This window comes from Pantoea sp. JZ29, assembly GCF_035190385.1.
GTDB lineage: Bacteria > Pseudomonadota > Gammaproteobacteria > Enterobacterales > Enterobacteriaceae > Pantoea > Pantoea stewartii.
This window is the reverse complement of record NZ_CP045243.1, coordinates 57,672-115,342: the sequence shown is the minus strand read 5'-3', so window position 1 is coordinate 115,342 and position 57,671 is coordinate 57,672. Positions and strand designations below refer to the sequence as shown.

Here is a 57,671-nt window from a genome sequence, read left to right as displayed (position 1 = left end):
CTTAAATCACTTCTTAACCAGCGAAAAAGCCGCAAGGACTCTGGTTTCCTCGTCAGTCATACCAGGCCGTAAATATTGGCCGTCAGTGAAACGGCATTATAGGCCGCCAGACCGTACTCGGGTCTGAATCCCATAAAACTGGCTATTTCGGTTGAGGCATCAGCAATGATGCCTTCGGAAGGGCCGTAGAACGTGTGGTTAATAATCTCTTTAGATATGCTGTTAAACCCGTCTATCATGATGATCGCGCCAGCCACAACAGCAACAGGTGTCATCGTGGCCAGCAGAACAAAGCCGCCGTAAACCGTCAGGCCGTTTAGTACCAGATTGACGGCAGACACGGCATAGCCCACGATCCTGTTATTCTCTCTGATAAACTCCACTTTTGCATAAAGCTTCGCGGCCTGAGTGCGCAGCATTCTGGCCTGATACTGAAGGCTGTCGTTCTCTGCCCGAAGATTTTTGACACAGGCCATGCATTCTTCATCGGCTTTTGCCTGAATGGCCAGGGCGAACTGAGCTTCGATAACGTCTCTGATTTCCTGAACGAACTGAATGCGGGAGAGCCCGTGTTTCAGATGGCTGGCAGCGACAATATTAGCCGTGTCGGCAAGCCTCCTAGCTTCGAGGTTAACCATCGTCTCTGCCCGGCAGCTTCAGCGAAAGATGACAGTAATACGCCAGTCGTTCCCTGAAGAAGTCTCTCAGTTCTTTAGGCTGCAGATACTCAACCCAGGCAGGAATGCCAGGCAGGTTGAGTCGCTCCCGGTAAGCGACCCCGGACGCTGCCAGGTCCAAATTAACTTTATCCCTTTCGGCCCTTTCTCTGGCGGCCAGATTATGTGACATGGTTACTTCTCCTGAGATCAGTATACCGCACTATCCTTAATCATAACGACGTAGGTCATTATGTGTGGACGGTTTACGCAGTACAGCTGCAGAGACGAGTATTTTGAAACCGCAGGTATCTTACCGGAAGAACTGCCTTTCGATAGTGAACCCCTGGGGCGGTACAACGTTGCACCCGGAAGACGCGTGATGCTGCTAAATCAGCGGGAAGGGCAGCTTCATTTTGATCCGGTGTTCTGGGGCTACAGGCCTGACTGGTGGTACAAGTCCATGCTGATTAACGCCAGAGGTGAAACGGCCTCCTCCGGCAGAATGTTTAAGCCGCTGTTGCTGCACGGCAGGGCAGTCGTGCCGGCGAATGGCTGGTTTGAATGGGCCCTGACGGATGACGGCAAGCAGCCGTATTTTATTTATCACCGCTCACGGCAGCCGCTTTTCTTCGCGGCGATCGGCAAAGCGCCCTTTGGTCAGGATCATGGCTATGAGGGATTTATTATCGTGACGGCCAAAAGTAATCAGGGAATGGCTGAGCGAATACACCAGTGCAGAAAGAGCCAGCGAAATAGCGTACAAGTGTGCTCTGCCAGAAGGCGACTTTAAATGGCACAAAGTGGATAATGTAGTAGGAAACACACATAACCAAGGAAAGGTGCTGACAGAGTCGGTATGAATGAATGTGTCTACATACCGGCAGTAACTTTGATCAATTTACTGGGTAAAAATGAATAAAACTGACTGGCTCATGAGATTTCGCCGCTGCCGTTCAGCGGAGACGCTTGAAACCGTATATGAACATTTGATGTATTCAGACCACACTGAAGAACAATATGAAATCACCCGTGCCTATGATCACCGTAAGGCTGAACTGGCAACCGGGAAGCTCTATGATCGTGTTCCCGCCCATGTCTGGAAATTCGTTGAGTGATCCCGCCATAGATGCTTTTCAACAGAAACTGGCTTAACGAATACAAATTTTTTGTGTTCGTTGAGCCAGTTGAACAAGCCGAAGGCGCGTTAGTAGAGAGGATTGTTTATCCACATGTGCACAGGCTCGATCCAATAAATATTCCAGTAAGATCCTTATAGCTCCAAATAGATCCCGCTATCTCTCAGGCCTTGTGGTGACTGACCTCAAGCCAGTTCGAGATGTGTGCTGGTGGGATAAACATGTGTGCTGGCGGGATGAACATGTGTGCTGGTGGGCTGGTAATGTGTGCTGTAGGGATGTAATGTGTGTGCTGTTGGGATAGAGGTGATCTTTACTCACAGAAAGATCCTGTGACTACTAAGTGAGATAATTATATGAAAGATGAGTCATTTATCGGTGATGCACTTTACAGTGACATGGTCAATAAAGACAAACAACTCACAGTTAATTCCAACAACACCGTTCAGCCTGTAGCACTTATGCGCCTCGGTGTTTTTGTACCTAAACCCACGAAGTCTCAGGGCGAAAACAATGTTGTGGATGCATCTGAATTATTCTCTCAGTTAGAAATAGCACGGGCTGAGGGATACGATCACATTAACATTTCTGGGCCACGTCTCAATATGGACAGCGATTTTAAGGTCTGGATTGGGGTTATTTATGCATTCAGTAAATATGGTCTGGCATCAAACAAAATCGAACTGAAGTTTACTGAGTTTGCCAAAGGGTGTGGATTTTCTGCTAAACGAATTGACGCCCGTCTCCGGCTTACCATCCACGAGTCTTTGGGGAAATTACGCAATAAATCAATATCTTTCAAGCGCGGGAGTGATGCGAGGGGAAGTTATCAGACAGGCCTTCTGAAGACTGGTTATTTTGATGCTGAGAGAGATATTGTTCAGCTGGAGGCTGATGAAAAACTGTGGGAGCTGTTCCAGTTAGATTACAGAGTCCTTTTGCAGCATCACGCTATTAAGGCTCTTCCAAAGAAGGAAGCCGCCCAGGCAATCTATACTTTTATTGAAAGTCTTCCTGCCAACCCGATTCCTGTCAGCTTCTCAAGACTGCGAGAACGCCTTTCTCTGAGCAGTTCTGTCAGTGAACAGAACCGTACGATTAAAAAAGCGCTTGAGCAGTTACAGAACATCGGTTATCTAGAGTTTTCGCTTGTTCGTAAAGCCCGTGAAAACTTTGTTATTATTCATAAACGTAACCCCAAGCTGAAGCCTTCCGACATTTAAATGTGTGCTGTTGGGATAAATACGTGGTCGCCAAGGCAGTGTCCGGCTCTGAAGCAACGTCGCAACCGGTGCACCCGCCAGCACACATACTCTGCTTTTTAATCACTACGCACCTTTCATCACACATATTCATTTTAAACGGTAAGCTAGCACCTGCCAGCACACATGTTCGATCATTTAGCTGGGATATTCCCCGCCAGCACACATTTTCGCACCTTGAGCGCAGAATTGTTACCCGCCAGCACACATATCAGTACTTTTTGCTTCATGATTCTCCTTAACCAGAACAACTTGCGGGTATCTGCAGCCCGCCAGCACACATATACTCCTGTTTATAATGCATATGAGGTCCCCGCCAGCACACATAATGGCATCTCAGGACGAAACTTATACCCGCCAGCACACACACTTGTATGTACTCACCCCGCCAGCACACACCGAACTTAAGATTTGTTCTCCTGTTCCCCCGTCAGCACACATACTTTCAGGTTTGTACCCGTTGAATCTACAGCCACGCATTTAGCACAAAGAGCGGAACCGCCCCTCCAGCACACATATTTAGCTGGTTAGTTAAGAAATGGTTAGCCCGGTCATATAGGTATTGTCCTAACCTGGTAATGTCTGGCTGTAACGATGTCCTTAAAAGTAAGGAGCCTGGCCATTCTGCCTACTCATGTGTACGAAAGGGTTTCCCTCCAGGACACACAGTTGTTCATTACTTATACATCACCCTCCGGCACACATGTTTCCATGAGAATGAAATATCCCTTCAGCACACATCTTTATCTGAGAGATTAACGTAAAAAGCCTATAAGTATTAGAGATTAGAGGACACACCGAGTTCTGAAGCGGGTTTAAAACCGTATGGTATCCCATAGACAAATTCATCAGACCTAAGCCGTGTGTTGTCTGACAATTGTGTCAGAGACAGCAATTTGAAGTTTACTGCTCATACTCTAATAAACGTAACCTCAACTCTGTGAACCCAGTACTGATAAGTCAGAGAGCATTTTCTTTCACTGAGCTTTGCAGACAATACATATGGGAATTTCAGTCTGAAATTGAAATAAAAATAATAATAAAATCAATTACATAAATCATATCTGGTTCAGGGTATGTGCTTGCCAGTTTTATTCACCCGATGAAAGTTTTTTTAATTTTTGGCCTTACATGGATGACTTTTGAATGACAGACTACAGAAAACTGTCAGTTGGCATATTATCCGTTTGTACAACATTTTTATGTTTTAACGAAATAAGTTGATCTGACCTTTTTCAGATGTACAATCAGTTTCAAAATTGACAACGGAACGGTTAAATGAAAAGTCATTACGGTGGCGTGGATGAGACGGCCCGCAGAGCGAGCGCGATGCTGCGCAGTATGAGCGACGATATTTCAGTCAGAAGGAATGAGTTTGGCCTTGATCAGTATTATCAGACCTTCACACGTAATTCCGTAGCTAATCTTCCCAAACTCAGCCGCCGTGCCGTTGAGCAGGCCATTGAAGAAATGGAATCACAGGGACACGTTTTTGGCAAAAAAGATGCCGGTAACACCCGGCATTATGCGCTGACCATTCAGGACGTTGTGGATATCTACGCTCACCGCAAAGTGCCCAAATATCGTGATGTGCACGCTGGGGATGGGCCTTTTGTTATTTTTGTTGTGAACCTGAAAGGTGGGGTATCAAAAACCGTCAGTACGGTGACTCTGGCGCATGGCCTGCGGGTACATCAGGATCTTCTTCAGCACGATCTTCGTATTCTGGTTATTGATCTCGATCCTCAGGCCTCGAGTACCATGTTTCTCAGCCAGGAAAACAGCATTGGTTCCATAATGGAAACAGCTGCACAGGCAATGCTTAACGATTTGGATGCCGTTCAGCTCAGAGAGGACATCATTAAACCCACCATTATTCCTGGGGTTGATGTTATTCCTGCTTCTATTGACGATGGTTTTATTGCAAGTCAGTGGAATGATCTCGTGAGAGAGCATTTGCCTGACAGGCTTCCCTCCGAAGTGTTGCGCCGGACGATTATTGATCGTGTGGGAGATGATTACGATTTCATCTTTATTGATACCGGCCCTCACCTCGATGCCTTTATGTTGAATGCACTCGCCGCGAGTGACCTTCTGCTCACGCCCACACCGCCCGCACAGGTCGATTTTCACTCTACCCTTAAGTACCTCACGCGGCTGCCCGAAATGATTGAGCAACTTGAGGAAGAGGGCATCACGCCACGGATAAAGGGAAATATTGGCTTCATGTCGAAAATGACTTCGAAGCGGGATCATGAAATGACACACGGCCTCGCCCGTGATGTTTTTACCTCTTACATTCTTGACGCGACATTGCCCAGGCTTGACGGGTTTGAACGCTGCGGCGAAAGCTTCGACACCATTGTGAGTGCCGATCCCAGTTCCTATCCGGGAAGCACCGAGGCGCTCAAGAAAGCGAAGCGTGAGGCGGAGCGTTTCACTCAGGCCGTATTTAAAAGGATTGAATTCATCAGAGGTGTGAAATGAAAAAGGAAATGGTCAAGCTGGGCCGGCAGCTGGGGAATTCAAGTTTTTCAAAAATGATGAATGAGTCAGACAGCGAGCGGGTGTTTACCCTCAAGTCCGGTGCTCAGGCCCGGTTTGTCCTGACCAAGATATTGCATGACGACATCGAAACGCAGACATTTGTTGATGCCACGGTAAATGGCCGTGATCAGGCATTTCTGACGCGCGACTCGGTCAGTGATATTTCCCGGACCATCCGGCTCCAGCAGTTCTTTCCAGCCATCGGACGTGAGGTTAATGGTCGAACAGAGATACTGGATGGTTCCCGACGCCGTGCTGCCTGCATTTACAACGGAACCGCCTTTGAGGTGTTGGTGACGCGTGATGCCTTGTCTCTCTCAGATGCCAGACAACTGGCCGTGGACATTCAGACAGCTAAAGAGCATACGCTGCGTGAGCTCGGAAAACGCCTAAGGCTCATGTATCCGGAAGACATGAATCAGTCAGAGATAGCCGCTGTAGAAGGGCTGTCTGCTGCCAAGGTGACAAGGGCTTTTCAGGCTGCCGCCGTGCCTGATGAAATCATCGCAGTTTTCCCCTCTGTCAGCGAGCTTTCCATCAGTGACTACCGGGCCCTGCTGGAGGTGACGGATAAAGCACGGGCAAGACAAATCACCACTGACGCCTTAGTCGGTTGCGTTCGCAGCCGGATGGAAGATGATGCATCTCATGACATTGGTGAGCCCGCTTATAAAAACCGGATAATCAGCTATTTTCGTGCTGAAAGCGAAGGACCCCGCAAAGCTGCGGGCAGCAAAAAAATCGTGACAGAGAAGCTGGCGGAGTTTACTGACAAAAAGCAGTTCGCCCGGAAAAAAACCGATGCTGATAAACGTCTTGTCACTTACGAATTCTCCCGTCTTTCTGCGGCCTGTCAGGCTGAGCTTGATGCCGCCGTCCGGAGCGTCATTGAACGCATGATGATTAAGTCTGCAAACGACCCGTGATCAGACCCTGCTGTCGATGCCTCCGTGAAAAAGTAGTAGGAATTCAAAATAGAGTTTTACCCAGAGCGATTACTGTATAAGTTATTGATTTAATTAAATAAGCTATTATTATTTCAGCCTGAAATTCCCACCATTTTTATATAGTAGTGCCGACGTTAAGTCGGCTTTCTTCCTGCGACCATAGAGCCGGGAATATTTTCAGGCATAAGTACTTCAGGATGTGGATACTATTCCAGCTCGCGTGAATTGCTGAAGAAGCGGGTATTATCACTGATTTAAGGTATACAGGCTGGATCCTCCGGTTCTGGACGTCTCTTCATCAGACCCGAATACAAGCTCGCGTCTCATTACTTGATTTCCTTTCGTCCTTTACAGTTAATATCAAATCTGGCTGAGCGTCACATTATTGATATCAGGTGTACAAAAAAAGGCGACATGAATTGAACCCAGTTCTTCCGAATGCACAGTAAAAGCCTCAGCGATGACAGAAAGCAACAGAAGAGAACGGGCCTGATTCACTATCGGCGAAGTTCAGAGGTCTGAGGGGTGCAGATAATAAAGTTGTGGCTGGTTTGCAGGGGAAACTATACTCGTGATCGCTCATCTTATGTAAAGGAACTTCAGGAAATTTCACTCTCTCCAGCTGAATTTCCAGCGTCGCAAAAAAGTGCTGATTGGTGACAATGAGTCGGGTAAAAGCTCGGTTCTGCTTGCGCTGAATCTTGTTCTGAGTGGAAGCCGCCACCGGGTGGAATCACTGATTTCCCGTCAGGCTGTACTGGCGTTTCAGGTCGGTGCGCGTCGCGCCTATTTACTGCCCGAACTCATCGCTGACGTCTCCTCAGCGATACAAGTAATGCTGATCTGAACGAACGGCTGAATCTTATGTAAAGAGATGAAGACGGAATGAGAATACATATTTCGCCAACTATGGTCAGGACAGAATGCACATTCTGGAACAAGACAGGGCAAATTTCCCGTTTGAATATTATGCCGTGAAATTCATAACCTTCTCAGGTCCTCCCTATGCTGGCTTCAGCCGGTATGTACATCATATGCTGCGGGACAGCGCCCGAATTGACAGCGATGATGCCGCACAGGTGTACACCCGCAAGCTCTTCAGATTTAACGTTCCGGTGGCTGAAAGATACAGGCTGGAGAATACCTGGCTTCAACAGAAAAACCTTTTCATGAAGAGCAACTTTTCGCCATTAATGAGGGTCTCGAAACCTGCCAGTTCGGTATCCTATCGGGCCCACCTTAGCGTCTCTATGCCTGTATGGATATTACGGAAGACGGCATTTCTGTTCGCAATCGTGGCAAAGGCAGGCAGTGCTTAATTAAAACTGAGTTTGCCATACGCTGGCGTGAACAACACAGAGCGCTTGATGCCCTTTTGTTAGAGGAGCCGGAGAATCACCTCAGTCACGTGAACATGAAAAAGCTTGTAAACACGCTGGCACATGAACGGCAGTTACAGCTTACTTTGACCACGCACAGTAGCCATATTTCATCGCGCCTAGATCTTCGAAGAGCTATTTTACTGGGAGAGAGCAGGCCAGTGGCTCTGCTGGACCTCTCCGAAGATACGGCACGTTTTCTCATGAAGGCCCCGGATAATAATGTGCTGGAATTCGCGCTGGCGCGGCGGGTCATTCTGGTTGAAGGGGACGCAGAATTCACTCTGACCGACAAGTTTTACAGAAATCTTACGGACAGAATGCCAGAAGACGCTGGGGGGCAAATAATCGCTAACGGCGGTATAAGTTTCCGCCGCTACCTTGAACTGGCGCGTCTTCTGGGCAACCGCGTTGCTGCGCTGAGGAATAATGACGGCGACTATCAACAGAACTGTGTTGAGCGTTTTGCCGACATGACCAGTCCGGAGAGGAGAGTATACGGGGATGAAGATGCTTCGCGATCCACCTTTGAGATCTGTGTATACCGCGATAATACTGATCTGTGGGAACGGCTTTTCGCCGGTACCCGGCTTCAGCTGAGCGTCCAGGAATACATGCTCGCCAATAAAGCCGAGGCCGCTTTTCGGCTGCCGGAGGAGGGAGCACGGATGACCATACCTGCATATATATCAGAGGCGATTACGTGGATAAACGCGTAGTCTTAGCGGTTGGGGTTCGGGTAAAACCCCGCTTCTCACAGAAAGTCTGCGTGAAGACAGTCGGGCTCTTCTCCTGAAACACACGAAATAACGAATTGCAGCTGCGTGCCAGAGTCATTTAACGTTTTGGTTTCATCCAGGACGGGATCGGTGTGATGACGTGGTTCGAGTTTCTTCATGGTTTCTGCTGCCGCCCCCTGCTGCAGCATCAGATGTAGATTCGCGGTCTAAGCTTTGCTGCTCCTTTACTCAGGGTACCGCGTTCGCACCGGCTACATTTTCAGGGTGCTGCCGGACGAGTCTGCCACCGGCGTCTGTCCCTGCTACTGATACACAGGATAATGATGGCAGACATCCGCGCACTGCTGCAACGGTACTTTAACCTGCTGTTTATCGATAAAGTACAGGTCTTTGTTGGTCATGATTTTAATTTTTTACTTGAATTATGCAGCGGCGGTATTGCTGGCCGGAGATTACTGCACATATTTGACACCAGCCGGGACGGGAATATTAACGCCACATTACACGATAACATCACCCGCTACGAAAGCCGTTTCAAAGAGGCGGGTATTTTGCCAGGCAGGGAACCTTCAGCAAAACGTGGCGCTGCTCACTGACGGTATGTGAATTTATCTCATCAGAGCTGCATATACCTGTAGAAGCACTCATATCCCGTCAAAGCCGGATTGATACCGTGAATGATCATGAGCAGGATGCTGCGCTTTTCTCCGATGACGGCATCATCAAACTGTTTTACCGTGAGCATCACCGCTACGGCTGTTTTCAATAAACTTATGGGCCGGTAAAGCCCTCGACAATTTTAATGATGTCTGTATTGTGCTGGGCAGCACGCACTGGCCGTTTCTCACTCGCAACTGTTTGAGTGACCTGCTGCCGTCAACGCGAAACAAACTGTATATCGCCTGCTCGCGCGCCCGTGGCAATATCTGATTTGTACCGTAAAAGCTTTTCCGGTCATTAAGAGAGTAAGATTTGCCCGCCACTGATCATAACCGTATTAACAGCCGACCGGCCTCATCGGCATCCATGGTGAACCGCACGCCGAGCTGCCGCGTCACGTCCAGCGCAAAGACCCGCGTATACCATTCGGTCGACTTTGTATCCTCATGGCCCATCAGGGTCTGAATGACCTTCTGCGGTACCTGGTGCTGAACCAGGTGCATCGCAAACGAATCCCGGAACGTCTTGGGCGTGGCCGGCCGGATCGAGAAAGTGACACCGTCATGCTCTACGGCCTTCACCGCCTGACTTATTCAGCTGCGGGCGGTGTCTTCGCTCCGGATATCCCAGAACCTTGCGCCAGTGGTGGGCAGCACGGTTGCAAACCATTCCCTGAGCCGCTGGACGAAGGCCGGATCGGTGAGCGGCACGGCCTGCGGCGACGGGAGCTTCCTCCAGCCCGCGCTGCTTCAGCGTGCGTAGCACCATAAACGGCGAGACGAGCGGAGCCGCCTCAGCGGATCGTCCAGTACAAAATCCCCCCGGGTCAGCGGCAGTATTTCATTGAGCCGGCCGCCAGTGTTCCACTGCGTATCGATAAACAGGCGTTTGCGGAGATCGGTCATCTTTGACAGCAGCACGGTCACCTCAGGGGCGAGCAGATAACGCGGCATACCGGTGCCGTAGGCGGCCGCAAGGTTTCTCAGTGCGACCGCACTTTCATAGTAAAATAGCGTGCAGCGCCTGAGCTGTTCACATTATGAACACTGGCGTCGCTGTGTGAAATCTGCGTCATTTCTCGGGGCTAAATACCCAAACTTTTAATCTCCGTTGTCTGTGGGTGTGTAACGTATTTTCGCGCATCTGTAAAATAGTTTTCGATGAGGATAAATCGATCCGCGCCGGATCCTTAAAGGATCGGTTTTCCGGCTTTTCTCCTGCATAGGGAGAATAATCTGGTCAGCCGGAAATAAAAAGCAGGCCCCCGGCGCCGTTTCGCGCGCAGTCATAGAAGCTAACCCACTGCCGGTAAAGGAGAATCTGAAAAAGGCGGACAGGGCGGGGGCCTCCAGGCACTCTAGTATGAATGCTTGGACAGGGAGGGAGTTTAAAAGACATGGTGAGGCAGCCCCTTTTTGAAAAGTAGTCGGTCTGACAGAGGAGCAGCGCAAAAAGTTACGTATGTGTCAGGATGCGTTGTGATTGCCGTTGATGGTATTCAGGCTTCAGTCCTTTTCAGGCTGAGCATCGGGCGAGGGATTGCGAGATTCACTGCGTCCTCAGGCATGTGGGGTGTAAGCTCAAATAAATTGTTAAGGAAACAGTTGAACCATATCGCATAAAAAATTCATATTAAATATCTGGTCCTGACCTTTATGTCATTAAATTCTGCCTTTTAATAAAAAGATATTGATTTCCATCCGAGTTTAATTTTGTTTGAAGCATTTAATTCTAGTGAAAGTTTGTAAGAAGCCTGCCACACATGTTTTGTGATGAAAGTACAGGGATCTGCCACACTATCTATAAAAATCTGAATCATCCTGAGTTTCAGCTTTAAGCAGATTTCTCTGCTGTATTCAATTGAATGAGCCAACGTTTAAAAACATCATTTCAGTTTAATAAGGAATAAAAGAGGTATTTATAGAACGATTGTTGCCTAATTATGCATTCTTCAATATGATTCAGGCTTACACTTCCGGCTCGCTTTAATAATTATATTCTAATTTTCAATGGACTACAGGTGCCTGTATGACTGATGCTTCTTTGCTCGACAGTAATAATGTCTCCTCATTTATAACGGACCGTTTAAATGACTGCATGTCCTTCAATTTTCCAGAGTTACAAAAACTGGCTTCGGAGAACCTAATCTTGGGCCCGGCAGGCGAAGTTTTTGATTTCATTCTTACAAGAAAAGAAACGCATAAGAAGTTTCTGGTTGCTTCATTATCAGTTCCACCTAATGTAGGTCCCCCGCCACATATTCACTTCTATCTTGATGAGTGGTTTTATGCACCTGATGGCGGGTTTAGTATCTATGCTGGAGAAAGAATATATAAAGATATAGGTCAGGTCCCTGGCGAAACTGTGAATAAAGAAACATTACACGTGGTTGATATGAAACCAGAGCAGTTATTTTATATCCCAAGGGGAAGAATGCATGGTTTCATGAACACTTCAAATGAAACAAAGACAATTAAGCTCGTATGGACACCTGACGATGAAGAGCATGGCATTTTGGATTATTTTCAGAGTGCAGGCATAACCGTTAATGACACAATGGAAAAAAATACGCCTTCTTTCTTATCTCTTATCCGGTTAGTGACGCATGCTAAAAGGCGTGGCATTAATCAGAGTACCAATTTTTGGCAATATGTATCGGACGTAGTTGAGGAGTTTCCAGAGTTTCTCCGGGATAACCATGCCGAAGAACTGATGGCTCTTCTTTTTCCTTATATAGCTGTGTCTGATGAATACAGGATGGACTAATGCTTTCAGATCACATCGACGTTGCTGTAATTGGTGGTGGTCTGGGAGGGGCGGCCTTAGGGCATTTTGCCACTTACGAAGGGATTGACGCACATGTGTTTGAACGCTCTGATTCATTTCGTCCACTGGGTGCCGGCATACATGTCACACCCAATGTTTGCAGGCTGCTGGCCCGGGGAAATGTCCTCAGTCAACTCACCAAAAAGGCTCTCCATTGCGACAGCTTCGTAAGCCGGGACGCTCTGACTGGCGAAGTGCTTCACATCCATAACCTGAAGGATAATGCGGATAAAAGTAACATGCCTTATCTGACTATTAACAGGGGAGAATTACATCAGGCTTTGACAGACGCCATTCCCACAGAAAATATTCACTATGGATATGAATTAACCAGAATTGAAGAGTCAGAAAACTGGGTGAATTTGTTTTTCAAAAATGGAAAAATTATAAGAGCTAACTCTGTTATAGGTGCTGATGGCATACATTCCCGAGTCAGACATCATCTTAAACCTGATGACAAGAATTTCACTTATTCAGGCCAGGTAGCTTTCAGAGCAATTATTGAAAGTTCACAAATTAAAAATCTTCCTGTTTATGACGTGACGAAATGGTGGGAAAAAGATCGCTTTGTTATGGCGTATTATCTGGATCCCGCACGAACACAGTTTTATTACGTAGCAGGCTATCCACAAGAGTTGTGGCTGTGTGCAGAGTCATCCAAAGCCGCAAGTAAAGATGAATTGCTCTCTGTTTTTGAAGATTTTCATCCTGAAGTATTAGAGATACTCAGAGCTACTCAGGTTACCCGAAAATGGGCGTTATTTGATCGTGAGCCGGATAGTTTCTGGCACAGTGGACGTATTGCATTGATCGGAGACGCCTGTCATCCAATGCGGCCTCATATGGCTCAGGGTGCTGCAATGGCCATTGAGGATGCCGCAATTTTGACCCGTTGCATTCTGGGTAGTTGCAAATCACACATCTCGCTGGCCTATTTGCAATACGCCGCAACTAGGCATTCAAGAACGGAAAAAGTTCAGAATATATCTGCACGAAATACATGGCTGAGAAGTGCTGAAGATACAGGGTGGCTTTATGCATACGATGCATGGAATGTACCGCTCGCCGGCTGAACATTTAATACTGAGGACATATAATGATCGAAACAGATGTGCTGATTGTAGGAAGTGGGCCTGCGGGCGGTTCTGCTTCAGTAATGCTGAGTAATTACGGCATCAAAAATTTATTAATTACAAAGCACCGCTGGCTTGCTGATGGCCCCAGGGCACATTACAAAAATCAGCGTACAATGGAAATATTCGCGGATATGAATGTGATTGATGAAGTCAGGATGCTTGCTTCGTCAAAAGAAATAATGGGTGATATGATTTTTTGTACCTCATTAACAGGAAAAGAGATCGGAAGGCAGCCGTACGGTGCAAATCGTGCCAGCAGAATGAGTGATTATTCTCTCGCAAGCCCCTATGAACAATGCGACCTTCCTCAACACCTGCTTGAACCCGTTCTTATCAATGCTGCCGCTTCAAGAGGAAGCACTGTGCGTTTCCAGACGGAGTATGTGTCACATCAGCAGGATAAGGACGGGGTTACTGTGAGAGTACTTGACCGCCTGACTGGTAATGAATTTGACATACGGGCTAAATATCTGATTGGCGCAGACGGGGGCAACAGTAAAGTCGCACAGGATTTAGAACTGCCGATGGAAGGAAAAATGGGGCTGGCAGGAAGCCTGAGTTTCATATTACGGGCGGACCTTACTAAATACGTTGAACACAGGCCCTGTTACCTTTGGTGGATAATGCAACCTGGCGCAAATGTTGGCGGTATAGGTATGGGCCTTCTGCGAATGATTCGTCCCTGGAACGAATGGCAGGTGATTTGGGGGTATGATATCAATCAGGAAGAGCCTGAAGTCAGTGCGGAAGAGGCTGAAAAGATTGCACGAACTTTAATCGGAGATTGGGATATTCCGGTCACTGTTGAAAAGGTTTCCAAATGGACAGTAAATCAGATGCATGCAAAAACCTATTCCAGAGGCCGTGTTTTTTGCATGGGAGATGCGGTTCATCGGCATCCGCCCTCAAACGGTCTGGGATGTAATACTTCTATTCAGGATGCGTACAACCTTTGCTGGAAAATTGCATACGTACTGCAGGGTAAAGCAAACGTAAGTTTGTTAGAAACTTATGATATTGAGCGAGTTCCGGTGGGACGTCGGATTGTTGAAAGAGCAAACAAGAGCGTTGCTGAATTCACGCCAATATTTGATGCGCTTGGGATAACCGGACACGATGTAGATTCGGAAGTTACAGGTCTTTCACTGTTAGAAAGCTGTTCTGATACAGCAGCTTCGGTACGCGCTTCTCTTGCCGCGGCAATTTCATTTAAAGAGTATGAATTTGCCGGCCATGGTGTTGAATTTAATCAGCGTTATTATTCCAAAGCTGTTATAGATCCTAAAGAAATCATTTACCAGCGTGACCAGGATCTTTATTACCAGGCATCCTCAAGCCCCGGTGGAAGAATCCCTCATATTCCGTTGCTTCGCTCAGGCCAGCGTATTTCGACCCTTAATATTGTGGGTCATGGGCAGTTTACACTCATCACAGGACTGAATGGCAGGTTCTGGGCAGATGCCGCTTTATCGCCTGAATCTATTGTTCCAGTAAAATGCTACATTCTGGGGCCTGGACAGGAGATTGAAGATATATATGGAGAATGGTCACGTGTCACAGGCCTGAAGGAGTCAGGTTGTCTGCTTGTCAGGCCGGATGGCTATATCGCCTGGCGCTGTGAGGAAATTCCTGCAGACCCCTGTTTCGCACTGAACCGGGCTTTAAAACAAATCCTGGGACTGGAAATCCAGTCAGATTCAACTCAGGAAATTCATCTGGCTGAGAACGCTGAAGTGTTGTAATTTATTAGGACATGTCCTCTTCCTAATTGGTTAAAATGGAAAAGAAACGGCGCGGCAGAGTATCAAGTATTGCAGAAAACCGTGGAAGGCCACGGGAGTTTGACCTCTCAAGTGTACTTGACGGTGCGGTGCTCGTATTCAGGGAAAAGGGATATAATTCCGCTTCCCTGAGTGATCTCTGCACGGCTACCTCTCTTTCGACCGGTAGTATTTACAAAGCTTTTAAGGACAAAAAAGGGCTTTTCCTTGCGGCTTTTGCTCACTATCTCTCGCAACGTAATGAAGAGTTAAGCACTCGCCTCGCCGGAATCACTACAGGAAGGGATCAGCTTGAAGCTTTTATAAAAATGTATGTTGATTCGAGTAAGGGCAAGGAAGGTCTCAGGGGGTGTATGGTGATTTCTGCAATGACAGAAATCACGACTCTTGACCCAGAACTGGCATTGAAAGTCAGGGAGGCTTACAAGCGGCTTGAACTAAAACTTCTCCAAATTTTTCAGGCAGGCAAAGTCGACGGTTCACTTTCGGTTCCTGATAATCCGGAATCAATGATTTGCATGCTGCTGTGTACATTACAGGGTATGCGCCTTGCAGGAAAAGTCGGTTATGTTGATACCAGTTCTGAGACGATAGTCGAAGAAATCATGCATTTTTATGTTTAGTTAGTTACAAAAAGACGCTCAGGTAATCTCTGTGCATATTTAGGAAACGATCATTTTATTTTAGGATGTCTTATGTCAGAAAGTACAATAAATCCTGTTTCAGGCGCTCGATCACCTAGCGCTGCAGTATCCTTTCTCTTGGCGTTGTCATGTGGTTTGCTGGCTGCAAATATTTATTATGCACAGCCACTCGTTGCGCTAATATCTTCTTCTTTACATATACCTGATCATTTTGCTGGTCTTGTTGTCACTTTAACTCAGCTGGGTTACGGGCTGGGACTGATTCTTGTTGTCCCGTTAGGAGACATCTTTGAAAACAGACGACTGGTATTGACACTGGTTGCGCTAAGCGTACTGGCTTTGCTATCAATCACCATCGCGCCAACAATTACCCTGTTTTTTATAGCGGCATTCTGTACGGGTCTTGGCGCAGTGGCTGTCCAGGTACTCGTACCCTACGCAGCGCACATGGCTGATGAAGCCAGCCGCGGGAAGGCGGTCGGAAATGTTATGGCCGGTCTTATGACGGGAATCATGCTTGCACGACCCGTTGCCAGCGTCATCGCGAATTATTTTGTCTGGCAGGGTGTATTTATACTGGCTGCGCTGGTCTTGTTGATCCTTGGCGTTATCCTTCGGGCAAAACTTCCGGAACGACATCCTTCAGGTAAAATTACTTATAGCGCGTTGATGCGCTCAATTGTTCATATTGCCACGACAACGCCTCTTTTACGACGTCGTGCCCTTTATCATGCGGCCATGTTCGGCGCTTTCAGCCTGTTCTGGACGGTAACCCCTCTCCTTCTTGCAAGTCCTCATATCGGCATGACGCAGAGAGGCATCGCTCTTTTTGCACTTGTTGGAGCTGCAAGCGTGGTGGCATCACCGATAGCTGGGCGCCTGGCAGATCGTGGCTGGGTTCGCCCTGTCACGGGGCTGGCACTTGCGGGCGGCATATTTACATTTCTGATTTGTTTGTTTATTCCATCAGATTCTAAATTAGCGGTTGCCGCACTCATGGTTGCAGCCTTACTTTTGGACTTTTCAGTTACGACTAACCTTGTGTTGGGACAGCGAGAGATTTTTCTTCTGGATGGCAGTATACGTGCAAGATTGAATGGAATTTACATGGCTACTTTTTTTATGGGAGGGGCTATGGGGTCTGCACTGGGGGTATGGGCTTACGCAAGCGGTGGATGGAATTTCGCATGTGGCATCGGCATAGCTGCTCCAGCGCTGGCTTTTGTTTATTATTTAAGTGAGAAACGAAAAATTTAATGTGCGCATGGGTTAAATATTAAATTTGCCGGAATGCCGAATAAATATCGGCATCTGTCTTATCGAGGCGATTCACACAAAAGAAGAACCGCCCTAAACTCCATGAGAGATGGTTCTGTCTATAAGGCTGGTTCCGCTGATTCAGTATGAAAAAACAGAACCATCCTCCATTTTTCATCTTATATCTGATAAAATTGACCGGGAAAGATTAATAAAAAAACCGTTCATTTTTTCACTAATCTCCACACTGATAACATCTTCAAGTTTGCGAAGCTGCCGTATGACCTGCTCTAGGGATACACTTTGCGTAACCTGAATAAGTATGATGCTCGTTCCGTCCCTTTCACTGGGTATACAGAGAATTCCCTCTACGTTAAATGCTCTTCGGGAAAAAAGTCCGCAGATGTGTGACATTGTGCCCGGATGATTTTCTACCTGGAGTTTCAGCGTACTATAGTGGTTAACGGACATGTTTTATCCTCCAATCATATTTGTATTAGCTGAGCCAGGAGCCACCATCGGATACACTTTCTGGTTAACGTCAATCAGTGTGTGAATAAATACCGGACCTGGAGTATTTATAGCGTCAAAAAGTGCTTTTACGGGGTCGATTTGTTCATTAAGGTTGACCGTGTGAAAGCCAAAGCCTTCAGCAATTTTTAAAAAATTAACCTGATGACTATAATCGGATGCAAAAAGGTTGTTACTGTAGAACAACTCCTGCTGCTGATGAACGAGGCCCAAAGCATTGTTGTTCATCAGGATAATTTTTACATTAACCTTCTCTTCAGCCGCGGTTGCCAGTTCCTGAATATTCATCATAATGCTGCCGTCGCCAGTGAAACACAGAACTGGCACTTCTCCGGAGACAAGTGACGCACCTATTGCAGCAGGCAAACCAAATCCCATGGTTCCCAGCCCACCGGACGTTAAAAACTGCCTTGGGGAGCTGAAGGGATATGACTGGGCGACCCACATCTGATGCTGCCCTACGTCTGTAACCACCAGCACGCTTTCTCCGGCGACCTCCGCTGCAGCGCGAATAAGGCCATAGTGGCTCAGCGGGTTTTCAATATCTGGCGTCTGAAGCGGAAACTCGGTCTTGAGAGCATCTATGCATGCCAGCCAGTCACTCCGTGATACAGTGGACACACGGTCATTAATCTTGACCAGAAATGATCTGACGTCACTTTGTATTTCCAGTTCGGGTTTACGTATTTTACCGAGTTCAGCATTATCAATATCTACGTGTACAACTTTTGCATTTGGACAGAACTGGGATGCTTTTCCGATTGCCCGGTCATCAAAACGGGCGCCAAGAACAAAAAGCAGATCAGCTTTTTCCATAGCGTAATTTGTGGCACGTGTTCCGTGCATACCCAGCATCCCAAGGTATAAAGGGTGATAAACGGGTATGGCCCCAAGCGCCATTAATGTACAAACAACAGGCGCATTGACTTTTTCTGCAAAACGCACTGCAAGCTCGGCGGCATCAGCTGAAATAATGCCGCCGCCAAAATAAATAATGGGGGTCAACGATTCTGATAACATTTTTACAGCATCATTAATCAGAGAGTCTTCGAGTTCAGAAGGTATTGTTGTCTCAGGGAAGAGTAGGGATGAGGTATATTCAATTTCTTGGAGCTGGATATCTTTAGGTACGTCGATCCAGACGGGTCCGGGCCTTCCTTCCGTTGCTATCCGGAATGCCTGAGACATGATGCGGGGCAAATCATTTACGTCCCTGACCAGAAAATTGTGCTTGGTTACCGGGATCGAAATACCGTAGGTATCTACTTCCTGAAACGCATCTGTACCGATCATAAATGACGATACCTGAGCGGTGATGCATATGAGTGGAATCGAATCGAGCTTTGCATCAGCAATTGCGGTGATGAGATTGGTCGCGCCAGGTCCGCTTGACGCAATACACACGCCAGGCTTTCCTGTTGCTCTGGACATACCCTGTGCAATAAATCCAGCACCTTGCTCATGTCGGGCAAGAACATGATGAATGGTCTTGCTTTTAGCCAGTGCATCATATAATGGAAGAGCTGCGCCCCCTGGAATACCGGAAACCAGCTCAATTCCTTGTTCTTCAAGGATGCGGACTATAAGTTCTGCGCCTGTTAATTTCATAAGTGACCTTGTGAGAGGCCAGCGCCGTGCGGAGATCCCGTCCGGCTTACGCCGGCAGGGTTAACAATATCTATCCCTTTGGCGCAGGCGTCATCACCACGACTAGCACGGTGACGTTGACAATCTGCACAGCTACAGGGATAAAGTTCATAGTATGTAGTGGGTAAAATCCTTTGTAAAAGTAACATTAACCTAACATCACTCAACACAAATGCAAAGTATTTAATCAATGGGGAAATGATGAAATTCATGTCACCGTAACCACTTGTGGTTGACGTGAAGGCCGATGCGCCGGTAATCAAATCGGCAGCGCTCAAGAGCCTGTTCTGTAATTCGTAGAGACAGTTGCGCATCAGCTAAGTAACGCTGAGTCTCATGGCGACAGGTGGCTAGGGATAAACCTGGATGCCTGTTGGCATTGCATTACGGCAATTCTGTAGCTCGATAAATGGCCATCACAGGCGTAAATAGTGTTAAAGAATGTCTCAAGCGTAAAAAGCCAGTTAAAGATATTTTAATATTTTCCGATAAGTCACTGTAACTAACTTATTGAGTTTGCCTGCTTTATTATAGCGAAATGGTTAAAAATGACTTTATCTTCTGTTTCTAAAGTATGCTCAGATCGCATCATTAAAATTAAAAATCACTTAAGAGACGAACTGGAGTGGCAACCTTCGGAAGAAGATGTCAGCAAATTAGCTCGTCACAAGACCTTTTTATGGGTTTTTTCTACCATATGCTTTGTATGCTATGGTTGCAGGCCTACCAATACAGCCATTGCTTAAGTTTGTAAACCCAGCATATTTGTCGTTTACTGGCACATGGGTTGCGACAAATGTTGTGTGTGCATATCGTTTATTAGTGGTAAGCGCGGTAAACCGTTATATAAAAAGAAGTCGGCTTTTTTTATCATGTTTTTTATGACGTTAATATCTGTATTATTGGCATTGTATCTTGTTATTTCCGCATACTATACGTCTTTGAATCATGATGAATACTGCTACTGACTGCAGATTTTAGTGGAGCGAGGGACGGATAGTGAAAAAAACAGCAATATTTTCAATAATATACAGTGCAGGATTCAGCCGCTCAGTTAATTAAGTAATTCTTTTATTATGATATCAGGCTTCATCTAAACTATTGTTTAAGCAATAGCGTGGGACCAAAGTCGGCATTCTTATCGTGGATTATACCCATAGCATGTTCAGCAAGGGCCGGCAGAAGCTGATGATTACCACGCAATCCCCGTCGGCGGGTTCGCCAGAGCCAGCAGTCCGGACTCTCGATAACGAGCTAGCAGACGCTGACAGTGCCGATCCGTTATGCCAAGTCGTTGTGATATAAGCGAGGTTGTAAGCCGGCCATCAATGACGTCCTGCAGGATCTTGAGGCGGTTAACTTCATTCATCGTAAAGCACGCCGAACCCTAAGCCGTCATCAGTTGCGTCCTCAGCCGGGAAACCTTGGAAAAAGGGCGATAATGTGGACATCTCAATACATCCAGAGGCGGACATCTGAATTTAGCCACTACAGTAAAGTACGCATAATGCTATTTATGTTAAATATGCTGGATTTGATCTTAAGTCCATGAGTTCCTCTCTTTCAGGATGTTACTGATGAATCAGAAAGTTGCCAAAGTTTAGTTGTGGACTCACGATGATTGAATCGCCACGGATAATCTAGACACTCCTGAGCCGTTGATAATACTGGTTTTCCTATTCTGTCGGTGACATCTGATCGCTCGAACCATGCCGACGCTTACTGTTATAGAACATTTCGATGTAATCAAGCTGCCGGAGTGGCCGTCGAACAAAGTGGCTGAAATCCTGCCATGGTGTGGATCTCACCAATAAATAGCCGTCAATACGGCGCTCACTTAACGCTTACCACCGGCTAGCAGGCGCTGAAAATCTGTGACGCCGTGGTGCTTTCCGGCGCCGTCGGCGTGGTGGTGGTCGATTCTGTCGCCGCCCTAGTGCAGAAAAACGAACTTGAAGGGGAGACCATCATTGGGCGGGATACAAAAGTGAAGGTGGAAAGGACTTCCGCTGCGCCGCAGGCGTGCTACCGTTCTCGCAGAAAATCCTCACCGCCGAGTTGCATCAGGGTATTGCTGAATGTCATGGTGTTGTCAGCCATCGGTTTGTTCCTTTTAAGATAATTGTCTTCACAACCATTAACTTACCGGATAAGCCGATGGCCTTCACCATCCTGCAGAATTTACACCACGCCCTCAGACTCTACCCTCCAGCTCCCTAACTTTTTTCAGTCAGAGGCAGCAACTACCCTGACATGGGGGCTTACTAAAATTACATGATGACTACTCTGCGCATAATACGTGCCTGACCTGCCGGCACAGCCCCATCTCCGGTGTGTAATGTCGAACCATTATCCCATATGACTAAGTCCCCCTGCTTGTACTGATGCGCGTAAATATAATCCGACTTTTCACAATGCGCATAAACGGCATTCAGGCAAGATTGGCTCTCTTCTTCCGTCATGCCTGATACAGTGTCTGTGTGAGTCCAGTTAACATAAATTGATTTACGCCCTGTCTCTGGATGTGGACGCAACACAGGATGCAGAGTATCAGGTCTCTGATCTTCAGGTTCAATAGTTAACATGAAACCACGTTCCTGACAGCGCTGCATCAGTTTGTGAGAAAAACCGAAAACAGCCTGCTTATCCTCCAATTTTTCCTTAAGTGCCAAAGGTAAATCATCACAAGCTGCCAGAGTATTACAGAATAGCGTCTTTCCACCTTGCTCAGGAACTTTCTCAGCATAAAAGGTAGTAAACCGTGGGGGTTCTTTTTCATAACACATATCGGAATGCCAGATAGGAAACCCGGGGCCTGGATACCCTTGCGCCTCACCATTTTTCTGAACGTTAGTCACATAAGTCATTTCCGGCCATGGGCAGGTATTCTTTTTCAGCGGGTGCGGAAAAATGTTTCCTAATTTACGACAAAAGATAATCTGTTCTTCAGGTGTTAATTGCTGCCCTGAAATAACCAGTACCTGATGATTTATCACGAGCCTGATTAAGGACTCGACATCTGACTGATCGATTGACTTTACATCAATTCCGGTTACTTTGAGCCCAAATCCCAGACTCAGTTCTGTATGTTCAAATCCCATATCATACTCCGTATTTAATTTTAACAATTGAAACAGCACTAATAGCCAGAAAAGAAACAATGAGAACCATCACACTCAAATCGTAAATTTCGTGTCTGAAAAAAAACAGCAACAGGCCAGCGATCAGAAAAGTGATGGAAAATTGCTGAAATCCCTGAAAAGCAGCCGCCTGAACCGGTATATCGGGAAATGTTTGTAATGCAGCAGAAATGGCAGGTCCGAAATAAAGGCCACAGTTTACTTGCATCAACATTATCCAGATAACAAATCCATAAAAAGGCAATTCATAAAAAACAGTGAGCGTTGCTAAAAAAGCAGACAATGCTATCTGGGCTATCAGGCAGTACTCCAAAAGCAGCCCTGAAGGCTCTTTCTGCCGTGATACGGCTCCCATGTAGCTGCCAATCATGAAGCAACACGAAGCTATAGAAAATAATAAGGCAAGCGCCCATTTTTCCTGCAGATAGACCGTATGCACAATAAAAGGCGAGGTAGAAAAGAATAAAAAGATCCAACTCATGCCTGCTGATGAAAATATAGCATAGCGCCAGAATTGAGGACTCCGTGCAATCTTCCCGTAATATTGCCGAGGCGCGGGCTGCGTGCGCCAGTAAAATAAAGGGTTAACCCGAAAAAATAAAATCAGAATCAGGCAGCCCGTCAGCGCGAGCATAAAGAATATGCCACGCCAGTTAGCCCCTGTGTTGAGAATTGCCACACCCACCAGAGGTGCAAGCAATGGTCCAAGACTGGTTATGCCTGACAGAATACTGTGACCTTTGGTTACCTGAGAAGCGGAAAAACTTTGTGTGATTAATGACATTGATATAACCAGTGTTGTACAGGACGCCAAAGCCTGCATAAAACGCAACACGAGTATTCCGGTATAAGATGTCATGAAAGCAATAGCTGCTGAACTCAAAATAAACAACACAATTGCCAGCAAAAATAATTGATGATCGCTGAAACGGGTGGCTCCCAACCCGACCAGGAGCTGGCAAAAAGCAAAACCCAGAATAAAAATATTCAGCATCCACTGAATCTGGCCAGCGGTTAGCTGGAGAGACACGGCCATGTCAGGCAGCGCTGGCAAGAGCATATCCATTGCCAGCGCCCCCAGAAGCGATGGCAAAGTCAACATTAGCATGATTAGCCAGAATCTACGCTGATGGTTCATAGCTTATCCCTGCTTATCTCCTGTAAAGCCACTTTGAGTAACTGAAGCATGGCATCATAATCCTGCCGCGCCATAATTCCCCATTGACTGTGAGCATAACGTATCGGTAGAGCCAGATTAATGGCTCGGACACCCTTTCCAGAAAACTGTAGCGAAGAGGCATCCTGACCGTAACTGTGTTCACTTTCCCACTGATTCGGAATATGGTGATCACGGGCTACATCATGAATAAATGTCACTAACCGGGTATCAGGTAACATACTTCCGTCGTAGACGAACAAAGCCGGCCCGGCACCCAGTATGGGGGTAGTTTCCTGGGTAAATTGAGTGGGGTAATCTTTTGCAATGCCCGCTTCCAAATTCAAAATCACATCAGCATCGACCTGCCCAGCCAGCGCGGCAGCGCCTCGCATGCCGACTTCTTCCTGTACGGTTGCAGCAAAGGTGAGATTGAGATGTTTATAAGTTTCAGGATTTTTACTAATGTCAACCAGCAGTTCGGTCATCATGGCAAGAAGAGCGCGATCGTCAAATGCTTTAGCCGCATAGCGTTTACCCGGATCCAGAATCGTGAAATTGGCGGCTGGCGTGATAGCTAAACCAGGCCTGACACCTTTATCCAACAGTTGCTGCCGAGTAAGCCCTGTATCAAAGAATAGTTTTGCCGATGTGACCGCTGGAGGAACGCTGAAATCATTGAGTACATGCGGTGCATCCATTCCTGTGAAAGCAGGCAGCGTTTTATCGCCAATCGAAATATTCCAGCGATGCCCCCATAAAACATGATCTATCCAGCCCCCTAATGGTTTAGCTTTAATATATCCTCGCTCATCAATATCTGTGATGATAAAACCCACTTCATCCATATGAGCCATGATCAACACATGAAGATTGTTTTTTGATTTTTCTGATTCTTTGTTTTTAATCCGCGCAATAACATTGCCTACATTGTCAACAGAAATATCAACATTATTATTTTTCCACAGTTCGGTTATGACATTTCGCACAGGCCCTTCAAAACTACTTGCGCCTGGAAGATTCGTTAGCTTTTCAATTAAATTTTCCGTTTCATCCTGTGCGTTAATCGAAAATGAAAAGAAGTATGACATTAAAGTCAAAAATAAAAATATAGTCGTATTCAGGTGGCGATACATATCATCTCTCAAAGAATAAAAATCACAAACGGTATTTATATGCCCTTGCATTAGGCCGTAGTAGACAGATTCCATACTTCAAATTTACCGGAAATTTTGAAGCCATATTTCTTGTAAATATTTAGTCCGTCAGGAGATGCCTGCAGCACGCAAATTTTTGCTTGTTTTTTCTGTGCTAACTGTAAAGCACTGTGAAACATCTCGCTACCAAAGCCTTTCCTGCGCCACTTTTCCGGAGTCGCAATATCAAAAATCCCTGCAACATTGTCTTTTAAATACAGGGTGGCCGTCGACACAGGTACCCCATCCAGATACCCTACCAACTGAATAAGATGTTCATCCAGACGAGTACAATGTTCACCTGCTGCCTGATAAATTGCACGGATGTTTTCTGCTTCAACAGGATTACCCGGCTCGAATATAGCTGATAAAACCTCTCCAAAATCCCGAAAACGCACCGGACTATCACAATATTCGATGCAAGATAATACTTTTTTCGGACAAGCTGATATCGGTGCAGTCAGAGGAAAATACATTCCTACATCGTTTTCTTCATGACACCAGCCTGCCTGTTCCAATAACTCTGCAATAACCGTCGTGGGTTCAGCAAACCACCACGCTGCTGGCATATTTCTTTGACTATAATATTGGGTAATACGCGTAATATCTTCCTGAAATGTCGGTGTTCCAAAAACGGTATTAAAGGTATCAGAGCGTTTACCACAGTCGATATACTGAAGTCCGTTAAGGTAACGTACCTGCATGTCCGGCAACTGCCGAGCTAGGGAGGAAAATTTTTCAGAAATATTACCCGACATATAAAGACTGACATTCACTTCATTGATGTTAATCATATCTTCCTCTGTATTTTTAATGTCCATATCGTGCATGCGTATTTTACCCATCGTTAAGTTAGGTGAGTTTATTAATTATTTTCAATCGGAGTTAAGATTATCACATATAAGCCTAATTACATTTTCTGATTGCTGGTGATGATAAAAATGATCACCTTTATGAGGATAAAAGGCGATGTTCTTTTCGCTGGAAAATCGCCTCCATCCGTCAATCATCTTTTGTGTGATCAAATAATCCTCCGTTCCCCATAAAATATGGATAGGGGTCCGCAAAGGTTCAGATATCGGACTGACATACTTTTCACACAAGCAAATATCCTGGCGTAATGTGGCCAAGAAGGGGTACAACAGTTCTGGCTGCTCAAGTAAGAAAGTCTCTGTCCCTCCCATGCCTGCCAGCTCCCGGATTAATTGCTTATCACCCAGACCAGTAAGGCTTCGGATAATCGGTTCATCAGGTGCCCGGCAACCTGAAATAAATAGAGCATGAGCAGGCTTATCCCAGTAACTTTCCATTTTACACGCCAGCTCAAATGCAATCAGACCTCCCATGCTGTGACCAAAAAATACTATCTTTTTATCCATGAGATTTTCTAGTTCAGGCAATATCAAATCTGCCATTGACTGGATACTGTCGGGCATAACGTCTTCCCTTCTGGCTCCACGGGCTGGCAATTGCAAATATCGGCAATCCGCATGCTGAGAAAAATACCTGAACCAAGGCATGTAAGCCTCACCGCAACTGCCGGCATGAGGAATAAAAAGGATGACAAAATCTGCTCTGTTATTGCGTACCGGGCTGAGATACATAGTCACATCTCCTTATAATCAGTATTGACTTCCTGTGGCACTACGTCAGCTTTCTCACTGTCCTTCTGTTTCAGCCGCCTGACAAAATGGCTTAGCTTTGGCGCAGCGTAGATATCGGCGATATTCACAGTGGTGAAGCCCTGCTGCCTTAATGCCTGTATAAGTTGAACAGAAAGCAGAGAATTCCCGCCTGCTTCAAAAAAATGGGTGTCAGTGGTGGGTTTATCACTGAACCCCAAGCATTTTTGCCAGGCCGCGACAATCAGGGTTTCGGGATCGCTATCAGGTTCCCCTCCTTCAGGCTGAATGAAGTTCTTGCCGGGCTGCTCAACTGGTGACGGGATGCTGTGGCTGTCAAGAGGTGTCGCTGGTAGCGCGATTCTGTACAGCCCCTCATTTTTATTCAGTACTGGCGGAGCATCCTCACAATGCATAATGCTCAGAGGAGCCCCGTCAGCAACCTGCTGTAACTGCTGCTGCCAGTGCTCCCAGTTCTGTACAGCCAAATGACAACGGTAGCTGAATTTTTCAGAAAGATAACGTTGTTGAAGCGTCCAGGCGCAATATGGCAGTGTGTCAGGCGACATGGATTCAGTCGCTTCGCGCAACTGACGTGCCAGTTCCTGTACCCTCTGCCCAGTGGATGCAGCTAAAGGGATAAGGAAGGGCCCGGTTATATGCTTCATTTCTCGTGGTGGTGCCTCGCCCAATACCATATGCACATTTGTTCCACCAACGCCAAGCGACGTGACGACGCTCATGCGTGATGCACCACGCCATGGCAAGGGCCGGGCATGTAAAGCAAAAGAAGACGTGCCTTTGAGGATCGTGCCGGTCTTGTGAGGCTGCGGATAGATCAGTTGGTTGTGGAATGACAGCAGACATTTTGCAACGCCCGCAAGGCCACTTGCTGCATCCAGATGACCGATATTTGCTTTGATACTCCCGAGTGAAGGAAGCGGCATCTGGCGACCATAGACTTCACTCAACGCAGCCAGCTCAATCGCATCCCCCATGCTTGTTGCCGTACCATGACCTTCTATAAAGCCAATATCGCTGGCTTTTACTCCCGCCACTTTTAACGCACGCTGCATAACGGCAATCTGTTGGTCAATACTCGGTGCCGTGAAACTGACCTTTTTTCTACCATCATTATTTACTGCGCTGCCCTTGATTATGCCCCAACACGGGGCTCCCTCCAGCAGTGCTTGTTCCAGCTGTTGCAGTACGAGCACAACCGCCCCGGTCCCGCCAATAGTGCCATCAGCATCTTCAGTAAAAGGGCAACAGGATCCGGATGGAGAAAATATCATTCCTTCACTGACAGGATATGCTTCCTTTAAAGGCAATGTCAGTGAAACACCTGCGACAAGCGCAATAGAGCACTCTCCCATTCGTAAAGCCTGGCAAGCCTGATGCAAAGCAGCAAGACCACTGGAACAGCCGCTTTGTACCGTCATTGCAGGCCCTGTGAGATCAAGATGCCAAGCAATACGCGTCGCTAAAAAGTCTTTATCATTGGCGAGCAACAGGTTATAGCGGGCAATGGCATTGTCTGCATCCTGTTCCAGACAGGCCTGCCAGTGGGACTGATTAGCGGAGCAACTGGCAAACACGCCGCATTCAATAGCCTGTCGGCTACTAAGCGAACGATATCCGGCAGACTCCAACGCTTTGACTGCTTCCTCAAGCGCCAGTCTGTGTTGCGGGTCCAGACGGCTGGCCTCCGCTTCAGCCAACCGAAAATACCGGGAATCAAACCAGTCGTGCCGTTGAATTATTCCCCTGGCTCCCACTCTGTCAGGATGCTCGTTATCAAATCGTTCAATTGCCGACCCAGCATCAGCCAATAATTCATGAAGCTGCCAGGGTGTGTCACTTGCGGGCAGGCGAACACTCATTCCTGTGATTGCGATATCCATAGTCATCAGATCGTTTCTTCCTCAAAAAACTTGTCAACCAACCGTTGCTGGTCACGGATGCAGGGGTGGCGAAATATGTCAAGTAAAGTAATAACAGGTTGCTCCAGCAATTTATTCAACTGCTGAACTAGCAATGCCGCCTTGATTGAGCTGCCACCCGCTTCAAAAAATGGCAAATCATCTGGCAGGCTTTTGTGGCCAAGGATTTGCTGCCAGATGTACTGTACCGGTTGTGTTGGATGCTGTTGAGAAAGGCCGGTGTCCGTTAACGGGTCAGGCAGCTGACTTTCGTCTATTTTGCCGTTTACGGTTAGCGGAAGGGCGTCAATACGCATCAGCTTCTCGGGGATTGCCCATACAGGCAGCGTTTGTGACAAAAGTTTTGTAACCGTTTGCGGCGTAATATCCTGTTCCGCGACATACCAAGCGGCCAACATGCGTGTACCACCGCCTATGTGAATCGCTCTTACGACACAAGCTTTTATGCCCGGAATCTGTCTGAGTGTGATGCTGATTTCATCCAATTCAACGCGATGGCCGTTAATTTTTACCTGTTGATCTAGCCTACCCAAGTAATACAGTTGCCCATTGCCATCAGCAACAGCCAAATCACCACTAAAGTAATAGCGATTTGTCTGACTGACCAGTGTGCCAAACCGCTGCTGATTGAGCGCCGGCGAGTTAAGATATCCGGGACTCACCCCATCTCCAGTGATACACAATTCGCCAGGAACGCCAACCGGGCAGAGCAATCCTCGCTTATCCCGCAGTACAATTCCATTATCTGCAAGCGGCTTGCCGATACATGACATTGTGTCGTCGGGGGACATCTCATGCACAGTGGCATGAACAGTAATTTCAGTGATGCCGTACATATTGATCAGGCGAGTTTGTTCTGAGCCGTAACACTGCCACCATGGATTTAAATCTGCCGGACGTAACGCTTCTCCACCAAAAATAATCATCCTCGGGCTATGATTTAACGTCGTACCCGTGGTCCCAATGAAGTTACGGAACGCAGTGGGTGTCAGACTTAATACCGTAATACAATGTTGATCCAACAAGGAGGCGAAGCCGACCATGTCAGTTGCCAGGGCTGGTGGAACGATGACTAGACGCCCACCATAGAGTAAGGCACCAAATATTTCCCACACTGAAAAGTCAAATGCAAAGGAGTGAAACAACGTCCAGCTATCCTGCTCACCAAAGTTGCCCCATTGTTGACAGGCGCTGAACAGTCTGCAGACGTTATGATGCGTTACAGTGACACCTTTAGGCTGCCCTGTTGTCCCAGACGTAAATATGACATATGCCAGATCGTCTCCGGAAACCGATACAGGTGTCATACTCTGATTCGGGCGTAGGAGCACGCTGTAATGAATGTCTTTCGGCGCAGGTATGACCGAATCATCCACCACCGTCAGGCAAACTTTACTTTGTTGAGCAATATAGTGATTTCGCGCAGACGGATTACGGGGATCAAGCGGCACATAGAAAGCACCTGTACGCAATACCGCGCATAAAACGGCAATCAATCGCCAGCCTTTTTCCATACTGACACCGACGGCATCGCCCGGTTTAACCCCTGAAGCCTGTAATCCAGCGGCTAGGCTTTCCGTTTCCTGCCACAACCGGGCATACGTTATTGCGGTATCGTCATCCTGAACAGCAATACGGCTGGAAAAGATTTCTGCACTAGTGGCCAGCCAACTCGCCAGCGATGTAGCAGTTGCCACAGGGGAGGATTCCTGCAATGCCCGTAATAAAGGCTGCTGCGCCAGGGGAACTGGGTTGATTTGACGGAGTACCGTGTCTTCCATCGCGCAGCCCTGACAGAGGAGTTGTTTGAACAACTGGGAGAGTGTGCTTACCCATTCCGGATAAACCGTGTCTCCCTGATATTCAAAAATAACTCTTAAATCGCCCTCTTCAGTCACAATAGCGGAAACCACCAGCGGTGCTTTGGCTTCCTGAGGCTGATAAAAATCACAGCGAACAGACAGGTCAAAAGATGTTCCCATGCCCTGTAGAAAATCCATATAGCTAAATAGCGTACTGAACATGGCATCTTTATCTGCCACACCTTCCAGATCGGCCATTATTCCGTCTATGGCTACGTCCTGCCAGGCCAGACTATCACTGAGCTGTTTCTGAATTTTCCTGAGCACATCCCCCGCGTTGCTCTCATCGTTCAACTGACAACGTAAAGGCAGCGTATTGGTCATATTTGCAACACAACGCTGTAACTCTGATTGCTGGCGGTTTGCCACAGGAGTGGCGATCACTATGTCCTGATTTCCGCTTAATCGCTGAAGCGCGATAAACAATGTCGTCATGAGTAATACCGGCAGCGTGACGCCTTTTTCACGCCCTTTATCTACCAGCTCATGATGTACCTCACGGCTGAAAGTCCAGGAGAGTGAGCCATCGGGTACATTACATAACGCCTGAGGCCAGACAGGTTTTGACTGAAATCCGTTCAAAACGTCTTGCCAGTAGGAATGGGCGGCCCGCCGACGTGCCTCATCGGGCTCAGTTATCACATAAGCTTCCGGTGCTGAATGTCTCTCATCCCGGTAAAGTAATGCGATATTCTGAAGCAACGCACGTAAGCCAAGCCCGTCCACTGCGGTATGAGCGATTGAAAGCAACAACGTGCTGCCCACAGCATGATCATTGTTAAGCAACAATGCCCGAACAGGAGGCTCAGATTCCAACTGAAACGGAATCCCATAAAATGCAGACAGTTCACCGTCTGTGCCTGAACCACATTCCTGCCGCCACACGTCATCCAGACATGCAGGACGATAGCAGGCCCCCTGCTCATCCGGTTCGATACAGCAAGATAAAGCCCGACTCCTGTGAAGCACAGTGAGAAATGACTGTTTTAAGCGAGGAACATCGACGCCCTCATCAAAATATAATGTTACTCCGATGTTGTAGCAGGCCTTGGCACGATGCGTTTGATACACCTTAAACATGCGGTACTCAATTGCACTGAGGCGATCAGCTTCAAGCATAAGTGGCGCCGAAACTGCCCCAACAGACACTGGCATGCTTTGAATCTGCTGTTCCAGTTCCCTGAGCGTGACGTTCTGGCTCAGCAGGGTATCAAGACTCATTAACTTACCGAGCTGTGTGCGGAGCAGTGTCTGAAATCTCACAGCAGATAGGGAATCCCCACCCTGCGCCATGAATGCCGCATCTTCATCAGGAACTGATCCAAGCGCCTCTGCCATAATCTGCATAACTGGAGACAACGGGGGCTCACCTGAGCGTGATAATGTCTGACTCCATTCCTCACTGAGGGTGCGTCGACAAATTTTGCCACTCGTTGTCCGCGGCAGCGCTACTGAACGGATATGCCACACATGCGGCATCATATAAGGAGGAAGCATTGCCTGTAATCGACTTAGGCAATGGGCAGTAAAATCGCCGTCCGGCTCATTAATATCGCTTTTTACCACAACAGCAATCAATTTTTGCTGTTCTTGGTGTGTGTTATCTACAATGATGGCAGCTTCGCGTACCTCATTGAGTGTCAGTAAGGACTGTTCCAGCTCTTCTAGCTCGATGCGGTAACCACGAATTTTGACCTGGAAATCCATACGTCCATGGAAATGTAGAATGCCATTGCGATCCTGATGTCCCCAGTCACCAGTCCGATAGATACGCAGCAATTGTCCTTCCAGCCCACGGATAAAGGGGAAGCGTTCGGCGGTAAGGCTGGGATTATTGTGGTAGCCTTCAGCTAGCCCGTTGCCCGCCAGACATATCTCTCCCGGTTCACCAAACGCTACCAACTGCAGTGCATCATTTAAAATAAATGCCTGGCTTCCCTCAATGACCCGGCCAATCGGTACAGGCCCGCTTTCCGGCCGTTCCTCTTCCCTCAAGCTTCGATAAACAGTTGAGTAGGTTGTATCTTCTGATGGCCCCCACAGGTTGCATATACAGCTCACTTGGCTGCACTGGTAAATGTCATTAACTAGCTTCCAGTGCAGTGCTTCTCCCGCCAGATTCAACGTCGTAACCCCCTTAGGGATCGCCTGTGCTCGCACTAGCTCACGAGCCGCTGAAGGCACCGTATTAATTAATGTCAGTGCAGCGTAGCTGGACGATGGCGTCAACAAGTCAAGTGCAGAATCAACCAGATAGAGAGACGTTCCCGCAGCAAGAGGAACAAAAATCTCAAAAATAGCCAGGTCAAAGGTGATGGTTGTGGAAGCGAGTACACATTTCAGCTGTTTAGGCGAATAAAATGCCAGAGCCCAGTCTGTTAATGCCTCCACACTGGGGTGGCCGATAGCAATCCCCTTAGGCTTGCCGGTGGAGCCTGATGTATACAGTAAATAAGCTATATCATTAGAATGTTGTTGAGGCAGCATGTCGGTCATGGCTGCATTATTTTCTGTCAGCTCGCTAATATGCCATAGCTGGCAGTCTGTTGCAGTCGGAGGCTGTGTGTCATAGACAATGGCTGCTGGTGCACTTTCGACAATAATACTTTGTCGCCGTGCCTCCGGATGCCGGGCATCAAGCGCAACAAATGCACGCCCACTGTGCCAAACTGCCAGTAATGCTGCAATTAAATCGGGTGTTCTGGACAGATGAACAGCCACAGGTCCCGGCTGCGGGATCTGACGGAAATGTTCCGCCAGCGTTAGAATTTTTTGCGCCAGCTGGTAGTAACTAATTTTATCCTGCTGCCAGTAAATAGCAGTCGCATTCGGCCGAAGCTTTGCGTGCTTCAGCACGCGCTCAATAATGGAACCATTCATTTCTTATCTCTCTTATCATCCGTTGATACAGATTAAGCAATCTGGACTTTGTCCATATATTCACGCGCTAACTGTTCAACGTGAGCTGCAAATTCCCGCACGGTTGGATGTTCATAAATCGCCATGGCGTGCATCCTGATGGGATAGTCTTTTTTAAGAAGACTTATCAGTTGCAGAACGATTAAAGAATTCCCGCCCAACTCAAAGAAATTGTCATCATTACCAACCCGCTCGATGCCTAACAATGCTTCCCAATGTTTTGCGACGGTAATTTCATACGTTGAGAGAGGATCTTTCCACGAGGTTTGTACAAACTCATCCCTACTACGTGAGATCAGCGTTACTTTCTGCGTCAGCGACGCAACAGATCCCACTCGTGACCAGTTTTCAATAACTTTGTTGAAATCAAGTGTGGAAACCACAACACGGGAACCGAAAGTAGTAGAGAATAGTCGGCGATAGACTTCAAAAATTTCATCCTGAGACATTTTGTTTTTAATATGCTCACGGCTAAGTTCTTTGAACTGTGGCTGTGCAGAATAGTTTCTGGCCCGCGCTTCGTTCACAGCACCCCAGTTAATCGCCAGCACCTGCGTGTAGCCGCGTTGATGGCAGTGCTCCGCCCAGGCATCCACAAAAGCATTCGCAGCCGTATTGTCAACCTGACCCAAGCCACCAATGATGGCATTCATGCTGGAGCAAAGCAGGATGAAATCAGGATTAAGTGGCAGGAAAACATCACAGAGATTCATTGTGCCGGCAATTTTAGGCGAGAAGACCTGTTCCAGCGAATCGCGCGTCTTTGTATGGATCATTCCGCTGTCAACCGTTCCGGCAGCATGAATAACGCCATCCACACGTCTGTGACGCGTCTGTAATAATGTATTAATCTGGACTAAGTCTTGCCGGCAAGTAATGTCCGCCGTCAAGATCTCGACTTTGCCCCCCAGATTTTCAATTCTCTGTAAATGCAGTATTTTTTCGCTGACAGTGTTCTCACTTCCGTGCTGTTCCAGCCAGCTTTGCCACTCTGAATGGGCAGGAAAACGCGTGCGGGTAGTCAGGTAGACCTGTGCCTGATAATTCAGTGCCACAAACTCCGCCAGTTCCAAACCAAAATTGCCAAGTCCGCCCACAATAAGGATGGTTTTGTTACCAGACAGCAGACTTTCGCCCAGCTGTGTTTCTGACACGCTATAACGTGCATAGTCTTTTACAAATCTATGGACACCTCTTATGGCAATTTCACTGCTGCTGCCACTGCCCATCTCAGCCAATAGCATCCGAATCGTTTGTTCGGCCTGAAAATTAGGCGCGATATCCACCAGATGACACTGGATGTCCTGATATTCTTTGGGCAACACTTGTGAGATGCCAAGCAAAGTAGACTTTGCTGGTTCAATATCCTCTTCACCAACGATGCTGATCATTCTGTCTGCAACCAGTAACGTATGAAAATTCACCGTTAGCGCTAGCTCATTATACGCCTTACACCAGGCAACCATGGTATACAGCCCTTGAGACTGAATGCGATCTGTTGTCTCATTTTGATTACCCAGACACCACAGATGAACCACCCAGTCGGGCAACATAGCTGTTTCAGCCAAATCCTGAATCAGCAACTTCATGTGCATTTCATTTCCGGGCTCTATACGATAATGATCGTCGCCCAGTCGGGCATATTTTTCCCCAGCGACTACATGTAACAGACTCGCACCCTGTTGGATTAATTCCTCGCTAAACTGCCCGGAAAAACTATCGTCATGATGGAACATCAGTATGCGTTTACCTGTTATATTAACAGTCAAGGCAGAGATGCGTTGTTTTTTCCAATAGGGTGTATAAAACCACTGGGAAATATCACTGATTTTTCTATTTTCAGTTGACTGTCCCTGTTCTGTATTGAATGGTTCCGCATCGATCCAGTGATCATGAGCTTGAAAAGGATAGCCAGGCAAAGGAATACGTCGACAGCTCTTGGGAAAAGACGTGTTGGTAACAATGTTGCCATCGCTTAACCAGAAATCAGACAGTTGCACCGCCGTCGCCTGCTGAGCTTCCTCTAGCGTCCAGCTACGACTCGCCGTAACGGTCATACACTCAACAGAATCAGCCATTGACAGTCTGTCGCACAAATCACTCACTGAATCTACGACACAGCCCCACCGATATTTAAATGCGCTACGCCCACTCAATAATGTCCAGGCAATGTCGGCTAATTGACTTTCAGGATGCTCCTTTAGCCAATCATGCATCCGCTTAACCTGCTGAAATACGACGTCGGGAGTACGAGCACTAAAGCCGATAAAGACAGGTGTACCTGCTACCACTGTCGGCCTGACGTCAGCAGGTGCCTGCTCGAGGATCAATGCCCCGTTTGTTCCACCTACGCCAAATGAGCTGATGGCAGCAATGCGTTGGTACGACGCGGAGGGTTGCCACTCAGTCAGACTTTGCGGGATGGTAAAAGGAGACTGATCAAGTCTGACAGCAGGATGGGGCTGGGTATAATTTGCCAGAGGTGAGACAGATTGATGCTTCATGTCCTGAATGACTTTGAGCACAGCTGCAATCCCAGACAACGCGTCCAGATGTCCGATATTGGCTTTAACCGTACTCAGCGACACCGATCCCGCAGGCAGCCCGTCAAACACCTTTGTAAGCGCTTCAAATTCAATCGGATCACCAACACTGGTGCCAGTACCGTGCGCTTCTATATAGGTAATATCTTGAGGCTCCAGTTCCGCATTTGCCAGCGCACCAAGCATGACTCTGATCTGACCGGACACCGAGGGTGCCATGTAGCCAACTTTATCGCAGCCATCATTGTTTATGGCTGTAGCGAGAACGACTGCATGAATGCTGTCACCATCCTTAATGGCATCTTCATAGCGCTTGAGCACAAGAAAGCCAACACCATTGGTAAAAATCGTACCATCCGCATCTGCGGAGAAAGGTGCACAATGGCCAGAATCGGACTGAATACCATCCTGTTCATGGTGATATCCATATTGATAGCGTGGTTTAATAACCGCTCCTCCTACCACCGCCATATCGATATCAAACTGTAATAAACTCATACAGGCTTCATGAATGGCAACCAGTGAACTCGAGCATCCACTACGAAGATTTACTGCTGGCCCTTGCCAGTTAAAATGATAAGCAATCCGCGAAGCCATGAAATCGGGTTCGTTCAGATAGAGAAGTTGCGTTTGCTCATGTAAATCAGCTCGCTGGTGATACTGGACAGCAAGGTTTTCATTAAAGTAGCTGTTTACAGCCGAAACGGTATAGACGCCAGTTGGCGCGGAAATCTGATCGGGTGCATAACCTGCGTGTTCACACGCCAGCCAGGCATATTCCAGTGATTTTCTGATCTGCGGATCCATATAAGCAGCTTCTTTAGGGTTATAACCAAAAAAAGCAGCGTCAAACTGACGATAATTTTCGGGGCCACCGCCAACGGGACGGAAGCTGGGTAGTTGATAAAATGAGGCAGGCAGGTGTTTGGCAATCTCTTCCTGTGTATAACGTCGGATACCTTCTTTTCCCTGTGAAGTCAGTTGCCACAGTTGCTCTGCATCAGGACAACCCGTTAATGAGCCGGCATAACCAACGATCGCGATTTTATTACTGTCATTCATGGATATTTTTCCCGATAGTTCCGTTAAAAAGGGATGAAACGTGAATTAAGCGCGTTTGCTGTTGTGGCTCTGGCGACGCCTTTGAGCTCGTTGGGCAGCATCGGCACGGGCCGTGTCGAAACTTCTGTTGCCGGTAATACTCGCAGCCAGTTTGCGGACTGTGGGATATTGAAAAATATCCACCATGGACATAGAGGCATTGACAGATTGATTCACTTGCCCGGTCATTCTTAAAGCCAGTAATGAATGTCCGCCCAATTCAAAGAAATTGTCGTCAATACCTATTCCATTCAGACCAAGTAATGACTCCCAGACCGCAACAATTTTTTCTTCGGCAGTCGTTTGGGGAGGCTGATATTCGCTCTTCATGTCAGGACGAGGAGCTTTTTGTGCCGATGCATCATCTACAGAACTCGCCGCTTCGTGATGGTTTTCGACCCATTCCCGATAACGCTGTTGAAAGTCAACACTGGAAATGATTCGCTGCCCCTGCAGATCCTGCCAACATTGCCAGAGAAACCGGCGTCCCTGAGCTGGCTGCATTGCATAGCGATTAAGTTCAGAGCCAAATGCTCCCTGACGGAAATGCTCAGGCACGTCTTCGTCATTTCCAAATTCCCATGCTTCCCAATTCAGCAGTGTCCAGCGCGAAGAGTGATGCCGACGAAGCTCGGCAACGGCAGCATCGAGCCAGGCATGCATGGCTCCGTAGATATACATACCGATACCGCCAAGCACAGATGAAATTGATGAAATGACATGGCAATGCGGCACCTCAAGCGAAGAGGCAACTTCTGCCATGTTGTGCAACCCTTGGCTTTTTGCCGCAAAGCTCAGCTCACAGAATGGTGCGTCCACATCGCGGATTAGCTGATAATGCATAGATGCATCAATACCGGCTGTATGAATAAGTACGTCCAGACTCCCCATATCCGTTCTGGCTTTCTGGCATGCGGTCATCAACGAGGAGACTGACTGCACATCTGCTTCCCCCAACGTCAGACGTCCCGGCCACCGTTGCATCAATGCTTCAATCCGGTCAGCGCGTTGCATTCCTGCCTCAACACTCTGCTTTCTTAGGGTCTCGAGCGAGCTACGCTGTAGCAGACAGACATGTGCCTGACTGTTTTCAAGAAAGACCTTGGCATACTGGAGCCCTACCTGCCCACCACCGCCTAGGATGACTACGGAACGGGGCGGTGTTATTTCACCACTGCTTTTTTCCGTTAGCGGTGCAGCGAGAAATCCTTCACCAAACCGATCAGCATCTCGCAGAGCGACCACGGCAGGCGACCGGGCAGTCACTTCATGTGCCAGTAGCAACTCATTCTGCCCGTCTGTATCAATCAAACGGGTCGTCAAGGCAGGGTACTCTTGGTTGAGTGACTTGACAGCAGAAGTCAAGGCTACCAGTGCAGGGCAAGGGGACGCCAGCAAATCGACGGCAGACTGGGTAATGATCCGCAGGCAACGAGCCCCCTGTCCCCGCCAGTTTCTTACCATATCCAATAAGATCAGCAATGGTTTGAAGGTTTCCCGGCGAAAGGTCTCAGGATGTAATAACAGTAAGATATTGTCAGGAGCCTCTTTCATCATCTTGTACCAGGACTCTGCATCAAACGAAATGATGCGCGTTCTGTCACCTTGACAGTTCAGTCGGCTGCATAACATGTCAGCCATTCCGGCTGTAGCAGAGGAACCATCCGTTATGAATAACCATTCACCCGTACTTTCCGCCACCCTTTCCGGCCGAGTTAGCGGCACCCAGCAGCGCTGATAACTGTTCAGAGTCAGGCGTTCAGTACGCTGTTTTTCAGTCCAGCATTCAGTTAACTCAAAGGGATAACCGGGTGGCACAGGTAGAGCAGGTTCTGGCCGACGGTCATGAATGTTCTGCCACTGAATGTTTATCCCCTGCTCCCACAACCGACCAAAAGCTGTCATCAATACTTTATCTGCCTGCTCTGACTCTGCCGGATGCGGTAAGACGTTAATACAGGGATGATGCGTATTCTGAGAAGCCAGTGCTTTCAGCGTATGTCCGGGACCTACTTCAATAAAGCAGACCGCCTTGTCCGTGGCAGCAGCCCTTCTGACCGCCGCAGCAAATGCGACCGGTTCACGCATCTGACGTACCCAGTAATCCGCCTGACTGATGTGTGCAAAGGGTTCAATCTGTGCAGTAAGTGTTGATATCACCGGTATTTGTGTGGCTGAAAAAGATGCGTTCTGAAGAGCCTCACGAAATGCAGGCAAAATTGGCTCAAGTAGTCGGGAGTGAAACGCACGCTTAACTTTTAAAGGTTGATAAAAAATTCCTGCCTGCTGAGCACGGGTCATAACCCGGGAGAGTTCATTTTCGCTACCGGAAACAACACTTAACATGTCACTGTTGAGCGCGGCAATATCCACTTCTGTCCCGTGCAAAAGTGAGGGCAACAACTCTGCGCCAGCCATGATGCTGCACATAGCGCCAGGCGCTGTCTGTTGGATCAACTGTGCCCTGACAACAACCAAGCTTGCTGCATCCCGAAAGCTCATTGCCTTTGCTGCAACCATTGCCGAATATTCGCCAAGACTGTGGCCCAGCATTAGGTCTGCCTTGACACCGCAATGGCTTAAATATTCAGCCAAAGCAACCTCCAGCGCTAAAAGTCCGGGCTGGGTATGTTCAGGCATATGGATTTCATTCTGCAGTTCGAATAATATCGCGCGATAATTTTTACCCGACAACTCACGCAGAATGGCTAATTTTTCATCTAGCCTCTCGCGAAAGTAAGTCGAAGATTCGTATAACTGTTTCCCCATACCTGCATACTGCGAACCCTGTCCGGTAAACATCATTACGATGGAAGGCATAGTGTCCGGAACAGTAACGCCGCTTCCCGCATTTTTCACACCCGCTTTCAATTCCTCAATGCTGTGTGCAATAACACTCTGACGTACAGGAAAGGCGGTTCTTCCGAATCGGGTCATCGCCGCTGCCTTTTCAATAGCACGGTCATCTCCCTGCCATCCTGCCCAGCTATTCCGAACTCTGCCCAAAGCTTTTTGGCTAGGTGCCGAAAGTAAAAAGAGATGTGGCGAAGAAGATAAAGCAGAGGATGCCGTCAACACAGGTGCCCCACTCAAAATTACATGGGCATTTGTGCCTCCAATACCCAAGGCGCTAATGCAAGCGTAACGAGCATTTTCTGCCAGTACCCGAGGCTCTGTGTTAATAAAGAAAGGCGAGTCTTCCAGCGTAATATGTGGATTAAGATGCTCAAAATTCAGTTGTGGGGGAAGCTGACGATGCTTCAACACAAGGCAAGCTTTAATGATGCCAGCAAGGCCACTTACGGTATCCAAGTGTCCCAGATTAGCCTTTACAGATTGCAATGCGCAGGTAGGTTCCGCAACTGATTTCGTGGGCCAAGCTTCCTGAAGCGCTGCAAATTCAACAGGATCGCCTAATTGGGTACCTGTTCCATGCGCTTCATATAAAGCAATGTTTTCAGGCGCAATATTGCTTATTTTCATTGCCCGCTGAATAACACGACGCTGACCGGATACAGAGGGAGCGGTAAAGCCTGCTTTATCCGCTCCATCATTATTCACTGCACTACTTTCCAGCACACCTAAAATGTTATCGCCATCTTCAAGTGCTTTATGCAGAGGTTTGAGAACCAGAACTGCAACACCATTCGTGAAGACGGTACCGCTGGCATCACGATCAAAAACACGGATCTTGCCATCTACAGACCGTATTCCACCAGCCAGATAATCGTATCCCTCACAGTGAGGGGCTGCCAGTGACACGGCTCCCACCAATGCCATCTCGGCCTGTCCTGTTAATAAAGCAATACGAGCCTGATGGAGAGCAGCCAGTCCAGAACTGCATCCGCATTGTACGGAAAATGCCGGCCCTGTTGTGCCAAGTTTCCAGGCGATTCGGGTTGCCAGGAAGTCTGGAAGGTTGCCTAGTAAGGCCTCATTTTCCGTTCCCGCCTGCAATTCACCTGCCAGATTTTGCAACAGATAATGGTTCTCACTAGCCGAGGCGAATACCGCCGTAACCGGTAACGATTCCCTGTTCATATAGCCAGCATTTTCCATTGCCCACCAACTATGTTGCAGCAGATGTCGATGCTGAGGGTCCATTTTGCTGGCTTCATGATAAGAGTAACCAAAGAAGTGATAATCAAAACCTTTCAGGTTTTCCACACCCCCCCAGGCATTTATGTATTCATCTCCAGGATAGGCATTATTATGGAAAAAACAGCGTTTATTTATCAATCCCATCCATAAATCATGATCATTACTAACTGATGGGAATTCGAATGAACTTCCTATAATAGCAATTTTATTCATAATAAAAACAACGTCCTTGTGATGATAAGTACTATCAAAAACAGTGAGTTTAAAATAGTAAGATATCATTATAATATAAGAATAACTGTAGTATTATCACAAATTAAAAATTAAATATAAAGAAATTCTAATGTATTTGCTTAATTGTGATCTGTGTCATCCTTTTGATACCCGAAAATTTGAATACCACTTTCCCACCGTTATTGCAGCAAAACTGGCAATTGCCGACGATCTGGCCATATCGCTGGCCAGAATGTCGGATGAAGACCGGGCGTTTATCGACAGTATTCTGACTGAGACGCTTAACCGTAGTGAAGTACTCGTCCGCATTAGAGACTATTTTCGTAGCAGACAATCAGGAGAAGACCATGAGGGTTGAAGTGATGGAGCATTATGGACTGACGCAGTCTATTGAACAGGCCGGGTATTATGAAACTGCCCACCATAAGCAGTTGATGAAAGACATTAAGGGTGCGATACATGGAAATGGTTGAAGACGGCGGTGGTCGGCTACCCGTCGTTCTGGCCGGTCACCCAAAACTGCGTAATGATCTGCATCGCCCGGCGATGGAGGAAATTGGTTGTCGCACCGATATTTTTACGCTGGACGGGAAAAGTTGGCCACCGACCGTACCAGACGCAGCACTTCCACGGCCTGAGACGGCTCCAGCCGGTCGAGATCATCGATGATGACGATAAAATTCAAGTCAAGCAGCCTGATTTTTTTATCAAGGCTGGCGTGCAGGTCACTTGCAGTCTGCTGTCGGCCCGATAGATCAAGCTTCGCAAGCGTCTCCATACCCTTTGCGGCCATCCCGAGGACTGGAACGAAGTTGCCGGCAAACTCTGCCAGAGGCGCAAGTCGCCCGGAGGTCTGCCGGAGATAGTTTTGCATGTCCAGCGCCGCGCCGGTTTTCCTGCCCCTCCGGATGCGGCGTTGGAATTTCTGCCAGAGATTACGTGGGGGCGGCTGGCGCCTTTCCTCTTCCTCCCGGAGAATTGCGGCTACAGGCAAGAGCAGTGAGTCAACCGGGCTCATGCTATTAGCTCGCAGCCACGGCGCTAAGTGGAGAACGTATGTGCCGTCGGGTTTAAGATCTTCCAGTTTATTCATCAGTAGGCGGAGCAGGCTGGTTTTCCCCGCGCCCCTTTTTCCTTCAATCCCGATCACTGTACTGACGTCATTGTCCAAGGCCAGTATGCTGCGGACAAGACCTGCTGCTACGCCTTCAAAACCATAGCGGTCTTCTTCAGCCCGGCTGACGGGCGCCTCGGTGCCTGCGCTGAAACCGCTGTCTCTTACCGTCATGTCATAAGCCCCCGTTCAGTGGGTGCAGTTCATCCAGCACGGATGCCACGTCCGGCGCCGCCACCGTCGCCAGAAACCCCGCTTACAGCTGCAGATACTCTTCCGGTTTTACAAAAATCCAGAATATGAGCGCATCCTCATATTAATAATGAAGGTTGTTAATGGCTACTCGCATTCCCACAGAACACCGCGCGATGCGCAAACGCCCCAAACAGCAGCGTTCCCAGAGTACGGTGGAGAGTATTGTCGAGGCAGGTGCTCACGTTCTGGCGCAGAGAGGCTGGGCAAACTTCACGACCAACGAGGTGGCGCACACCGCCGGCGTCAGCATCGGTTCGCTGTATCAGTATTTCCCGAATAAGCTGGCGATCGCCGAGGCTGTTCGCAAAAGGCATCTCGATGAAATCCTTGACCTGCTCCCCGTTGATTAATACACCGCGATGCTAGTAATGTCTTCATAAGCCACATGAGGACACCCCCATGAAGAAGCGTTTTTCCGACGAACAGATCATCAGTATTCTCCGCGAGGCTGAAGCCGGCGTTTCTGCCCGGGAACTCTGCCGTAAGCACGCCATTTCCGACGCCACGTTTTATACCTGGCGTAAGAAGTATGGCGGTATGGAGGTGCCTGAGGTTAAGCGCCTGAAGTCATTTGAGGAAGAGAACGCCAGGCTCAAGAAGCTGCTCGCCGAAGCCATGCTGGATAAGGAGGCGCTTCAGGTGGCTCTGGGGCGAAAGTACTGACGACAGGCCAGAAGCGGGAAGCCGTGGTGTTGATGTGTGATGCCACCGGTCTGTCGCAACGTCGTGCCTGCAGGCTTACAGGTTTGTTCCTGTCGACCTGCCGTTATGATGCTCAGCGTCCGGCTGCTGATGCACATTTATCAGGGCGCATTATTGAACTGGCACCGGAGCGCAGGCGTTTTGGCTACCGCCGCATATGGCAGTTACTGCGCCGTGAAGGGCTTATGGTTAATCACAAGCGCGTGTACCGCCTTTATCATCTGAACGGGCTGGGCGCTAAACGCAGGCGTCGTCGTAAGGGTCTGGCGACTGAGCGGCTTCCGCTGCTCCGCCCGGCGGCGCCCAACATGACCTGGTCGATGGATTTCGTCATGGATGCGCTGGCTACCGGTCGCAGGATCAAGTGCCTTACCTGCGTCGATGACTTAACAAAGGAATGTCTGACGGTCACTGTTGCCTTCGGGATTTCAGGCGCGCAGGTCACGCGTATTCTGGACAGCATTGCGCTGTTTCGCGGCTGTCCGGCTACGATAATAACCGTTCAGGGCCCGGAGTTTACCTGCCGCGCACTCGATCAGTGGGCCTTTAAGCATGGAGTTGAGCTGCGACTTATCCAGCCCGGCAAGCCGACACAAAACGGATTTATTGAGAGTTTTAACGGGCGCTTTCGCGATGAATGCCTGAATGAACACTGGTTCAGCGACGTCAGTCATGCCAGGAAAACCATCGGCGAATGGCGTCAGGATTATAACGAATGTCGCCCGCACTCCACGCTGAATTATCAGACGCCGTCTGAATTTGCAGCGAGCTGTAGAAAGGGCAATTCTGAGAGTGAAGGATCCGACATTACTAATTGAGCCTTGTATTTAATTCTAGGGGCAGGTCAACATCATGTGTCATTCTAAAAAAATATCCCCTGAGGCCAGTCTATGAAATGTACAGTGGGTAAGGTATGATTGTACTTCTGTTTAAAATATTACAAATAATTGATAGATTTTATGTTTACTGAAACGAAAAGTGACTCCGACCCTCCTTTCATCCAAAATATTAACATGGGTTGGGTTGAACCATTTCCGTCTATGTTTTATTGTCAGGTTAAATTTTCAGTTGAGCAATATGATGACGAACTTTTTACTGAATTTTCAATTCCTTTTCCGGATCAACTGATTCTGGCCGTTGTGAAACGAAAAGCTGAATATCTTGCAGCACGTTATGCTGCGCAAAAAGCTCTCAAGCTATTTGGTTGTAACGAAACACCAGGGACGTCATCAAACCGCTCTCCGGTTTGGCCATCTGAGTGGTGCGGAAGTTTGTCGCACTCTGATGAATGCTCCATAGCAGTAATTGCTCCAAAGAAATCGGGTATGACACCTGGTGTTGACATAGAGTTTTTTGCTCCGGAAACAATGAGGGATACAGCAGACATGTTTGTGTCGGCGGATGAAAAGTATGTTCTTTCAGACAGCGGCATTGACTATACTACTGCGTTATTACTCATCTTTTCCGTGAAAGAGAGTCTTTTTAAAGCGCTCTACCCTGAAGTTGGACGCTTCTTCAATTTTGATGCAGCCAAAGTTTGCAGAATCGATACTTCAAATAAGAAGATAACATTAGAATTGACCCAAAACCTTTCGCGTAATCGCATTACAGGTTCTCGTATAGAGGGCTATTATAGTATTTCAGATGGCAGAGTTATTACAGTGGTAGCCTGAAGGTTTTCTTTGCTGACCTAGTAAAGCTCTTAGAGGGATGTTCTAGATTTGATGATTTAATTTATGATTGTTTTTTGTGCTCTCTATATCCTGTTGCTACTGTTCTTATAACGGTGGCGTGATATTTAACGGTATAATGGTACTGTCAGTAACCAAGTTTATCTCTACTTTCGTGGGTCCTGATGTAGGTTATGTCCGTCACCCAACGCTTATCCGGAGCATCCGGATTGAACTGCCGCTGGAGCCTGTCAGGTGACACGATACTGGCTTCGCCTTTACGTGCCCGTGGGCTACGGTACCCAACCTGAGCTTTTATTCCGGCACGCTTCATCAGCCGCAAGACCCGGTTCACTCCGCACTGCTGCCCGGTATCACGCAGATCGAGATGGATCTTGCGATAACCATAGACGCAGCCAGACTCAAGCCAGAACTATTTGAAGCATCTGGTCTGCATGGTGGCGCTGTGAATGTGGCTGCTGAAGCCAGAAATAAAGTCCACCCGGATTTACATCCAGAACCCGACAGAGCAGGTGAACAGGCCAACAACGGCTGTTGTCGCGGATAAAGGCGTACCTCAGTCGGACAGCTTTGCGAAGTACGCCGCGGCTTTTTTTAATATGTCCCGTTTGTCGGTGACCCGCTTCAGCTCTTTCTGAAGACTGCGGATCCCGGCCTGAGCATCCGACTGTGCATTATTAGTGGAAGAATCCGGACCGTACTTCATTATCCAGGCGTAAAGGCTGTGGGTGGTGATATCGAGACGTGTTGCAACGCAGGAAACACAATGACCACGATCAACAACCTGTTTGACTGCTTCAATTTTAAACTCTTCTGGATAACGCTTACCGCTCATGGGCACCTCTCTTTAAGTCATCTTAAATGACTCTGAGGTGTCTGTTAAACCCGTGGCGATTCACTTGTGAACTTTGTGATTATGATTTTAATTATGTATTACCCTCAAACCCAGAATAGTTAAATAAGGTATTCCTTTACGTACTCAGATGGCATCACTGGCTCCTCACCTGCGGCTTTCGCAAAATTCACATAGCGTTGTCAGCCGCGTTAATAGATATACAATCTGGTGATAACCGTCTCAAATCGTTGTATATGCGACCTCAGCTTTCATATCATGTATTATATTTCAAAAAAACGACAATGTTAATTCAACCTCCAATTGCTAGTTTCAAAAAATATAAGTAATTAGAAATGCATGACTTGGTATTTTCAATAAAGTCGCAAAGCCATCCCCATCCAAATATAATATCAATTCCCATCATGATAAGGAAGAAAAACATTGAAAACGCTATATATTTTATAATACTTGCTATAATTTTATATTCAAAAAATTACTTATTCAATGCAGATCCTGCAATTTTGTTATATTCGTCCTCATCGAGAAAAGAATATAGCTTACTCTTCCACACCTCCCGACTCTCATTCATTATGGCAATATGCTTGGTATTGATTCTCAATGTTATGAAGGTTGATAATAAAATATAAATTGAAAGTGCTATAAAAACATAACCATAAACATGACTATTTCCAGCCATTCTGGAATTATCCATGGCATATTTAAAAACTATAGTTGCAAGAACAAGTGCGAGATCTTTCCATAAAGTGCTAGCAATATCTTTTGTCTGTTGTACAATCTTCTGAACTTCTTCTACCAAATTCTTTCTCAGGTCACCTAGCGTTTTCAACGTTTCTTTACTAGCCGAAAGTAAATGAGCCCTGTAAAGGAGGCGTGCTGATTCAAAAGCAGAATTCATTTTCTTAACGATCCCAGTTTCGTATGCAACAGTCTCAGGCCATTCACGAGCAAGCTCACATGTAAAAAGTGTGTGTTTTATCTCGATTTCATCACCTGCTAAATAGATCCACCTTACTATTTCATTGAGGACGGGATAGATATGGATTGGAGCATTACTTGGAGTAAATAACAAGTTCTTTGGTGGTTTACCACTTATTTTTACATATAATTCTTCATCAATCTTATCCACTTCATTAACAATTGTTAAAAGAAGGTTCCTTACAGCTGATATTTTCCACTCATCAAAATAAGGGTTTTTAATATCAACATTGTCCATTATCATCCATGGTGATATATTAGTCGGAAATTCAATGCCAAATGTAGACACCTTCACGAAATGGCGAACTTTCAACTTGACATTTTTTTCACCATCTTCACCTTCCACTGGTTCAGACAACCATGGATGTACAGCAAAAGAATTGGTACTGAAGCCAGAGGTTAAACCCAGTAAGAAAACATTGCTACAATTATATGGCGAAGTAGAATCAGCCAAGAAATCAGACCAACCTTCAATCGAAAGGAAGTAATAAGAGTTTTTATGTTGTTTAAAACTTAGGTATACCGTGCATTCAGTACCTGGGCAAGCCTTCTTAGGCTCAACATAATCATCAAATGAGTCCTTAAAACTAAAATTGAGCCAATCTTTTTTTTTGTAATCATATATATTTTGCCATTTATTGAGACATATTTTCGTCATTGTTCCAATAACGATTGCAGACTGATTGACTTCATCATATGTTTCAGTCACTGTTGACAGCGGGTCAGAAAGTCTTGTAGAGCTAATCGCCTTATCAATAAGTTTAAGAAGTGAAATCATCCTGTTTTAATCCTGTAGTTATGATTTTTATTTCATATTTACCATTAGGTAATGGTTTGCGTTGAACTTTAGAGTTATCGTCAAAGATTATTGTAACACCCTCTTTTGTAACCCATTTATAGGTTGCTGGTTTTTCTATGTATTCTGGTTTAACCTGAAACGACTCACCGAGAAACCCTGACTCCTTCACTTTTTTATTAAAAGCCTCCTTGATTTTTGGTATGTCATCGAGTGGACCAAATATTGCCGTTAGAGTTGTATCAGGATCAACTGTATCAAATGAAAACTCTTTAGTCCCTAAGTGTTTATATATTCTTTTCACACCATCTGTGGCAACATGCTCCGGGAGAAATGAGCGATTTTCTTTGAATACATCTTTTAAAGCATCAAGCAATTTTACATTAAGGTCAACTATAGAATTTGAACGCTTAACCTCTAAAAAAACCTCGAAATATTCTGATATATGCGCCCGATTACTTCGGTCAAGAACAGTGATATCTCCACCCTGTACTGGGTCGAGTTTTACCAATGCAACCTTCTGAATAGAGTCAGCTTTACGTGTAAATGACTCGGTAAAAAACTCTAATTTTGGTTTGTAATTTTTCTTGTTTGCATCAAGATAATATCTTACTACTTCATCATTCTCGTACTTAAGTAATGCATAAAAACGTTTAACACCTGAATTAAGTTCAAAAACAAAGAAAGCACCTTTACTAGCATTTCCTTTATGTTTAGTGTGAAAGTCTACCGCTAATTGCTTGGATTCTTCAGTGAAATTCGTTTTCGGGTGCTTATTTATTTCACTCATAATCCTGAGAATTCTTTCAACGTTAGAATTAGCCTTAAATTTGAAAAGATTCCCTTTGAGACTGCTTTTTATCCTCGCCAGAAAAAATTCAGTATAAATCAATGGGGTTATTTCTTTCAAAGTTATAGGGGCAGTTAATCCTTTACCTACAACATGAAATATCATCTTATTAATAGTGAGTTGCTGAATTTCTTCTTCAGTTAGTAAGCTCATTTATTTGCCTGTGTAAAGTAATAAAAATCAGTCCCAATACGTTATCAAGCCTAATGATAATTCAAAAAAATCATGCAGCAATAGATAAAATTAAAACAAAAAAACATATTATTCAGATGGTTATGAAAATACACATCTCAATTGTAAAGATTTAAATTTAAAAAAGTTCAATTAGGCTTATACCTCTTAGAGCTTCACATTTAAAACCATTCCTTATGTCAAATTATCACGGTAGCTCAAGGTAATGAGAATGTTTTCAAATGATTATGCCTGTGACCTGCCCCAAGATTAGATACAACGCTCAGTTAGTAATGTCAGTTTGTTTACCTTCTAATTTTCCATTTCTCCAGCTTGCTGCAAATTCAGCCGGCGTCTGGTATTTCAGCGATGAATGAGGTCTGGACTCGTTATAGGCCCTCTCGACGTAATAACTGCCAGATGCGCCGGTACCCAAAACGCCATCGTTCGGGCGCCTGTTCTGTGAATAGGTGTTTTTTGAACCTTACGCGCTCGGGGCGCCCCGCCTCTTTCTGGTTACTAACCTTGCACGCCTAACTTCATATAATTGTGTTTATATGAAGCTGGGATCCGCCTGAGGATCGATGTATGATTAGATCCTGAACTGAGATCATGAGGGCACGCCCCTCTCAGACTTATGCGGACAAATTAACAGGCATCGCTACATGAAATCTGCAGGGCTAACCCCCTCATTTTTTCTCAGAATTCACGTAGCGTTGTCTCTGGCAGGGACTAAAATGGACAATTCCAGACCACAGTGGCTCGTATCCGACATGCAACTGCCAGCCCGGGCTGACATAGTGGCCCAGCTCCAGGCGTTTATTCAGGACCGTGAGGCCTTTTCTGACAATACCTGGCGTCAGCTGCTCAGCGTGATGCGGATCTGTGCGGGCTGGGCGAATGAATACGGCCGCACCTTTCTGCCCATGGCGCCAGACTGTCTGCGAGAGTACCTGTTTTGGCTGCAGGCAAACGGTCGCGCATCTTCTACCATAAGTACGCACCTTGCGTTGATCAGTATGTTACACCGTAACGCAGGACTGACCCCGCCCAGCGCTTCGCCCGCAGCATTCCGTGCCATGAAAAAAATAAACCGCACTGCTGTGGTAGGTGGCGAGCGTACAGGCCAGGCAATACCGTTTCGCCTGACCGACCTTCTCAAGCTTGACGCACGGTGGTCGGGGTCAGATTCTCTGCAGCAGAAGCGGGACCTTGCGTTTCTTCATGTGGGATACGCCACTCTGCTGCGTCTGAGCGAACTGGGACGTCTTCGCGTACGTGACGTTTCGCATGCTGAAGACGGCAGGATTGTGCTGGACGTCGGCTGGACGAAAACAATTGTGATGACCGGTGGTCTAATCAAAGGACTGGGTGCGCTTTCGTCGCAGCGCCTGAGCGAATGGCTGAACGCGTCGGGCCTGATCAACGTGCCTGATGCCTATCTGTTCTCACCTGTTTACCGTACTAATCGTGCGAAAATAAATACTGACAGGCCGCTGTCAACACGGGCACTGGAAGATATTTTTGCACGCGCCTGGCACGAGGCGGGTCCCGGCCCGGATGCCAGGCCTAATAAAAACCGATACCGGAGATGGTCAGGACACAGTACCCGGGTCGGCGCTGCCATCGACATGGCCACAAAAAAATACAGTACCGCACAGATTATGCAGGAAGGAACCTGGAAAAAGGCCGAAACGGTGATGCGCTATATCCGGCACGTTGATGCCCATGCCGGTGCGATGGTTGACTTTATGGATGCGAATACGGGCAGGTGAAAGGCTGAACGGGAAATTTTTCCTTGTGACAGTTTACCCTTAAGCTTTTTTTTACTTATTCTTTCTGTCGCACCAAAGCATCCACCTGAGTTGATATCAAAAAATCCCCGCGAGCGCGACGCAGTCAGTAAGGCTCGCCTTGCTTCTGGTGCCCCTGTTTTTAGGCAAAATCGGGGAGAAGGTGGCTCCTGTCCCGGTAATGAGCGCTCTGATTATCTCCCCCAGTCATGCTTATCGCAGATTAAATTTCCCGTAAACTCAGTGCCGTTACCTGCCACAAAACTTAAGCTGATAAAACCTGATGTGAACTTTCACAACCTGCCTAATCCTCTGACCTGCGTTGTTATTACTCCATTCGTGCAATCCGCATACATTTTTATGGTTTTGCAGGCATTCCACATGGCATCACCCAGGGCTTAATCAAAAGCAGTGGGTAAATATGTACACAATTGTTCTACTCAGATTATACTCTCAGTTGCCCACTTCAAACAGTGGTACACCGTGTCGTTCGGCCGAGCAATTCTGTGAGGCTTTTTAAAATTTTAAGGCACAATTTGTCCTGCTAATCGCGTATGAGGTCCCTCTATGTCACAAACCATGTCCCAGAAACTTGCCCGAGACAGTCTCGGCAATGCAGGAACGTTCGAAGGCGGCGTATACGTTACCAAAAATGGTGTTGCTGAACTGTTCATCCAGACCGCAGCTGAAAGACAGGCTGAATTAAAGGAGCTTGAGCAGGAAAGAAACATTAACGCGCTTTTTAAGCTTGCCATGCAGGCGAAAAAAGAAATTACTGACGGCAAGGGCATGAATCCTGAAGAAGTGCTGGAGAGATTACGTGCGGCCAGAAACTGAATGTGAGGTGTTGAGTGTCTCAGAAGTATCAGGTCTTAATCTCACCTCTGGCAGAGCAGTGCCTTAAAGACATTGAGTCCTATAAAAGTGGGACAGTAGGGGCGCAACAGGCGGCCACTTTGGTGGATAACTTGCTGATGGAATCCGTAACAAAAATCGTTCAGGACCCGGAAAGATACCGCTATAACGCTTATCTGTCTGACAGGGGACTGATGTTGCGGGAAAGACTGGATGTGGATGGCGAGTACCGCGTGATTTATGATTTTGACGGCAGCGCAGTTCACATACTGCTAGTCATCAGTATGAAGCAGGATTTTGGCAAGATGCTTTACCGGTATAATATCTTGAAGTGATACTCAATGCCCGGATACCCGGGCTATTATATATGGTCAGTCATAGGTGCAACTTAAGTCTGTTTACTACTGATGAACACTGGATTCATTATCAGCTTCGCGAGTCCTGTGCTTGGTTAATTTTGTTCAACGTAAGCAATCCGAACTATAAACCGTCCTCAGTTTCGTTCTCAGCGGGCCACCCTCGGAAAGGACTTTAGGACATTTCAATACGTCAGAGGCAGACATCTAAAAGTTGGCACTATAAGAAAGTGCTCATAACATAGATTGTGTTAAATATGCCTGTTTTCCTGAAAATATCTGATGGGACCGCCGCCGTTATGCCTAGCTGTAAGTTATTGACCTGCTGTGATATAACTGGCAAAACATTACTCTGGGATTAGAAAATGAAAAAATCAGTTGGCGTTTTTCTCGTCATAGCGTTGACCGGTTGTGCAATGACACAATCAGACCACAGCCAAACAAACTACAAACCGTTACCAGCCTCAGCGCCCGCATCGGAGAGAATCGCGCAGATTAAACATAAGTGTGAATCCGAGAACCATTTTGAGGGCGATAAACAAGAAGTTAATATGTGGCTGTGTGAGTATACCAACGCCGTTTTGTCTCAGTTTTATGACGTCAATTCCTACGCCGGTAAGTATTGCAATGTACGAATTAAGCAACCCGAAGGGCAGATGCCTGTTTCAATAAAATCTGAGGGTGGCGATCCTGGACTCTGTTCAGCGGTTATCGGTGTTATCAAAGAAACGATCAAGGCTGGCATATTCCCCAAAATGCCAAAAGTTCTCGGCGGCGAGGTAGCGTCGAGATTTGAGCCGAATTGATTTAATCCAGAAAAGATAACCCGCTACGGCGGGTTTTTTTATGTCTGAAAATTGAGGTGAACCGATGGAGCAAAGTAAACAAAACAGCGGCCGCGGTCGCTCACGTCTAACCAAAATCATGTTCACTAAGCATGGGGCCTTTGAACTCCCCCTAGCTTAATTTACCCAGACAGACCGTTTACGCCTTTTCCGACTCACCTCTTCTATAGTCCATCTCTGACACTGTCAGCATCCCTTTAGCACAGCAATAAGGGTGCTGGCACAGAGTAGTTATAACCCCTGAGAAACGCTCATTCCTTTCCGGATTGTCTGTGCCGCCAACATATCAAAGAATTGCTGAAAAGTGCTGGCAACCAGGTACAGGTGCTGGGTTTCTTCTTCATCTTCATCAGCAATGGAATAATCCTGTTTAACATCTTCCAGATGTAAACAGGTCCTGTCCCAGTAATAGACACCTGACTGTCCGCCTTCAGTTATCAGAACACAGTAATTACCGCCGGGATCCGCACCGATGATGACAGCATGTTCAATGAACGACAGTTCATCAAGAAGTTCGTCATTCATAGTGGAAAGGTCAAAATACATGTTGCTCACCCCGTGACCGAACAGCACATCGAATGATATGAAACCATTATCAACCTTATCGAAGGGTATGTTGCAGTAGTCTGGTGACTTAACCCTGAACCCGTTATATGTTTTGAGAAAATCAGAGTAATCGTCGGGGAAAGTAACTGAAGATTTTTTAGCGAGATTATCAATATTCGTCTCACCAATGCCCGTACCAGTAAAAATAGCCACTTTCTGCTCCTGAGCTTAACAATTGGGTTTTCGCTTGATTGCAGATACCCCCCTGTGTCTGAACCGTTCGTGTATGTCCTTTGGCACTTCCTGCATTGTGACGCCATTTTCATGATGGTGCCAGGTATTCACGCCATAATTTGCCCCGCCATTACCCGCTCTGGCATCGGCTTTACCAAAGTCTCCGGCTGGTCCTTTATCGTGATTGCCTTTTAAATCCGGAACATCCACGCTTTGTATAGCGTAAGGTTTAAAATCAGGGTATCCGTCTGGATAGCGTACCACGTTACCTTCCCAGTCCTGATAAACCCACGTTCTGGTGTCTTTTTCCTGCCGGACCGTGCCACCTTTACCCATCCATTTAGACATATCTGGTGAGTTCAGCGGTTTTCCGGTAAGGCCTTGGGGGGCAATCCATTCCTGCGGATTAGGCGAATACTGGTAGAGGTTCAACCCTCTCTTCAGCCCTATCGGGTCCTGTACAGTAAACCGGCCGGTCTGTGGGTCGTAGTAGCGGAAAAGGTTGTAGTGCAGGCCTGTTTCCCTGTCAGAGTACTGACCCGCGTAGCGCAGTGGCTGGTGTGACAGCGTTGCGTTTTTCACCTGACGCAAAAACCCTTCCGTCTGGTAATTAACCTCACCGAAACTGCCGTAATGTCCGCTCCAACGCAAATCCCCGCGTTCGTCAGTCACCTCCAGTGGAGCACCGTTAATGTCGGTGCTGAACCAGTATATCTGGCCATACCCCTCATACTGATGGTGGTCTATACGGGCCAGCGGACTCCAGGTTTCAACGGGATCGTAAATGTAGGTGCTGCACTGGCCGCTTTCGTCAATCTCCTGAAGCAGACGGTACCGCATCAAATCTTAAAGGGGAGAAGCTTCCTTTTTTGTATCTTCATTACAAACGTATGCGTACTATCTACGAGTAAATATGTCTTCGGGGCAAACTTAAAATGGTGGCCGATGTTAAAACTGATTCACTGGTGTTATGGCGTCCTGAAGACGGGAACTGCTTATTGTGACAGAGGCCCCATGCTGCGTTGAATACCTGACTCAGGTTAAGTTGACACTTTACTGACCGAAGTGATGATGAGGGTAATCGGGCTTAGTCCGCTATGAGCGAAAAACGGACTTCAACATGATGGCGACCGTCAAATGCGGTCAAATTAAACATGACAACCCGGACACGCATCATAAAAGCGCATTCTCAAATCTGTCAGGGCTGCACGTTCTGGTAGAGATCCCAGCGGTTGCCGTAAATGTCCTCAAACACCACGACCATTCCGTAATCCTCCTCGCGCGGCTCATGGCAGAAGTGGACACCCTTCGCCTTCATGGCGTTGTAGTCACGCCAGAAGTCGTCAGTCTGCAGGAACAGGAATACCCGTCCGCCACACTGATTGCCGATAAAGTCTTCCTGCCGCTCGTTTGAAGCACGGGCCAGGAGAAGATTACAGTCGCTCTCTGGGTTCGGCGTCACCACAACCCAGCGCTTGCCAGGCTGCGGCGTGTCTTCAACCAGCGCAAAGCCCAACTTGTCGGTGTAGTACTCAATAGCGCGGTCATAGTCGTCGACCACGATGGCCACATAACCCATGCATCGTTTTTGCGTTCTCATTTTTGCTCCATCAGGGTTCAGATACAGCTGTCTTAAAACAACTTTCTAACACAACCTAACTCTACTAGCTGCATAGATGAGGCCAGAATAATAACATCCGCTTATGGCACAAAGCGGACTGATACACTGGCTTAAGTCCGCTATGAGCGAAAAGCGGACATTAGAAGTTATCCAACACTAAATGAAGAATTGCTACTGAGGCAGCGAATTAATTTACAGGGAGCAGGTCACTGAAGAAAAACGCAACCGTAAACAAGCACGGGCAATATCGCGGTTACTAAAACAGTTTAACAAAGCCAATTTCAGGTGGCTTTTAGCTTCCTGACCACCATTCGTATCAGGCCGAACAGAATCGCGGCGTATAAGGTGATAACCGCAAGCAGAGCAAAGAAGGTCACGGGATCGGTGCCAGCCTCATAAACGTCAGCCTGGTAACGGCCAAAAACCAGATGAGAATGGTCAACAATCCACGCCGTCAGCGAATAGAGCGGCATCCCGTAACGCGACATCATAAATGCCACTACGAAGCACAGTGCGAACCCCGCCGCTTTCTTAACGAATCTTGCAGTCTGCAAAGTTGCTGTCTCCCTGAACGTCAACGTAGCCATAGGCCATCAGCCCGTTTCGCGACCCGGGCACGCGGATCTTTTGTGTGCGTAACAGTGCCTGCCTGACCGTGTAAAAGTCAGTGCGCCGCACAAAGGTAATACATCCCTCACTTTCTCCTGAACCGTCCGGCCGTAGAGGGTGCAGGCGAAAACCGCCACGTGCCACGCCGTTGATGAATATCGAGTCAGTCATAGTCTGCGAATTAAACAGCGCAAACCACTCTGAATGGTCTGAGTTATTCCAGAAATCAACAACCCATCCCCTGATCTGGTTTGCGATACTGCCTTCGGGCCGCGGGACAATCCAGTAACGGCCAACCGGAATGGCACTGTTCGGCAGGTAAGCGCAGTTGGGATCGTTGGTGTAGGGTTTCTGGCCAGAAAAGACCGGAAAGTTACCCACGCCGTAGACCTGCAGCTTTGCCTCGCCGCCCCCCTTTGCCAGGTCGTTGTAGCTCATTGTCATCTTCAGCATGAAACGCTCCCTGTAAGTTGTCAGGCCGATGCTATCACTCCTGCAGAGCAAAATTAACGATCGGCCTCCGGCTTTGTCACCCAGTATCACCCGTGTCTGCCCTACGTCCGGATTTACCATAACATCCCATCAGTGACGGCTTCCAATATTTAATATAGGAGTTCGTTTGCAACGTCTGTTTTTGGCACAAAGCGGACTGACGCGGGAATGAAGTCTGCTAAGAGCGATCTGCGGACATTGCTGACAGTGTTCTGTATGAATCAACGGGGAGCAAGCAGGTCACGGTCTGCAACGTGTTCCTCTTTAAAGTTATTTCTGTTGCACGCCGCCTTCATACTTTCTCTTGTGCCGGACGGCGCGTTACAGCTTCCCTCTGGGGCGCTGTTCTGCACCCGCGCCATCCGGCCGTCCAGTCAAGTTCTCACTGCGCAATTTAATCAGGTCGATTTTTTCAAACGGGTTCTTCTTAAACAAATTGATTTTCAGAGCCTGGGCAGTTCCTCAGCTAAACAGATTCAGAGCCTGAGCAGCGTCAAAGGTGGCGACAAGCTAATCAATATCCACCCTTATACAGCTAAACCGTTTCTGTTTGTAGGTATGACAGCATTTCATTCATCATCAATTTGTACGCTGCTTTAAAACGAACAACTCAGATGCATAACCCGAAACGTAAGGATGTACCTATGTCAGATACCGACGACGAGATTGAAAAACTGCAGAATTACAGTACGGTGCTCCGCAGTGCCGTTCTGGACAGCAATGAAATGCTAGGTTTAGGCATTGAAGTGCTCACGCTGGTCAAAAACGATATTGATAACGGCGCAGCTAAAAACATGGAAATTCAGACGCAATATCAGGTTAGACAAACGCTGATGTACATGAAAGAGCATAAAAAACAAAATGAGCAGTTCCGAGAGGACGGAGACCCGCCACCACGCAACTTCCAACAGATCGAGCATCCTTTTTAAATGAATGAGCGCCTGCGGGCGGTTTTATGACATTATGCAGCGCTATAGACTTGCTCATGGCCGACAATCTTTACCCTTTACTGTGATGAGAAAAATCTTTAAGGCGCTTTTCCTCCAGCTACTTTCAAGAGCATTTACTCCGGAGAAATTACGCCTTTGTGACCGGCTCCCCGTCAATCATAACAGAGTGGTTCTGGCTTCTTCCGCTAATGGCACTAGGTGGACGATCGGCGCTGAAGGTTCGCTCTGAGCGAAAAACGGACTTTAGGATGATATGTAAGGTAACATAGAAATGAAAATCTAATAACGGATGACACTTCCAGTGAAAGAAAACAATTGCCTGACCTGTAATCAGCCAATGAGTAAGACACCAGACACATTGAACTTTGACTGTGGCGGAGACTGTGTAAGTTGCATGGCTTGGTATGGCGATCCAGACGCATTGGAGGTGGTTGAAAGACTTACAGATGAAAAATTTGATGTCCGTGGACATCGATAGCTTTCATGTAAGGTTGAAAGTCAGCCATGAGCGAGGAGCGGACATAAATTCTCATAAGCCGATTGCGATGCGTTAAATTGCAGACTTAACAATAAGCTGAACACTTTAGGATAGAATGCTCTTGTATAGGGGCAGAATGTGAGCCGTTCAAGCAGCTAATAGGTACATTATTCATGAGTAGACGACTTAACAGAGATCATAGAACCAAAGTCAGAAATATTCCCCGACGCATAAAAGCCCTTAATCGTTGGGCTGGTACTTTTCATAGCCCTGAACGTAGCATTTTTCCAGAAGAAGAGCATTACTGGAATTTCAAAATTCCAGTAGAAATAAATCTCGTTCAGGGGAAATACAGTACGCTAAAAACCAAAGCAGCTTGTGCACAAGCTTTAATTAATGCCTGTTCAAACCTCATAACGGCTACTGCCAGTATGAATTACAGCCCTCGAATTACCGCTGTGGTATGTCTTCCAGATATGTTTACAAGTGAGGTCTGTCTTTATCGCTCCGAAG

General features: G+C 47.1%; 41 protein-coding genes and 10 pseudogenes (1 of these 51 only partly in view). 25 read left to right on the top strand and 26 right to left on the bottom strand.

The genetic code is table 11. The features are described from left to right. Positions 1 to 56: 56 nt before the first annotated feature. Both GC090_RS22290 and GC090_RS22285 read right to left on the bottom strand, forming a co-directional pair. Positions 57 to 638 carry a DUF4225 domain-containing protein gene (locus GC090_RS22290; protein ID WP_324021988.1) on the bottom strand — a complete coding sequence of 194 codons (582 nt, stop codon included), beginning with the start codon at positions 636 to 638 and terminating at the stop codon, positions 57 to 59. Continuing rightward, positions 631 to 849: a DNA polymerase III subunit theta gene (locus GC090_RS22285; protein WP_324021987.1), complete on the bottom strand. Its 219-nt coding sequence runs from the start codon at positions 847 to 849 to the stop codon at positions 631 to 633. Before GC090_RS22285 ends, GC090_RS22290 begins: the two co-directional genes overlap by 8 nt. A gap of 60 nt (positions 850 to 909) precedes the next feature. On the opposite strand from GC090_RS22285, the pseudogene GC090_RS22280 reads away from it, so the two are divergent. The 7 genes and pseudogenes from GC090_RS22280 to GC090_RS22250 all read left to right on the top strand — a co-directional run bounded on the left by GC090_RS22280 (position 910) and on the right by GC090_RS22250 (position 9,266). Beyond that, a pseudogene (locus GC090_RS22280) lies at positions 910 to 1,519 on the top strand (SOS response-associated peptidase family protein). A gap of 51 nt (positions 1,520 to 1,570) precedes the next feature. Further along, positions 1,571 to 1,774, top strand: a complete 204-nt coding sequence (locus tag GC090_RS22275; RefSeq protein ID WP_272843874.1) for an Hha/YmoA family nucleoid-associated regulatory protein — start codon at positions 1,571 to 1,573, stop codon at positions 1,772 to 1,774. Between the two features lie 377 nt (positions 1,775 to 2,151). Beyond that, positions 2,152 to 3,018 carry a RepB family plasmid replication initiator protein gene (locus GC090_RS22270; protein ID WP_324021985.1) on the top strand — a complete coding sequence of 289 codons (867 nt, stop codon included), beginning with the start codon at positions 2,152 to 2,154 and terminating at the stop codon, positions 3,016 to 3,018. Positions 3,019 to 4,335: 1,317 nt separating this feature from the next. Beyond that, positions 4,336 to 5,544 carry an AAA family ATPase gene (locus tag GC090_RS22265; RefSeq protein ID WP_324021984.1) on the top strand — a complete coding sequence of 403 codons (1,209 nt, stop codon included), beginning with the start codon at positions 4,336 to 4,338 and terminating at the stop codon, positions 5,542 to 5,544. Next, complete coding sequence (locus tag GC090_RS22260; protein ID WP_324021982.1) at positions 5,541 to 6,530, top strand: ParB family protein; 990 nt, start codon at positions 5,541 to 5,543, stop codon at positions 6,528 to 6,530. The genes GC090_RS22265 and GC090_RS22260 overlap by 4 nt, the downstream gene beginning before the upstream one ends. A gap of 613 nt (positions 6,531 to 7,143) precedes the next feature. Then, a pseudogene (locus tag GC090_RS22255) lies at positions 7,144 to 8,649 on the top strand (ATP-dependent nuclease); the annotation flags it as partial. A 341-nt stretch (positions 8,650 to 8,990) separates the two neighbouring features. Continuing rightward, complete coding sequence (locus tag GC090_RS22250; RefSeq protein ID WP_324021980.1) at positions 8,991 to 9,266, top strand: hypothetical protein; 276 nt, start codon at positions 8,991 to 8,993, stop codon at positions 9,264 to 9,266. 390 nt (positions 9,267 to 9,656) lie between these two features. On the opposite strand, the pseudogene GC090_RS23330 reads toward GC090_RS22250, so the two are convergent. Continuing rightward, positions 9,657 to 10,405, bottom strand: a pseudogene (locus tag GC090_RS23330) (tyrosine-type recombinase/integrase). A 953-nt stretch (positions 10,406 to 11,358) separates the two neighbouring features. Between GC090_RS23330 and GC090_RS22235 the strand changes: the two are divergent. The 5 genes from GC090_RS22235 to GC090_RS22215 all read left to right on the top strand — a co-directional run bounded on the left by GC090_RS22235 (position 11,359) and on the right by GC090_RS22215 (position 16,974). Then, positions 11,359 to 12,096: a cupin domain-containing protein gene (locus GC090_RS22235; protein ID WP_324021975.1), complete on the top strand. Its 738-nt coding sequence runs from the start codon at positions 11,359 to 11,361 to the stop codon at positions 12,094 to 12,096. Then, positions 12,096 to 13,229 (top strand): FAD-dependent monooxygenase, encoded by a 1,134-nt coding sequence (locus tag GC090_RS22230; protein ID WP_324021974.1) that lies wholly within the window; start codon positions 12,096 to 12,098, stop codon positions 13,227 to 13,229. The genes GC090_RS22235 and GC090_RS22230 overlap by 1 nt, the downstream gene beginning before the upstream one ends. A 23-nt stretch (positions 13,230 to 13,252) precedes the next feature. Continuing rightward, positions 13,253 to 15,034: an FAD-dependent oxidoreductase gene (locus tag GC090_RS22225; protein ID WP_324021972.1), complete on the top strand. Its 1,782-nt coding sequence runs from the start codon at positions 13,253 to 13,255 to the stop codon at positions 15,032 to 15,034. Between the two features lie 35 nt (positions 15,035 to 15,069). Then, on the top strand, positions 15,070 to 15,696 hold the full coding sequence (locus GC090_RS22220; protein ID WP_324021971.1) for a TetR/AcrR family transcriptional regulator: 627 nt from the start codon (positions 15,070 to 15,072) through the stop codon (positions 15,694 to 15,696). Positions 15,697 to 15,768: 72 nt separating this feature from the next. Then, the gene (locus GC090_RS22215) at positions 15,769 to 16,974 is read left to right on the top strand and encodes an MFS transporter (protein WP_324021969.1); all 1,206 of its coding nucleotides are present in this window, start codon (positions 15,769 to 15,771) and stop codon (positions 16,972 to 16,974) included. A gap of 174 nt (positions 16,975 to 17,148) precedes the next feature. Here the strand turns inward: GC090_RS22215 and GC090_RS22210 are convergent, their stop codons facing one another. From GC090_RS22210 to GC090_RS22195, 4 genes and pseudogenes are all read right to left on the bottom strand, one after another. After that, positions 17,149 to 17,445 carry an ACT domain-containing protein gene (locus GC090_RS22210; protein WP_416381893.1) on the bottom strand — a complete coding sequence of 99 codons (297 nt, stop codon included), beginning with the start codon at positions 17,443 to 17,445 and terminating at the stop codon, positions 17,149 to 17,151. A gap of 3 nt (positions 17,446 to 17,448) precedes the next feature. After that, the gene (gene ilvB, locus GC090_RS22205; RefSeq protein ID WP_324022206.1) at positions 17,449 to 19,113 is read right to left on the bottom strand and encodes an acetolactate synthase large subunit; all 1,665 of its coding nucleotides are present in this window, start codon (positions 19,111 to 19,113) and stop codon (positions 17,449 to 17,451) included. A 264-nt stretch (positions 19,114 to 19,377) separates the two neighbouring features. Then, a pseudogene (locus GC090_RS22200) lies at positions 19,378 to 19,530 on the bottom strand (IS3 family transposase); the annotation flags it as partial. A 735-nt stretch (positions 19,531 to 20,265) separates the two neighbouring features. After that, positions 20,266 to 20,521: pseudogene (locus tag GC090_RS22195) on the bottom strand (helix-turn-helix domain-containing protein); the annotation flags it as partial. A 489-nt stretch (positions 20,522 to 21,010) separates the two neighbouring features. Between GC090_RS22195 and GC090_RS22190 the strand changes: the two are divergent. Continuing rightward, a pseudogene (locus GC090_RS22190) lies at positions 21,011 to 21,118 on the top strand (DNA recombination/repair protein RecA); the annotation flags it as partial. Between the two features lie 304 nt (positions 21,119 to 21,422). On the opposite strand, the gene GC090_RS22185 reads toward GC090_RS22190, so the two are convergent. From GC090_RS22185 to GC090_RS22145, 9 genes are all read right to left on the bottom strand, one after another. Further along, positions 21,423 to 22,253, bottom strand: coding sequence for a TauD/TfdA dioxygenase family protein (locus GC090_RS22185; protein ID WP_324022203.1), 831 nt, complete (start codon positions 22,251 to 22,253; stop codon positions 21,423 to 21,425). A gap of 1 nt (position 22,254) precedes the next feature. Continuing rightward, positions 22,255 to 23,430 (bottom strand): MFS transporter, encoded by a 1,176-nt coding sequence (locus GC090_RS22180; RefSeq protein ID WP_324022202.1) that lies wholly within the window; start codon positions 23,428 to 23,430, stop codon positions 22,255 to 22,257. Beyond that, positions 23,427 to 24,659, bottom strand: a complete 1,233-nt coding sequence (locus GC090_RS22175; RefSeq protein ID WP_324022201.1) for a M42 family metallopeptidase — start codon at positions 24,657 to 24,659, stop codon at positions 23,427 to 23,429. The genes GC090_RS22180 and GC090_RS22175 overlap by 4 nt, the downstream gene beginning before the upstream one ends. Further along, positions 24,635 to 25,438 (bottom strand): GNAT family N-acetyltransferase, encoded by an 804-nt coding sequence (locus GC090_RS22170; RefSeq protein WP_324022199.1) that lies wholly within the window; start codon positions 25,436 to 25,438, stop codon positions 24,635 to 24,637. Before GC090_RS22170 ends, GC090_RS22175 begins: the two co-directional genes overlap by 25 nt. A gap of 81 nt (positions 25,439 to 25,519) precedes the next feature. After that, positions 25,520 to 26,248 carry a thioesterase II family protein gene (locus tag GC090_RS22165; RefSeq protein WP_324022197.1) on the bottom strand — a complete coding sequence of 243 codons (729 nt, stop codon included), beginning with the start codon at positions 26,246 to 26,248 and terminating at the stop codon, positions 25,520 to 25,522. 2 nt (positions 26,249 to 26,250) lie between these two features. Continuing rightward, the gene (locus GC090_RS22160; RefSeq protein WP_024472079.1) at positions 26,251 to 28,176 is read right to left on the bottom strand and encodes a beta-ketoacyl synthase N-terminal-like domain-containing protein; all 1,926 of its coding nucleotides are present in this window, start codon (positions 28,174 to 28,176) and stop codon (positions 26,251 to 26,253) included. Next, entirely contained in the window at positions 28,176 to 32,951 is a 4,776-nt protein-coding gene (locus GC090_RS22155; RefSeq protein WP_324022194.1) for a non-ribosomal peptide synthetase, read from the bottom strand. Before GC090_RS22155 ends, GC090_RS22160 begins: the two co-directional genes overlap by 1 nt. A 32-nt stretch (positions 32,952 to 32,983) precedes the next feature. After that, the gene (locus GC090_RS22150) at positions 32,984 to 36,595 is read right to left on the bottom strand and encodes an SDR family NAD(P)-dependent oxidoreductase (RefSeq protein ID WP_324022192.1); all 3,612 of its coding nucleotides are present in this window, start codon (positions 36,593 to 36,595) and stop codon (positions 32,984 to 32,986) included. A 45-nt stretch (positions 36,596 to 36,640) separates the two neighbouring features. Then, positions 36,641 to 41,017: a type I polyketide synthase gene (locus GC090_RS22145; protein ID WP_324022190.1), complete on the bottom strand. Its 4,377-nt coding sequence runs from the start codon at positions 41,015 to 41,017 to the stop codon at positions 36,641 to 36,643. 91 nt (positions 41,018 to 41,108) lie between these two features. Between GC090_RS22145 and GC090_RS22140 the strand changes: the two are divergent. Beyond that, positions 41,109 to 41,327, top strand: a pseudogene (locus tag GC090_RS22140) (IS481 family transposase); the annotation flags it as partial. Continuing rightward, positions 41,260 to 41,560, top strand: a pseudogene (locus GC090_RS22135) (AAA family ATPase); the annotation flags it as partial. The pseudogenes GC090_RS22140 and GC090_RS22135, both read left to right, overlap by 68 nt. Here the strand turns inward: GC090_RS22135 and GC090_RS22130 are convergent. Continuing rightward, positions 41,547 to 42,257, bottom strand: a complete 711-nt coding sequence (locus GC090_RS22130; protein WP_324022188.1) for a KAP family P-loop NTPase fold protein — start codon at positions 42,255 to 42,257, stop codon at positions 41,547 to 41,549. The pseudogene GC090_RS22135 and the gene GC090_RS22130 overlap by 14 nt on opposite strands. Before the next feature lie 161 nt (positions 42,258 to 42,418). Between GC090_RS22130 and GC090_RS22125 the strand changes: the two genes are divergently transcribed. From GC090_RS22125 to GC090_RS22115, 3 genes are all read left to right on the top strand, one after another. Continuing rightward, on the top strand, positions 42,419 to 42,688 hold the full coding sequence (locus GC090_RS22125; protein WP_416381892.1) for a TetR/AcrR family transcriptional regulator: 270 nt from the start codon (positions 42,419 to 42,421) through the stop codon (positions 42,686 to 42,688). Positions 42,689 to 42,737: 49 nt separating this feature from the next. After that, positions 42,738 to 43,858 (top strand): IS3 family transposase gene (locus tag GC090_RS22120; protein ID WP_324022186.1). Its coding sequence is split into 2 segments (ribosomal slippage): positions 42,738 to 42,996 and positions 42,996 to 43,858, totalling 1,122 coding nucleotides; the frame shifts between segments, so codons are not numbered across the junction. Between the two features lie 141 nt (positions 43,859 to 43,999). Next, positions 44,000 to 44,713 (top strand): 4'-phosphopantetheinyl transferase family protein, encoded by a 714-nt coding sequence (locus GC090_RS22115; protein ID WP_324022184.1) that lies wholly within the window; start codon positions 44,000 to 44,002, stop codon positions 44,711 to 44,713. Between the two features lie 151 nt (positions 44,714 to 44,864). Here GC090_RS22115 and GC090_RS22110 read toward each other — a convergent pair. The 3 genes and pseudogenes from GC090_RS22110 to GC090_RS22100 all read right to left on the bottom strand — a co-directional run. Then, positions 44,865 to 45,566, bottom strand: a pseudogene (locus GC090_RS22110) (IS3 family transposase); the annotation flags it as partial. A 493-nt stretch (positions 45,567 to 46,059) separates the two neighbouring features. Beyond that, the gene (locus GC090_RS22105) at positions 46,060 to 47,340 is read right to left on the bottom strand and encodes a hypothetical protein (RefSeq protein ID WP_324022182.1); all 1,281 of its coding nucleotides are present in this window, start codon (positions 47,338 to 47,340) and stop codon (positions 46,060 to 46,062) included. Continuing rightward, on the bottom strand, positions 47,324 to 48,361 hold the full coding sequence (locus tag GC090_RS22100) for a nucleoid-associated protein (protein ID WP_324022181.1): 1,038 nt from the start codon (positions 48,359 to 48,361) through the stop codon (positions 47,324 to 47,326). Before GC090_RS22100 ends, GC090_RS22105 begins: the two co-directional genes overlap by 17 nt. Before the next feature lie 755 nt (positions 48,362 to 49,116). Here GC090_RS22100 and GC090_RS22095 point away from each other — a divergent pair. The 4 genes from GC090_RS22095 (at position 49,117) to GC090_RS22080 (ending at position 52,189) form a co-directional block, all read left to right on the top strand. Continuing rightward, entirely contained in the window at positions 49,117 to 50,154 is a 1,038-nt protein-coding gene (locus tag GC090_RS22095; protein WP_324022179.1) for a tyrosine-type recombinase/integrase, read from the top strand. Between the two features lie 585 nt (positions 50,155 to 50,739). Then, positions 50,740 to 51,009 carry a hypothetical protein gene (locus GC090_RS22090; RefSeq protein ID WP_324022177.1) on the top strand — a complete coding sequence of 90 codons (270 nt, stop codon included), beginning with the start codon at positions 50,740 to 50,742 and terminating at the stop codon, positions 51,007 to 51,009. 14 nt (positions 51,010 to 51,023) lie between these two features. After that, positions 51,024 to 51,362 carry a type II toxin-antitoxin system RelE/ParE family toxin gene (locus GC090_RS22085; RefSeq protein WP_324022175.1) on the top strand — a complete coding sequence of 113 codons (339 nt, stop codon included), beginning with the start codon at positions 51,024 to 51,026 and terminating at the stop codon, positions 51,360 to 51,362. 386 nt (positions 51,363 to 51,748) lie between these two features. Continuing rightward, positions 51,749 to 52,189 carry a cell envelope integrity TolA C-terminal domain-containing protein gene (locus GC090_RS22080; RefSeq protein ID WP_324022173.1) on the top strand — a complete coding sequence of 147 codons (441 nt, stop codon included), beginning with the start codon at positions 51,749 to 51,751 and terminating at the stop codon, positions 52,187 to 52,189. Between the two features lie 270 nt (positions 52,190 to 52,459). Here GC090_RS22080 and GC090_RS22075 read toward each other — a convergent pair whose 3' ends face one another. The 6 genes and pseudogenes from GC090_RS22075 to GC090_RS22050 form a co-directional block, all read right to left on the bottom strand. Continuing rightward, positions 52,460 to 52,987 (bottom strand): SMI1/KNR4 family protein, encoded by a 528-nt coding sequence (locus GC090_RS22075; RefSeq protein WP_324022171.1) that lies wholly within the window; start codon positions 52,985 to 52,987, stop codon positions 52,460 to 52,462. A gap of 15 nt (positions 52,988 to 53,002) precedes the next feature. Further along, positions 53,003 to 53,344 carry an HNH endonuclease gene (locus GC090_RS23325; RefSeq protein WP_416381894.1) on the bottom strand — a complete coding sequence of 114 codons (342 nt, stop codon included), beginning with the start codon at positions 53,342 to 53,344 and terminating at the stop codon, positions 53,003 to 53,005. A 36-nt stretch (positions 53,345 to 53,380) separates the two neighbouring features. Further along, positions 53,381 to 53,842, bottom strand: a pseudogene (locus GC090_RS22065) (RHS repeat-associated core domain-containing protein); the annotation flags it as partial. A gap of 364 nt (positions 53,843 to 54,206) precedes the next feature. Beyond that, a complete protein-coding gene (locus tag GC090_RS22060) occupies positions 54,207 to 54,608 on the bottom strand; it encodes a VOC family protein (protein WP_324022169.1) in 402 nt (133 codons plus the stop codon). A gap of 302 nt (positions 54,609 to 54,910) precedes the next feature. After that, on the bottom strand, positions 54,911 to 55,183 hold the full coding sequence (locus tag GC090_RS22055) for a hypothetical protein (RefSeq protein WP_324022167.1): 273 nt from the start codon (positions 55,181 to 55,183) through the stop codon (positions 54,911 to 54,913). Then, positions 55,161 to 55,691: a DUF2778 domain-containing protein gene (locus GC090_RS22050; RefSeq protein WP_058702417.1), complete on the bottom strand. Its 531-nt coding sequence runs from the start codon at positions 55,689 to 55,691 to the stop codon at positions 55,161 to 55,163. Before GC090_RS22050 ends, GC090_RS22055 begins: the two co-directional genes overlap by 23 nt. 207 nt (positions 55,692 to 55,898) lie before the next feature. Here GC090_RS22050 and GC090_RS22045 point away from each other — a divergent pair, with 207 nt between their 5' ends. From GC090_RS22045 to GC090_RS22035, 3 genes are all read left to right on the top strand, one after another. Next, positions 55,899 to 56,330, top strand: a complete 432-nt coding sequence (locus tag GC090_RS22045) for a hypothetical protein (RefSeq protein ID WP_324022164.1) — start codon at positions 55,899 to 55,901, stop codon at positions 56,328 to 56,330. Between the two features lie 44 nt (positions 56,331 to 56,374). Then, positions 56,375 to 56,659, top strand: coding sequence for a hypothetical protein (locus tag GC090_RS22040; protein ID WP_205951030.1), 285 nt, complete (start codon positions 56,375 to 56,377; stop codon positions 56,657 to 56,659). A 672-nt stretch (positions 56,660 to 57,331) separates the two neighbouring features. Then, a protein-coding gene (locus tag GC090_RS22035) for a DUF3916 domain-containing protein (protein WP_324022162.1) crosses the window boundary here: on the top strand, positions 57,332 to 57,671 show its 5' portion. The gene runs 203 nt beyond the window's last position; 340 of the gene's 543 nt are visible here — the first part of the coding sequence; it begins with the start codon at positions 57,332 to 57,334; its stop codon lies off the right edge, out of view.

Bases quoted from the DNA above. Each gene is read 5' to 3' on its own strand.
- GC090_RS22290 (WP_324021988.1), bottom strand. From the start codon at position 638: ATGGTTAACCTCGAAGCTAGGAGGCTTGCCGACACGGCTAATATTGTC.
- GC090_RS22285 (WP_324021987.1), bottom strand. From the start codon at position 849: ATGTCACATAATCTGGCCGCCAGAGAAAGGGCCGAAAGGGATAAAGTT.
- GC090_RS22275 (WP_272843874.1), top strand. From the start codon at position 1,571: ATGAATAAAACTGACTGGCTCATGAGATTTCGCCGCTGCCGTTCAGCG.
- GC090_RS22270 (WP_324021985.1), top strand. From the start codon at position 2,152: ATGAAAGATGAGTCATTTATCGGTGATGCACTTTACAGTGACATGGTC.
- GC090_RS22265 (WP_324021984.1), top strand. From the start codon at position 4,336: ATGAAAAGTCATTACGGTGGCGTGGATGAGACGGCCCGCAGAGCGAGC.
- GC090_RS22260 (WP_324021982.1), top strand. From the start codon at position 5,541: ATGAAAAAGGAAATGGTCAAGCTGGGCCGGCAGCTGGGGAATTCAAGT.
- GC090_RS22250 (WP_324021980.1), top strand. From the start codon at position 8,991: ATGATGGCAGACATCCGCGCACTGCTGCAACGGTACTTTAACCTGCTG.
- GC090_RS22235 (WP_324021975.1), top strand. From the start codon at position 11,359: ATGACTGATGCTTCTTTGCTCGACAGTAATAATGTCTCCTCATTTATA.
- GC090_RS22230 (WP_324021974.1), top strand. From the start codon at position 12,096: ATGCTTTCAGATCACATCGACGTTGCTGTAATTGGTGGTGGTCTGGGA.
- GC090_RS22225 (WP_324021972.1), top strand. From the start codon at position 13,253: ATGATCGAAACAGATGTGCTGATTGTAGGAAGTGGGCCTGCGGGCGGT.
- GC090_RS22220 (WP_324021971.1), top strand. From the start codon at position 15,070: ATGGAAAAGAAACGGCGCGGCAGAGTATCAAGTATTGCAGAAAACCGT.
- GC090_RS22215 (WP_324021969.1), top strand. From the start codon at position 15,769: ATGTCAGAAAGTACAATAAATCCTGTTTCAGGCGCTCGATCACCTAGC.
- GC090_RS22210 (WP_416381893.1), bottom strand. From the start codon at position 17,445: ATGTCCGTTAACCACTATAGTACGCTGAAACTCCAGGTAGAAAATCAT.
- ilvB (WP_324022206.1), bottom strand. From the start codon at position 19,113: ATGAAATTAACAGGCGCAGAACTTATAGTCCGCATCCTTGAAGAACAA.
- GC090_RS22185 (WP_324022203.1), bottom strand. From the start codon at position 22,253: ATGGGATTTGAACATACAGAACTGAGTCTGGGATTTGGGCTCAAAGTA.
- GC090_RS22180 (WP_324022202.1), bottom strand. From the start codon at position 23,430: ATGAACCATCAGCGTAGATTCTGGCTAATCATGCTAATGTTGACTTTG.
- GC090_RS22175 (WP_324022201.1), bottom strand. From the start codon at position 24,659: ATGGAATCTGTCTACTACGGCCTAATGCAAGGGCATATAAATACCGTT.
- GC090_RS22170 (WP_324022199.1), bottom strand. From the start codon at position 25,438: ATGATTAACATCAATGAAGTGAATGTCAGTCTTTATATGTCGGGTAAT.
- GC090_RS22165 (WP_324022197.1), bottom strand. From the start codon at position 26,248: ATGTATCTCAGCCCGGTACGCAATAACAGAGCAGATTTTGTCATCCTT.
- GC090_RS22160 (WP_024472079.1), bottom strand. From the start codon at position 28,176: ATGACTATGGATATCGCAATCACAGGAATGAGTGTTCGCCTGCCCGCA.
- GC090_RS22155 (WP_324022194.1), bottom strand. From the start codon at position 32,951: ATGAATGGTTCCATTATTGAGCGCGTGCTGAAGCACGCAAAGCTTCGG.
- GC090_RS22150 (WP_324022192.1), bottom strand. From the start codon at position 36,595: ATGAATGACAGTAATAAAATCGCGATCGTTGGTTATGCCGGCTCATTA.
- GC090_RS22145 (WP_324022190.1), bottom strand. From the start codon at position 41,017: ATGATATCTTACTATTTTAAACTCACTGTTTTTGATAGTACTTATCAT.
- GC090_RS22130 (WP_324022188.1), bottom strand. From the start codon at position 42,257: ATGACGGTAAGAGACAGCGGTTTCAGCGCAGGCACCGAGGCGCCCGTC.
- GC090_RS22125 (WP_416381892.1), top strand. From the start codon at position 42,419: ATGGCTACTCGCATTCCCACAGAACACCGCGCGATGCGCAAACGCCCC.
- GC090_RS22115 (WP_324022184.1), top strand. From the start codon at position 44,000: ATGTTTACTGAAACGAAAAGTGACTCCGACCCTCCTTTCATCCAAAAT.
- GC090_RS22105 (WP_324022182.1), bottom strand. From the start codon at position 47,340: ATGATTTCACTTCTTAAACTTATTGATAAGGCGATTAGCTCTACAAGA.
- GC090_RS22100 (WP_324022181.1), bottom strand. From the start codon at position 48,361: ATGAGCTTACTAACTGAAGAAGAAATTCAGCAACTCACTATTAATAAG.
- GC090_RS22095 (WP_324022179.1), top strand. From the start codon at position 49,117: ATGGACAATTCCAGACCACAGTGGCTCGTATCCGACATGCAACTGCCA.
- GC090_RS22090 (WP_324022177.1), top strand. From the start codon at position 50,740: ATGTCACAAACCATGTCCCAGAAACTTGCCCGAGACAGTCTCGGCAAT.
- GC090_RS22080 (WP_324022173.1), top strand. From the start codon at position 51,749: ATGAAAAAATCAGTTGGCGTTTTTCTCGTCATAGCGTTGACCGGTTGT.
- GC090_RS23325 (WP_416381894.1), bottom strand. From the start codon at position 53,344: ATGGGTAAAGGTGGCACGGTCCGGCAGGAAAAAGACACCAGAACGTGG.
- GC090_RS22060 (WP_324022169.1), bottom strand. From the start codon at position 54,608: ATGAGAACGCAAAAACGATGCATGGGTTATGTGGCCATCGTGGTCGAC.
- GC090_RS22050 (WP_058702417.1), bottom strand. From the start codon at position 55,691: ATGCTGAAGATGACAATGAGCTACAACGACCTGGCAAAGGGGGGCGGC.
- GC090_RS22045 (WP_324022164.1), top strand. From the start codon at position 55,899: ATGAAGTCTGCTAAGAGCGATCTGCGGACATTGCTGACAGTGTTCTGT.
- GC090_RS22040 (WP_205951030.1), top strand. From the start codon at position 56,375: ATGTCAGATACCGACGACGAGATTGAAAAACTGCAGAATTACAGTACG.